This is a genomic window from Actinomadura kijaniata NBRC 14229 (assembly GCF_001552175.1).
In the GTDB taxonomy this organism is placed as follows: domain Bacteria; phylum Actinomycetota; class Actinomycetes; order Streptosporangiales; family Streptosporangiaceae; genus Spirillospora; species Spirillospora kijaniata.
In genome coordinates this window covers 1-47,925 of record NZ_BCQR01000091.1, presented here as the reverse complement: position 1 = coordinate 47,925, position 47,925 = coordinate 1, and the positions used below count along the sequence as shown (strand labels likewise).

Here is a 47,925-nt window from a genome sequence, read left to right as displayed (position 1 = left end):
GCGACCAGCAGGTCCCGCAGCGCCGCGTCACGGCGGGCGACGCGGACGAGGGACGCGGCGGCGCCGTCCCAGACCTCGCGGGGCGCGGCGGCCAGTGCCCCGGTGCGCAGGAGGCGTTCGGCCCGCTCGTCCCCGGCGTCGGCGCGCTCGCGGGACACGGGCGGCGGTTCCGGGTGGGAGGTCATGGGGCTCCGTCGTGCTGATCGGCTCGGGGGTCGAGTGATCAGACGGTGCCGGGGCCGCTTCCGTTTCCGCGGATCCGGAAGCGGGCCCCGGGATCTCAGGCGATGCGGTCGATCAGCAGCGGCAGCAGGTCCGGCTCGCCGCCCTCGCGGATCTCGTAGGCCCCCTCCAGGGCCGCCAGCGCGCGGTCGAAGCGGGCCGCGTCGTCGGCGTACAGGGTGAGGAGCGGCTGGCCCGCGCGGACCGTGTCGCCGGGCCGGGCGTGGCAGATGACGCCCGCGCCGGCCGACACCGGGTCCTCCTTGCGGGCCCGTCCCGCGCCGAGCCGCCACGCCGCCACGCCCACACCGTAGGCGTCCAGCCGGGTCAGCACGCCCGAGGCCGGGGCGAGGACCTCGTGGACCTCGCGGGCGACCGGCAGCGGGGCGTCCGGGTCGCCGCCCTGCGCGGAGATCATGCGGCGCCACACGTCCATGGCCGAGCCGTCGCGGAGGGCGTCGGCGGGGTCCCGGCCGTCCACCCCGGCGGCGGCCAGCATCTCGCGGGCCAGCAGGACCGTCAGCTCGACGACGTCCTCGGGGCCGCCGCCCGCCAGGACCTCGACGGACTCGGCGACCTCGACCGCGTTCCCGACGGCCCGGCCCAGCGGGCGGTCCATCGCGGTCAGCAGCGCCACGGTCTTCACGCCGTGGTCGGTGCCGATGCCGACCATCGTCTCGGCCAGCTCGCGGGCGTCGGCCACGTTCTTCATGAACGCGCCCGAGCCCACCTTCACGTCCAGGACCAGCGCCCCGGTCCCCTCGGCGATCTTCTTGGACATGATCGAGGAGGCGATCAGCGGGATCGACTCGACGGTGCCGGTCACGTCGCGCAGCGCGTACAGCTTGCGGTCGGCGGGGGCCAGGCCGGTGCCCGCCGCGCAGATCACCGCGCCGGTCGAGGCGATGACGTCGAGCATCTCCGCGTTGGACAGCGACGCCCGCCAGCCCGGGATCGACTCCAGCTTGTCCAGGGTGCCCCCGGTGTGGCCGAGGCCCCGGCCCGACAGCTGCGGAACGGCCGCCCCGCACGCCGCCACCAGCGGGGCCAGCGGCAGGGTGATCTTGTCGCCGACGCCCCCGGTGGAGTGCTTGTCGGCGGTCGGGCGGTCCAGCGACGACCAGTCCATCCGCTCCCCGGAGGCGATCATCGCCTCGGTCCAGCGGGCGACCTCGTCGCGGGTCATGCCGTTCAGCAGGACCGCCATCGCCAGCGACGACATCTGCTCCTCGGCGATGTCGCCGCGCGTGTAGGCGGCGATGGTCCAGTCGATCTGCTCGGGCGTCAGGGCGTGCCCGTCGCGCTTGGCGCGGATGACGTCAATGGCGTCCACGTGCGCGCTTCCTCTCGTTGCGGGGTGACCGGGCTCAGGCCCGGTTGATCAGGTCGTCGGGGCCGAACGCGTCCGGCAGCACCTCCGACATCGGGCGGACGCCGCCGGCGGTCTCCAGCAGCAGGTCCGGGCCGCCGTGCTCCCACAGCAGCTGGCGGCAGCGGCCGCAGGGCATCAGCGGGGCGCCGTGGCGGTCCACGACCGCGATGGCCACCAGCTTCGGGCGGGGCCCGTCCGGCCTGCGGTCGGGTCCGTACAGCGCGGTGACGACGCTGCACTCGGCGCACAGGCCGAGGCCGTAGGAGGCGTTCTCCACGTTGCAGCCGGTCACCACGCGGCCGTCGTCCACCAGCGCCGCCGCGCCCACCGGGAAGTCCGAGTAGGGCGCGTAGGCCCGAAGCATGGCGGCCCGCGCCGCTTCGCGCAGCGCGGGCCAGTCGATGTCACTCATGCACTAATGATCGGACATGCCGATCAGTGCCCCTCACCCCGGCGGTAGCGAACGCCGTCGGCGGCGGGCATGCGGAGCCGCTGGGACGCCAGCGACAGCACCAGCAGCGTGGTGATGTGCGGGCTGTAGGTCACCAGCTCCTTGGGGATCTCGTCGGTGGTGAGGTACCACACCAGCAGCAGCGCGCCGACGATCACCGACGCGAGCACCTGGTACAGGCGCCTGCGCGGGCTGGCGGCGGCCTCGGCCGGGGTGGTCGGGCGGCGGCCCTGCCACAGCAGCCAGGCGGCGTAGGCGAACAGGCCGATCGCCAGCACCAGCAGCAGCGCGTGGATCGCGCCGCCCGCGCCGCGCTGCTGGAGCGCGTCGGTGTAGCCGAACAGGCCCGTTCCGGCGGCCAGGCCGCCCGGCCGCCAGTTACCGAAGATCATCGCGGCGAGGCCGATGTAGCCGCGCCCGCCGGTCTGGCCCTCCTGGTACTGCGAGGAGGCCACCATCGCCAGGAACACGCCGCCGAAGCCCGCCAGCGCGCCGGAGACCAGCACCGCGACGTACTTCATGGACATGACCTTGACGCCCAGCGACTCGGCGGCGTACGGGTTCTCGCCGACCGACCGGATGCGCAGGCCGAACGCCGTGCGCCACAGCACGAAGTAGGTGCCCACCAGCAGCGCGACCGCCAGCAGCGTCAGCGCCGACAGGTCGGTGGTGAAGCCGCGCACCAGCCCGGCCAGGTCCGACACCAGGAACCAGTGCCTGCCCTCCAGATCCTGCAACGGCTCCTTGACGCCGGGGATCCCCAGCACCGGGAACTCCGGCAGGCGCGGCGACTGGTTGGCGCTGACGCCCTTGCCCTCGAAGAAGATCGTGGACAGGTAGCGCGCGACGCCCGGCGCGAGGATGTTCAGCGCCACGCCCGACACGATGTGGTCCACGCCGAACGTCACGGTCGCCAGGGCGTGCAGCAGGCCGCCCAGCGCGCCCATCAGCACGCCGGTGACCAGGCCCACCCAGGGGTTGCCGGTGGTGAACGCGCCGTACGCGCCGCCCCACGTCCCGAAGATCATCATGCCTTCGAGGCCGATGTTGACGACGCCGGCGCGCTCGGACCACAGGCCGCCCAACGCCGCCATGCCGATCGGCACGCCCAGCGCCAGCGCGGCCCCGAAGGTGCCGCCGGAGGTGATCGCGTCCTCGCCGGTCAGCACCCGCAGCAGCACCAGCATGAGGAACACGCCGCCGAGCACGGCCAGCAGCCGCAGGCCGCGCCGCCGTCCGGGACCCGCCTTGGCCGGGGCCCCGGCGGGCTGCGCTTCGGTCACCGCGGTCATGAGGCCACCTCCGCCTTCTTGGTCGCACCCGCCGCCAGTTCGGCCGCCACCGCCTGCTGCTGCCAGCGCATGCCGAGGCGGTGCACGATCTCGTAGACCACCACGACCGACAGCAGCACCGCCGCCTGCGTGATCGCCACGATCTCCTTGGGGATGTCGTTGAAGTCGAGGATCTGGGACGACTCGTCCAGGAACGCCCACAGCAGCGCCGCGAACGTGATGCCGACCGGGTGGTTGCGGCCCAGCAGCGCGATGCCGATGCCGAGGAAGCCGAGGCCGGTCGGGAACTGGAGGCTGTAGCTGTGCGCGGTGCCCAGCAGCTCCGGCATGCCGATCAGGCCGGCGGTCGCGCCGGAGATCAGCATGGTGGTGACGACCATCCGCCTGGCGTTGACGCCGCTGGCGACCGCCGCGCTGGCCGACAGGCCGGTGGCGCGCAGGTCGAAGCCGAACCGGGTGCGGTTGATCACGACGTGGAACGCGATGCCGACGATCACCGCCAGCACGATCAGGCCGTACACCTCCGCGCCCTCGCGGGCCCCCGGGAACGGGATGCCGGGGATCCAGCCGGACTCGGCGATCGGGTGGGTGCCGATGCTGTCGCTGCCCTCGGGCTGGTAGCCCAGCCGGTCGGTCTGGATCAGGTAGGCGATGATGCCGGTGGCGATGAAGTTCAGCATGATCGAGGAGATGACCTCGCTCACGCCGCGGGTCACCTTCAGCACGCCGACGATGCCCGCCCACGCCGCGCCGACCGCCATCGCGGCCAGCAGGATGACGATCTGGTGCAGGCCCGGCGGCAGGGCGAACGCGCCGCCCAGCGCCGCCGCCAGCATCGCCGCCATGCGGTACTGGCCGTCCACGCCGATGTTGAACAGGTTCATCCGGAACCCGATCGCCACCGCGATGGCCGCCAGGAAGTACATCGTGCCCTTGTTGATGATGTTGACCAGGCTGTCGGGCTGGGTGCCGTAGTCGACCATCGCCTGGAACGTCGAGGGCGGGTTGAAGCCGCTGATCGACAGCACGATCGAGGTGATCACGATCGAGAAGACCAGAGCCGCCAGGGCCGCCAGCAACGTCAGTGCCAGCGGTGAGGTCTTCAGCCTGTTCACCGGCCCTCCTCCCGGTCGCGGTCCGCGGCGCCCTGGGCGCCGGTCATCGCCGAGCCCAGTTCCTCGGGCGTGACGGTCGCCGGATCGGCCTCGCCGACGATCCGGCCGCGCAGGATCACCCGCAACGTGTCGGACATGCCGATCAGCTCGTCCAGGTCGGCGGAGATCAGCAGTACCGCCAGGCCCTCGGCGCGGGCGTCGCGCAGGTGGTCCCAGATCGCGGCCTGCGCGCCGACGTCCACGCCCCGGGTCGGGTGCGCGGCGATCAGGAACTTCGGCTCGCCCGACATCTCCCGGCCGACGATCAGCTTCTGCTGGTTGCCGCCCGACAGCGCGGCGGCCGACACGTCGATGCCCGGGGTCCGCACGTCGTAGTCGCGGACGATGCGCTCGGTGTCCCGGCGGGCCCCGGCGCGGTCGATCCACGGGCCCTTGACGTTGGGCTTGCGGGTCTGGTGGCCGAGGACGCGGTTCTCCCACAGCGAGGACTCCAGCAGCAGGCCGTGCCGGTGCCGGTCCTCGGGGATGAAGCCGACGCCCCGCTCGCGGCGGCGGCGCGTCTCCCAGCCGGTGATGTCGGCACCGTCCAGGGCGACGGTCCCGGAGTCGGGGGCCCGCATGCCCATGATCGCCTCGACGAGCTCGGCCTGGCCGTTGCCCTCCACGCCCGCGATGCCGAGGATCTCCCCGGCGTGGATGGTGAGGGTGACGTCGTCGACGACCGGACGGCCGGTGGCGTCACGCACCGTCAGGTTCCGGATCTCCAGGACGGCGCGGTCGGTGACGGTGGACTCGCGCAGCTCCGGCACGGGCAGCTCGCTGCCGACCATCAGCTGGGCCAGCTCGCGGGCGTTGACCGCGGCCGGGTCGATGCCGTCCTGCACGGTGGTGCCGCGCCGGATCACGGTGATCGTGTCGGAGATCGACAGCACCTCGTCCAGCTTGTGCGAGATGAACAGGACCGTCAGGCCCTCGCGCTTGAGCTCGCGCAGGTTGCCGAACAGCTCCTCGACCTCCTGCGGCACGAGCACGGCGGTCGGCTCGTCCAGGATGATGATCTTCGCGCCGCGGTAGAGGACCTTCAGGATCTCCACCCGCTGGCGGTCGCCGACGCCCAGGTCCTCGACCAGCCGGTCGGGGTCCAGCCGCATCCCGAACTTCCGCGCCAGCTCGACGATCTTCTTGCGGGCGCGGCCGCCGATGCCGTACAGCTTCTCGGCGCCGAGGACGACGTTCTCCAGGACCGTCAGGTTGTCGGCCAGCATGAAGTGCTGGTGGACCATGCCGACGCCGCGCGCGATCGCGTCGGACGGCGAGTTCAGCGTGACCTGCTCGCCGTTGATCCTGATCGTGCCCTCGTCCGGCTTGTGCATGCCGTAGAGGGTCTTCATCAGGGTCGACTTGCCGGCCCCGTTCTCCCCCACGATGGCGTGCACCGTGCCGGCGCGGACGGTGAGGTCGATGTCGCGGTTGGCGACGACCCCGGGGAACCGCTTGGTGATCCCGCGCAGCTCGAAGGCGGGCGCGGCCTGTTCGGCTCGCTCTGTCGCCCGCGTTGTGGTGGACATCCCCTGCTCTCCTCGGCAGTGGCCGGACAGTGATCGACGTCGATCGGAAAACCGTACGACCGGCCCGGCGGGGCCCCTCGCTGAGACGGGGGCGTCCCGCCGGGCCGGTCGCGGTCAGTGCCGGATCGCCGCCCTTACTTGCTGGGGACGGTGATCTTGCCGTCGATGATCTGCTGCTTGAACTCGTCCAGCTTGGCCTTCAGCGGGTCGATCTCGGCCGCGTTGGAGGTCGAGTAGCCCACCCCGTCGTCCTTCAGGTCGAAGGTCTCCGGGCCGCCCTTGACGGTGCCGTCGGAGGTCTGCTTGACGAAGTTGAACACCGCGGTGTCCACCCGCTTGATCATCGAGGTGATGATCAGCGGCTTGGCGGCGGCGTCGGCCGTCAGGTACTGGTCGGAGTCCACGCCGATCGCGTACTTCTTCTTGGCGGCGGCGGCCTGGAACAGGCCCACGCCCGACAGGCCGGCGGCGTGGTAGACCACGTCGGCGCCCTTGTCGTACTGGCCCTCGGCGATCGTCTTGCCCTTGGCCGGGTCCGCGAAGCCGGAGAAGTCGGTGCCGCGCGAGATGTAGTTGATCTCGATCTTGGCGTCCGGCTTGACCTTCTTGACGCCCGCGACGTAGCCCGCCTCGAACTTCTTGATCAGCGGGGTGTCCACGCCGCCGATGAAGCCCACGTGGCCCGTCTTGGACTTCAGGGCCGCCGCCGCGCCGACCAGGAACGAGCCCTGCTCCTCGGCGAACACCAGGTTGGTGACGTTGTCGGCCTTGATCGAGGCGTCGTCGACGATCGCGAACTTGACGTTCGGGTAGTTCTTGGCGACCTTGCCGAGCGCGCCCGCGTAGGCGTAGCCGACGGCGACGACCGGGTTGTAGCCCGACTTGGCCAGCAGCTCCAGGCGCTGGACCTTGTCGCCCTCCGGCTCGTCCTTCTTGGCCTCAAGGTCCTTGATGTCGACGTTGAGGTCGTTCTTGGCCTTCTCCAGGCCGGCGTAGGCGGCGTCGTTGAACGACTTGTCGCCGCGCCCGCCGATGTCGTAGGCCAGACCGACCTTGACGGTCTTCTTGCCTCCGCCGGAGCCGCTTCCGCTCTCGACCTTCTTGCCGCCGCACGCCGACGCGCCGAACGCCAGCATGGCGCTCGTCAGCGTGACAGCCGAAATCTTGAATGCACGGCGCACGTGGCCGCTCCTTCCGTTCCCCGCCCAGGGCACAACGGTGGCCGCAACGCGACCACCAAATCGATGGGACGCTACCTCGCCTAATGGGTGGAAAATCCCATCCGGCCCGTTTCGCAACAGGTCCGTTACCAAGGCGTAGGCATATCGCCACTGGTCAGCGTACGGATCAGTGGCGTTCCGGGAGCGGTCGGGGTCCAGAAAAACAGATCCGGCCAGTCGTAGCAAGTGTCAGCTGATGGACATCGCCTCCATCGCGGACACGCGCCACGACCGGCCGGTTCGCGCTCCGGGCCGCCGCCCGCCGGGTCCCGTCAGGCCAGCTTCGACCCCTCCACGGGGTCCTCGGCGTTGGGGCGGTTGCCGTCCCACAGGGCCGTCAGCGCCGTCGCCACCAGGACGCGGACGCCGACCGCGATGCAGGACTCGTCCACGTCGAAGTCGCCCCGGTGCAGGTCGTACTCCTCGGCCGACCCGGGCCGGCGGACGCCGAGGCGGGCCAGCGCGCCGGGAACCGACTCCAGGTACCAGCCGAAGTCCTCGCCGCCGAGGCTCTGCGGCGTCGGGACCGCCCCCTCCTCGCCCAGCACCAGCGCCGCCGCGTCGCGGAACATCTGGACGCTGGTGGCCTCGTTGACGGTCGGCGGGACGCCGCGCCGGTACTCCAGCGACGCGTCCACGTCGTAGGCGGCGGCCACCGAGTCCAGCAGCGCCCGGACCATCTCGGGCGCGCGGTGCCACGCCTCGTCGTCCAGGCAGCGCACGGTGCCCTCGGCGATGCCGTCGTCGGGGATCGCGTTGGCGACCGACCCGGCCGACACCCGGCCCCACACCAGCGACAGGCTGGAGCGCGGGTCCACGCGCCGCGACAGCGCCGCCGGGAGCTCGGTGACGATCTTGGCGAGGGCGTAGACCAGGTCGGCGGTCAGGTGCGGCCGGGCGGTGTGCCCGCCGGGCCCGGCGACCCGGACGTACACCTTGTCGCACGCCGCCGTGATGGCGCCGGTGCGCAGGCCCAGCTGGCCGACCTCGATGCGCGGGTCGCAGTGCAGCGCGAACGCCCGGTCCACGCCCACGATCCCGCCGCCGGCGATCACGTCCAGCGCGCCGCCCGGGGTCTCCTCGGCGGGCTGGAACAGCAGCCGCACCCGGCCCGGCAGCAGCCCCGCCGCCGCCTGCTGCGCCAGGAACAGGCCCGCGCCCAGCACCATCGCGGTGTGCACGTCGTGGCCGCAGGCGTGCGCCACGCCCGGCACGGTCGACCGGTAGGGCACGCCCTCCTTCTCGTCCTGGAGCGGAAGGGCGTCGATGTCGGCGCGCAGCGCGACGGTGTAGCCGTCCTCCGGGCCGATGTCGCAGAACAGGCCGGTACCGCGCGGGAGCACCTTCGGCTCCAGCCCGGCGGCCTTGAGCACCGCCACGATCTGGTCGGTCGTGCGGTACTCGGCGTACCCGAGTTCCGGGTGCATGTGCAGGTCCCGGCGGAACTCGATCAGCTCCTGCTCGCGTTCGGACAGGAACGCGTCCAGTTGCGGCTGCAACGCGGCTCCCCCGTCCGCCGCCGGCCGGTCGGCCACGGGCCCCTCCTGAGGGGCGTCGCCTGGTTCAAGGCCGGGCATCACCCCGGGTCCGGACTGTGTCATGTGCGCCCCCTGCGCGAGGGCGGAGCCCCACGGGCCCCGCCCGACGGTCTGCTGTTCGGCGGCCTGCTGATCGGCCTTGCGCTCGTTCCCGCGCTTGTCGGCGGCCGATCCCCCGGCAGGCTCCACGGGCTCCTCATCCGCCGCCATGCGCGCCCTCCCCGACGTCGACGAACCTGTCCTCCGCGAGTTCGGTGACCGCCGCGTCGACCACGTCCTCCAGGGTGCCGCCCTCGGCGCGGATCGCGCGCTGACGCTCGTACGGCGCCCCCCGGTCGAGGACCTCGCCGGCCACCTTGAGCTCCTCGGAGCAGCCGAGCCGGTCGGCCACGGGTTCCAGTTCGCGGACCAGTTCGTACAAACCGTCACGGAGGGGTGCGGTGTTCCCGGTGTCGTCGGTGATGACGACGGCGTCGAGGCCGTACCGCGTGGCGCGCCACTTGTTGTCGCGCACCACCCAGGCCGCGGGTCTCGGCAGCGTGTACCCCCGGTCGATCTGCTGTTCGAACAGGGTCACCAGGCTCTGGCACAGCGCGGCCGCCATGCCCACTTCACGCATGGTGGGGATGCCGTCGAACATCCGGATCTCGATGGTGCCGAAGTCCGGGTGCGGGCGGATGTCCCACCACACCTCCTTGATGCTCCGGATGGTGCCGGCCCGCAGCAAGGTGTCCATGTACTCCTCGAACGCCGGCCAGTCGTCCAGCAGGTGCGGCGGCCCGGCCGTGGGCAGCTGGCCGAACACCACCGCGCGGCTGGAGGCCAGCCCGGTGTCGGCGCCGCTCCAGAACGGGCTGGAGGCGGTCAGCGCGAGGAAGTGGGGGAGGTAGGCCGACAGCGCGTTGACGATCGGGATCGCCTTGGCGGCGTCGGTGACGCCGACGTGGACGTGCACGCCGAACGTCTGGATGCGGCGGGCGAGCCACTGCATCTGCTCGATCAGGTCGGCGTAGCGCTGGATCGGGGCGGTGACCGCGTCCCGCCAGTCGCTGAACGGGTGGGTGCCGGTGCAGGCCAGGGCGATGCCGCGGGGCTCGCCGGCGGCGCGCAGGGCGGCCAGCGTCCCGGCCAGGTCGCGCTTGGCCTCCGCCACGGTGTGGCAGACGTCGGTCACGATCTCGACCGTCGACTCCATCAGCTCGTGGCGGACCTTGGCCAGCCCGGCGGAGCCGACGCCGCTCTCGCTGAGCGACGGCAGGTCCGCCAGCACCTCGCCGGCGTCCTGCCGCAGGTGCCGGGTGTCGGCGTCGATGAGCTGGATCTCCCACTCGATGCCCAGCGTCGCCCCGCGCGATGGGTTGAAGTCAATGGCCACGGCCAACCTCCGTCCACAATCCTTGCAGGTCGCTGCGTGGCACGTGGCGCAATTCGGCCAGCGGGTCCCTATGCCTGGACAAATGCCGGTCAGGTCGCTCGACTCCATGATGACGTCCAGTGCCCGTCGCTCTGGGCACTTCCATGCCCTTTGGGGATCATTTGACTCGTCGGGACGGGCGGTGATCACGCACCGTCACTCTTTCCAGCCATCGATCTTGGTCCGGACACCCCTCGAACGGACTAGTCCGTCCGCTCGCGCCTCGACCGTTCCAACGTACGCCGCGGCGTCCGGTTCGGGAACCGCGCACGATTCCTCCGCCGGAACGCCGTCCGCACCTTAGGTCGTACAGATCACCGGCGTCGGGGAGTCCGCCCCGGGGTACCTCTTCTCCGGGTACGTCGCCTAACCTTCGGGGAATCATGAGGTCTCTTCACCGCGCCAGCGTCGCGCTCTCGATCCCGCTCGTCTCGGCGTGCCTCGTCGCGACCCCGAGCGCCGTCGCGGCGGGCGCGACCGCCGCACCGGGCGCGGTGTCCGCCGTCCCCCCGCGGGAGCCGGTCGGCGGTCCGCAGCTGGGCGGAAGGGGCGTCATCGTCAACGCCGGGCCCGGGGTGCCCGCCGCACCGAAGATCAAGGCGGCGTCCTGGCTGATCGCCGACGGCGACACCGGGGAGGTGCTGGCCGCCCGCGACCCGCACGGGCACTACCTGCCCGCCAGCACCCTCAAGACGCTGACGACCGTCGCGCTGATCCCCAAGCTGGACCCGAACCGGATGGTGCGGCCCAGCCAGGCGGCGTGCGACGTCGAGGGCACCAAGGTCGGCATGACGCCGAAGCTGACCTACAAGGTGTCCGACCTGTTCTACGCGTTGATGATGATGTCGGCCAACGACGCCGCCGTGACGCTCGCCGAGGCCAACGGCGGCATGAGGAAGACCCTGGCCGACATGAACGCCGAGGCCCGCCGCCTCAACGCCCACGACACCGTCGCCGGGTCCCCCAACGGCCTGGACGTCGACCTCGGCCTGAACGTGAAGACCCAGCACACCTCGGCCTACGACCTGGCGCTGATCCTGCGGGAGGGGCTGAGGAACCCGCAGTTCCGCGGCTACGTCCAGAAGATCGATCACTGGTTCCCGGCGCCGCCCTCCAAGAAGGAGAAGAAGAAGGGCAAGAAGACCGGGGGCTACCCGATCCACACCCACAACCGGATGCTGGAGGGCCAGGCGCACGCCTACCGCGGCATGCTCGGCGGGAAGAACGGCTTCACGCTCGCGGCCCAGCAGACCTATGTCGCGGCGGCCCGGCGCGGCGACAAAACGATCATCATCTCGCTGATGAAGGCCGACCGGCCGCCGTCGCCCTACGCCGCCAAGCTGCTGGACTGGGGGTTCGCCGCCGTCGGGAAGGCCAAGCCGGTCGGCACCCTCGTCCCGCCCGGCGACCTCAAGCCCGCGGCCAAGCCCGACCAGGACGGAAACCCGCTGCTGCCCAGGGCGATCGCCGGCGACGAGGAGAGGCGCGACTGGGTGACGATCGGCGTCGTGGTCGGCGGGGTCGGGATCCTGGCCGGAGTGCTGGCCCTGGTCATGCGCCGCCGCCGCGAGGGCGACGACGCCGAGCCGTCCGGCGGGGAGTAGGGCGCGGGCCGGTAGGGCGCGGGCCGAGGCGGGCGGGCGCGGGTAAGGCCGCCCTCCCCTGGCCCGGCGGCCCGGCCGCGGCCTACCCTCGGCAGTGGCGACCGGTCACCGCGCGCCGCCGCTGGACGGCGGACCGGCACGCCACAGGAGGAAAGCGTCGTGTCATCTGCCCCCGCGCATGAGCCTTCCCACGACCGCACCGCCCCCGAACACCCCCACGCGGCCCTGCTCCGCGACGGCTACACCGCCTTCGCCAAGGGCGACATGGAGCTGATCCGCTCGCTGCTGGCCGAGCGGGTCGTCCACCGCGTCCCCGGCCGGGGCCCCCTGTGCGGCGACTACACCACGCCCGAGGAGGTCCTCGGCTTCTACGTGAAGCTGTTCGAGCTGTCCGGCGGCACGTTCCGCAGCGAGCCCTACGCGGTGATGGCCGGTGACGACTACGGCGTCGCGCTCGTCCACACCTACGCCGAACGCCGCGGCCGGACGCTGACGGGCCGCGCGGTCGACGTCTTCCGCTTCGAGGACGGCCGCGTCACCGAGATCCGCACGATCGCCGAGGACCAGTACGGCGACGACGCGTTCTGGTCCGGCTAGACCTTCTCGCGTCTGCCCACCGGACGCGCGCTGACGCTGAGGACGTCCCCGGGGGTGAGCGTCCGGTGCCCGTTGTCGGCGCTCAGCACCACGCTGCGCGTCGCGGTCCAGGCGGCGACGTAGAACAGGTACCGCGACACCAGGTTGATCCACACCATCAGCCCGACCAGGACCGCGAACGAGGCGTACAGCGGGTTGTCCACGGTGCGGCCCAGCAGGAACGAGGCGACCTGCTTGAGCGCCTCGAACCCGACCGCGCCCAGCAGCGCGCCCTTGTAGATGCGCCGCCAGGGCGCGCGGGTGCCGGTCAGCCGGGAGAACAGCACCAGGAAGATCCAGGTGTTGAAGAACACCGCCACGCCCAGCGACAGCAGCCGCAGCGCCGTCCCGGCCCCGCTCACGTCGTCCATCCCGAACCAGCCCAGCACCGTGTGGGCGGTGCTGCCCGCGACGGCGGTGGCGGCCGACCCGAGGATCAGCATGACCCCCAGGAACACCAGCACGGCCGCGTCCAGCAGCCGCATCACCAGGAAGTTGGCGCCCTCGGGGCGGGGGTCGTTGCCCCAGATGTCGCGCAGCGACTCCCGCAGCACCTGCACCCAGCCGAGCCCGGTCAGCAGCAGGCCGACGGTGCCGATCAGCCCGGCGGCGGTCTTGGACCGGACGACCTCGCTGATCTGGAGGCGGTCCGACAGCCCCGGCAGCATGTCGTTGATCGCCGTGACCAGGTACTCGCGCGCCAGGTCGCTGACCCCGACCAGATAGCCGAGCAGCGCGTACGCCAGCGCCAGCAGGGGGAAGAACGACAGGAACCCGTAGGAGGTCAGCGCCGCCGCCAGCCGGTCCCCGCGCCGGTCCCGGTACCGCTCGTAGGCGCGGGCGAGGTGGTCGAACCACCGCCACCGCGCCCGTGCCCGGCGCAGCCGGGTCCGGACCGCCGCGTCGGCGGACTCGAACCTCCGCTGGACGGCAGTGATCACCTGGGGCATGTACGGACGGTACCCGCCTGATCGCCGCTGATGTCAGCCTCTTCGCGGGTCAGCGGCCTCGCGGCGGGCGGAAGGCGAAGTCGTTGACCGGCCGCCACACCCCGTCGGCGCCGTGCTCGTACAGGGCGAAGCCGTCGGCCCGGAAGTCGGCCCGGTAGTCGGCCAGCTCCTTGAACGCGCGGTCCAGGGCCTCGTCGGGCAGGTGGTGGGCGACCGTGACGTGCGGGTGGTAGGGGAACGACAGCTCGCGTTCCAGGGGGCCCGACACGACGCGGGAGTGGAGGCGTTCGCAGCCGCCGATGCCCTCGGCCAGCGCGACGAACACCACCGGCGACACCGGGCGGAACGTGGCGGTGCCGCGCAGCCGGATCCGGAACGGCTCCTGGCCTCGGGCGGCCTCCGCCAGGTGGTCGACGACGGCGTCCAGCGCGGCCTCGGGGATCTCGGTGGGCGGCAGCAGGGTGATGTGGGTGGGGATGGCGTCGGCGAGGGGGTCGCCGAACGAGGCGCGCATCCGCTGCAACCAGGGGCCGTACGGGTCGGGGATGGGGATGGCCACCCCGATGGTGCGGACGCCGGGGGAACGCCCGCCCGCGCCGGGCGCGTCCTGCGCGGACACGGCCCGGACGGCGGTCGGCGTCCCCCCGTTCACCGCGCCGTCAGCGGCCACGTCCCACGAATCCCACCTGGTCGCGCACCAGCTCCATGGTCCGGGCGGCGACCGCCCCGGCGCGCTCGGCGCCGTGCCGCAGCAGCCGGTCGAGCTGCTCCTCGTCGCCGAGCAGCTTCTCGGTGCGCTCCCTGATCGGGGTGAAGGTGTCCAGGACGAGCTGGGCCAGGTCCTTCTTGAACCGGCCGTAGCCCTGGCCCTCGTACCGCTTCTCCAGGTCGGCGACCGGGACGCCCTCCAGGGCGGAGAAGATCCGCAGCAGGTTGGTGACGCCCGCCTTGTTCTCCTCGTCGTAGCGCACCTCGGTGCCGGTGTCGGTGACCGCGCGCATGATCTTCTTGCGCATCGGGCCAGGCTCCTCCAGCACGTCGATGATGCCCTGCGGGGAGGAGGCCGACTTGCTCATCTTGGCGGTCGGCTCCTGGAGATCGGTGATCTTCGCGGCGCCCTGCGGGATGTAGGCCTCGGGCAGCACGAACGTGTCGCCGAACCGGTGGTTGAACCGCTGGGCCAGGTCGCGGGTCAGCTCCAGGTGCTGGCGCTGGTCCTCGCCGACCGGGACGCGGAACAGCGGGGCGTCCTCGCCGGTCTCGGGCGTGTACAGCAGGATGTCGGCGGCCTGGAGGATCGGGTAGGTGAACAGGCCCACGCTGGCGGCGGCCGCGCCCTGCTTGGCGGACTTGTCCTTGAACTGGGTCATCCGGCTGGCCTCGCCGAACCCGGTGAGGCACGACAGCACCCAGGCCAGCTCGGCGTGCTCGGGCACGTGGCTCTGCACGAACAGGGTGGACCGCTCGGGGTCCACGCCCATCGCCAGCAGCTGCGCCGCGGAGATCTTGGTGCGGCGGCGCAGCGCCGCCGGGTCGTGCTCCACGGTGATCGCGTGCAGGTCCACGACGCAGTAGAACGCCTCGTGCGAGTCCTGCAGGGCGACCCACTGCCGGAGCGCGCCCAGGTAGTTCCCGAGGTGGAAGGAGTCGGCGGTCGGCTGGATGCCCGACAGGACGCGCGGGTTCGCGCTGCCGGTGACGTTGGCGGTTTCGGTCGCTTGGGACATCTGCACGTACCGATTCTCTCAGGCCCCGTCCGGGGCGGCGTCGCCTGCGGGGGGCCCGGCGGGTCCTCCCTCGGTTGGGACGCCCCCTCGGATGGGGGTGTTCGGACTGGCCTCGGGCGGCGTGACGCGCACGCGGGCGACCCGCCGGCCGTCCATCCGGGCCACGACCAGCCGCCACCCCGCGACCCATACCCGGTCGCCCTCGGCGGGCACCCGGCCGAGAACGGCCATGATGTGCCCGGCGACGGTCTCGTACGGCCCGGCGGGCAGCCGGATCCCCGTCTCGGCGGCGAAGTCGTCCAGGTTGAGCAGCCCGTCGACCTCGACCACCCCGCCGTGCAGGCGCCTCGCCTGCGCGTCCTGCACATCATATTCATCGCGGATGTCACCGATCAGTTCCTCCACCAGGTCCTCCAGGGTGACGATCCCGGCGGTCCCGCCGTACTCGTCCAGGACCACCGCCAGGTGGACGCCCTCGCGCCGCATCTCCGACAGCACCGGCAGCACGCGCTGGGAGGCGGGCAGGAACTTCACCGGCCGGACCAGGTCCCCCACCGGTCCGCCGCGCCGGTCGCCGGGCACCAGCAGGTCCCGGATGTGCACGAAGCCGATCACGTCGTCGTGGGAGTCCCGGTAGACCGGGAACCGCGAGTGCGGGCTGGCGGCCACCGTCCGCGCCGCCTCCTCCAGCGGCAGCGCCGCGTCCAGGAACTCCACCTCGGTCCGCGGCACCAGCACCTCCCGCAGCGGCCGCTCCCCCGCCGCGAACACCTCCCCGATCAGCGCCCGCTCCTCGTCGGCGATCTGGGTGTTCTCCGCGACCAGCGCCCGCACCCGCTCGGCGGTGATCTCCTCCCGGACCGCCCCGGGGTCCCCGCCCGCCAGCCGCACCACCAGGTCCGTGGACCGGGTCAGCAGCCACACCAGCGGGCGCGCCAGGCGTCCGGGGGGCCGCGCCGGTCCGGGCGCCGGATCACGCGTCGGGTCCATGCTCCTGCCCCTTCCCCGGTTGGCGTTGCGGATAGCCTGTACGGCGTTCCACGGTCCGTTCCGACTTGGAGGAAGTTCGTGAAGCTGCTCGTCACCGGAGGAGCCGGGTACATCGGCAGCGTCGTCACGGCGCAGTTGCTGGAGGCCGGCCACGAGGTCGTCGTGCTGGACGACCTGTCCACCGGGCACGCGGACGCCGTCCCGGCCGGGGCGCGACTGGTGGAGGGCAGCCTGCGGGAGGCGGCGTTCGGCACGCTGGACGGGGCCGGGTTCGACGCGGTGCTGCACTTCGCGGCCAAGTCGCTGGTCGGCGAGTCGGTCGAGAAGCCGGGCCTGTACTGGGACAAGAACCTCGGCGAGACCCTGGCGCTGCTGGACGCGATGCGCCGCGCCGCCGTCCACCGGATCGTCTTCTCGTCCACGGCCGCGACCTACGGGGAGCCGGAGTCCACGCCCATCCCCGAGACGGCCCCGACCCGCCCGACCAATCCCTACGGGGCGTCCAAGCTGGCCATCGACGCCACGCTGAGCGAGTTCGCGCGCCTGTACGGCATCGGCGGCGTGTCGCTGCGGTACTTCAACGTCGCCGGCTCCCTGATCAACGAGCGCGGCGCGCGGGGCGAGCGGCACACGGTGGAGACCCACCTGATCCCCAACGTCCTGAAGGTCGCGCTCGGCGAGCGCGAGGCGGTGCACCTCTTCGGCGAGGACTACCCGACCGCCGACGGCACCTGCGTCCGCGACTACGTCCACGTGGTGGACCTCGGCAACGCGCACCTGCTGGCGCTGGACGCGTGCGAGCCGGGCGTCCACAAGATCTACAACCTGGGCAGCGGCTCGGGCTACTCGGTCCGCGAGGTCGTGGAGGTGTGCCGCGAGGTCACCGGCCACCCGATCCCGGCGCAGGTGAGCCCGCGCCGCCCCGGCGACCCGGCGGTCCTGATCGCCTCCTCCGACCGCATCCAGGCCGACCTGGGCTGGAAGGCCGAGCGCGACCTGCGCACGATGGTCGCCGACGCCTGGGCCTTCCTCCAGCGGTGAACGTCCAGGAGCGGTTCGCCGAGGTCTTCGGGCGGGCTCCGGAGGGCGTGTGGCGCGCTCCCGGGCGGATCAACCTGATCGGGGAGCACACCGACTACAACGACGGGTTCGTGCTGCCGTTCGCGCTGCCCATGGGCGTGTCCGTCGCGGCGGCGCGGCGCGACGACGGGGTGCTGGAGGTCCGCTCGCTCCAGGCGGGCGGGGAGACCGTGCGCGTCCCCGTGACCGGCGGGCCCGTGTCCGGGTGGGCGACCTACCCGGTCGGCATGGCGCGGGTGCTGCGCGAGCACGGGGTCGGCGGCGCGTCGCTGCTGGTCGACTCCGACCTGCCGCAGGGCGCGGGGCTGTCGTCGTCGGCGGCGCTGCTGTGCGCGACCGGGCTGTCGCTGTGCGACCTGTACGGCGTGGAGATCGAACGGCCCGAGCTGGCGCGGCTGGCGCAGCGGGCCGAGCGGGACTTCGCGGGGGTGCCGTCGGGGCTGATGGACCCGTCGGCGTCGCTGCTGGCCACGGCCGGGCACGCGCTGATGCTGGACTGCCGCAGCGGGCTGTCGTCGCGGGTGCCGTTCGCGCCCGAGGAGGCCGGGCTGACGCTGCTGGCGATCGACACCCGGGCCGGGCACACGCTGGCCGACGGCGGGTACGCGCGGCGGCGCGCCGAGTGCGAGGAGGCCGCCGGGCTGCTGGGCGTGGCGGCGCTGCGGGACGTCAAGGACCTGGCCGGGGCGCTGGGATCGCTGCGGGACCCGGTGCTGCGGCGGCGCGTGCAGCACGTGGTGACCGAGAACCACCGCGTGGAGGCGGCCGTGGGGCTGCTGCGCGCGGGCGCGGCCGCCGAGCTGGGCGCGCTGCTGACGGCCTCGCACCTGTCGCTGCGGGACCAGTTCGAGGTGTCGTGGCCGCAGGCCGACGCGGTGGTCGACGCGGCGACGCGCGCGGGCGCGCGGGGCGGCCGGATGGTCGGCGGCGGCTTCGGCGGCTCGGTGATCGTGCTGACGGCCGCCGACCGGGCCGAGCGGACCCGCGCGGCGGTCGAGGAGGCGTTCGCGGCGCGGGGCTGGGCGGCCCCGGCGTTCCTGGCGGCGACGCCGTCGCAGGGCGCGCACCGCCTGGCCTAACGGGCGCGGGAGGTGTTGTCCCGCGGGGCGGTCTCGCCCAGCGAGGACGACACCGCCGCCGCGTAGTGCGGGGTCCGGCCCGCCGCCACCCGGTCGGCGAACGCCCGGACCGTCCGCTGCGCGCCCGCCGCGAGGGGGCCGAGCTCGCAGGTCAGGTACTGCGCGTTCCGGTCGCGGCGGGTCTGGACGCAGTGGTCGGCGGGCTCGGTGAGCAGGCTCGCGCCGTGCGCGCCGAGCCGCAGCACGACCGCGTCGGCGGGGCGCGGGCCCCGGTTGGTGACCACCGCGACGACCGGGACGCGGGACCCGCGGGCGGCGCGCGGCCCCCGCAGCCGGACCCGCAGGTCGGTGCCCGGTTCGACGGGCGTGACCAGCGTGGCGGTGTCGTTGGCGGCGTCGGGGTCGGACGTGCCGGAGCGGACCGCGGCGGTCGTGCGCAGCGTCCCGGTGGCGGTCGGCGCCACGACCCCCTGGATGCGGACGAGCCGCGCGGTCCCGGCCGGCAGGGCGGGCGGGCGGCACTCCAGGACGCGCCGCCGCTCCCGGCAGTGGTCGGCGTCGATCCCCACCACGGACAGGCCGTCGGGAAGGTGGACGGTCACGACGGGCTCGGCGACCGCGGGACCGAAGTTGGTGATGGTGACGGTGTGGTCGACCAGGCCGCCGGGCCGGGCGCGGGGCGCGGAGGCCGTCACCGTGACGCCCAGGTCGGCTTCCGGCTCGGCGGCCACCGCCGACCCGGCGACGGTCAGGACAGCGGTGGCGGCGGAACCGCAGGCGAGCAGAGCCCGGCGCATGGTGACATCAACCCCGACGTGCGACGGCGGCCCGACATGCCGCCTCGAAACCCGTGTGCGGATCGCAGTCTATTGACTACGCGACGCGATCATGGGCCGCCGACACGCCCGGCCGCGTGGGCGGCCGGGCGCGCGGATCAGTCCCCGCCCTCCAGGGAGGAGGCCAGGTCGTCGCGGAGGCGGGCCGCGGTCTCGGCCGGGCCGGTCTCGTCCAGCCGGGTGAAGCCCTCGACGGCGGACGCGGCCAGGCGGTGCGCCGCCGGCACGTCGCCCCGCTCGGCGGTGATCCGGGCCTGGTCGTAGTCGACCAGCGCCGTCTCCCACACGATCGCGCCCTCCTCTTCCGGCGGCAGGTCCGCCAGGGCGGCGCGGGCGCGTTCCATGGTCTCGGCGGCCTTGTCGGGCTCGCGGGACCACAGGTGGCACATCGCGGCGCGGCGGAACGCCTGCACGACGCCGAACGGCAGCTCCCCGGCGGCGCACGCGCGGGCGCACGCCTCGAACGCCTCGGCGGCCTGCGCGTCCTTGTCCAGCCCGGTCAGCAGCTCACCGGCGCTGTCGAGGAACTGCGCGGCCGAGACGTGGTCGCCCGCCTCGGCGCACTCGCGCGCCAGCGCGGCGTACAGGTCGGCCGCCTCGGGCTCGTTCAGGCCGCGCTGGGCGTGGGCGAGGATGACGCGGCAGCGGCGCTCGTTGTCGCGGTCGCGTTCCTCCTCGGGCGTCCGGGCGAACTCCGCCAGCGCCTCCTCGGCGGTCTCGGCGGCCTCCAGGTGCCGTTCGGTGACCAGGTGACAGGCGGCCAGGTCCACGCGCGGGTCCAGCGCGTACCCGGGCTCCCCGGCGGCGGTGAACCCGGCGACGGCCTCGACCAGGTCGGCGACGGCGTCGGCGGCGCGGCCGAGGTTCAGCAGCAGCGCGCCGCGCTCGGCGTGCGCCCCGAAGCGCGGCAGGGACCGGGCGGGCGCGGCCGCCACGGCCTCGTCCAGCGCCGCCAGGGCCTCCTCCTTCGCGGCCCCCTGGTCCTCGGCGTGCCGGGCCAGATGGCCGAGCACGCGGCTGAGCAGCAGCGCCGTCTGGGCGCGTTCGGCGTCCCCGCCCGCCTCCCGGTGGGCGTCCAGGGCGCGCCGCAGCGCCCCGACGGCCTCGTCCACGCGGCCGAGCTCCAGCAGGGCGCGGCCCCGCAGGTCCTCGATCTCGCCGGTCTCCTCCGGCCCGTCCGGCGCGGCGCGGTCGAGGACCGGCAGCGCGAGGGCGGCGTTCCCCATGTGCAGGTGGGCGGTGGCGAGACGGCCGTACACGCCGGTGACCGTGCCGCCCTCGGGCGGGTGGGCGTCGAAGTACTCGACGGCGGCCCGCAGGTCGGGCAGGCCGCCCTCCAGGTCGCCGAGGGCGCACCGCATCGCGCCCACGCGGCTGCGCACGCGGTGGCGGCGCTCCTCCTCGCCGAGGTCGGCCAGCAGCCGTGCGGCTTCCTCCCAGGCCGCCAGGGCGGTCCCGGCGTCCTCCTCGGCGGCGGCGACGGCCCCGCGGCCGTCCAGGTGGCGGGCCCGCTGCAACGGCGTCGGGTCGGCGGCCACCTCGTCGAACCGCCGCCACGCCTCCGCCGCGCCCGCCATGTCGCGGGCGAACCGGCGCTCCTCGGCGATCTCCAGCAGCGCGTCCGGGTCGGTCACGCCGCTGAGGTCGACCGGCTCCGGCTCCGGGCGCGGGGCCGGCTCGGCGGCCAGCACGGTCCGCCGCCGCTGGTCGGCGGGGGTGAGCGGCAGGTGCTCCACGACCGGCTCGGCGTCCAGGATCGCGCGGACGCGGTCGCCCTGGCGGGAGGTGCCGTTGCGGGCGTCGAACCGGGCGGCCAGGGCCTCGGCCCGCGCGGTCAGCGCGGCCTGCAGCTCCTTGGCCGGAACGTCGGCCGCCGGGCGGTCGGCGGAGGCCGGGCGCCGCACCGTCAGGTCCGCGTGGCCGGTCTCGGCCAGACGGCGCAGCAGCAGCGCGCCCGCCGCCGCGAAGTTCATCGCCGCGTACGGGTGCGGGGCGCGGTCCAGCCAGCCCAGGTGCCGCTGGAGGATCTCCAGGCCGCGCGCCTCGTTCCCGGTGGTCGCGCAGAACTCCACGTGGTCGGCGATCTGCCCCAGGTCGGCCAGGTTCGGCCGCAGCAGCCGGTAGGCGCGGCGGTGCGCGTCCCGGGCCTCCTCCAGCCGCCCGGTCGCCAGGTACACCGGCAGCATCGAGGTCAGGATGCCCTGCGGCTGCTCCCGGCAGGACAGCTCGGCGTTCAGCACCGGCGCGGCGATCTCGAACGCGTCGGCGTGCCGCCCCAGGCTCACCAGGTGCCACACCATCCCCGACGGGTCGCAGCCCGCGCAGTCCGACAGCTCGTCGCGCGGCGCGGCCCGCCACTTCAGGTACCACTCGTCGGCCGCCGCCAGGTCGCCCAGGTGCAACGCCACGTCGTTGCGGTAGTGGTACACCGCCTGGAGGCTGTGGCCGCCCGCCAGGTAACGGCGCTCCATGTCGTCCAGCACCGCGTGGGTGCGGTCCAGCGGGATCTCCGGGAACAGCGTCAGCGAGTGCACCGTGGCCTTCATCTGCCACAGCAGCGCGTGCGCCTCGTCGAACCGCGCCGGGTCCCGGTCGAAGTCGGACAGCGTCCGCGAGAACGTCGCGAACGCCTTCACCGGCTCCCCGCCGTACCGGTAGGCGTCGGTCAGCCGCACCCGCACCCGGAACGCCAGGACCTCGTCCCCGGTCGCCTCCGCGCGCCGCAACGCGTCCTCCACCATGACCGTACGAGCCTCCCCGTAGGGCAGCTCACCGGCCTGGCGCATCAAAGCAAAGACATCATCAGTACTCATTGCCTCGCCTCCGCTCGGCGGCTCACGTGCTCGCTCACTGGGTGGCCTCCGGGTCGTGCACGGCCCACTCCAGCAGGCCGAGGAAGGAACGGTTGAGCACCGCGGTGTCCACCGGGCGCAGCGGGTGGTGGCCGAGCAGCAGCGCCTGCCCGTAGAGCCCCTGGACCGCCAGGTCGATCAGGCCGTCCTCGGTGAGGGACGTGATGCGGCGGGCCAGCGGGTTGCGGTGGTTGATCACCAGCTGGGGGCGGTCCTGCCTGGTCGCGTTGTCGAGCGCGCCGAGCACGTCGGCCCACAGCTCGTCGGCGGCGTCGCGGGCCTGCGACAGCTCCTCCTGGTACTGGGCGGCGCGGCTGGTCAGGTACAGCGCCGGGAGCGAGGCGGGGTCGAAGTCGCGGACGACGACCTCGCAGCCCAGCCGGTCCACCGCGCGCTGGGCGGCGGCCAGGAACGGCCGCAGCGCCAGCTCCGTGCCCGGGTCCAGCACCCCGAAGTGCGTGGTCAGCTCGGCGGCGTCCAGCCGGGTCAGCCGGATCTCCGGGTCGATGTCGGGCAGCCGCTCGATGATCTCGGTGTCGTGGACGTAGCCGCCGTTCACCAGCCCGACGCCCTGCGCGCCCGCCACCGCCGCCAGCCGCCGGAACTCGTCCACGCTCGTCGTGTACCGCGCCTCCGGGTGCCGCCGCCGGAACTCGCTCAGCGTCATCGGCCCCGCCGACGTCTCGAACTCCAGCCAGCGGTCGACGACGCGCAGCATGTCGTCGTCGGTGAGCGCCATGGCCTTCACGCCGAGCTGGTGCAGCCGCAGGAAGCCGCGCAGCCGGGCCGGGTCGGTCTCCGAGAGCCGCACCAGCCACTGCCGGAGCCGGTCCCCGAGCGCGGCGCGCGTGGAGTCCAGCAGCTCGTCCTCGTACAGCGCCTCGCGGCTGGCGGTGGGCCGCAGCTCCCCCGCGTCCACGACGCACCGCACGAAGAACGCCCAGTCCGGGAGCAGGCCCTCCACGTTCTCGGCCAGCAGCATCCGCTTGAGATAGACGCGGTGCGAGGCGCGGGCGCTCGGCGACACCGCCTGGGGCAGCACGAACGCGACACCGGTCAGCCCCGCCTCGGGCACGTCGAGGTCGATCACGTCGTACGGCTCGAACCCGTACAGCTCCTTGCAGTAGGCGTCCAGCGCCCGCCGCCGCCGGGCCGGGTCCGGGTGGGAACGCCGCCACGGCGGCCCGTCCCCCGTCACCGCGGCGCCGTCGACCGTCAGCTCGACGGGGAGCAGCGACCCGTAGGTCCGCGCCAGCTCCGCCACCACCGGCGGGCTCAGCAGGTCCTCCGAGCCGGGCCGGGGACGCAGCGTGACGGTCGTCCCGGCCTCGTCCCGCTCGCCCTTCTCCACCCGGTAGCCGCCCTCGGCCAGGCCCGTCCACCGCACCGGCTCGCCGCCCCGGGCGGACCGCGTCACCACCTCGATCTCGTCCGCGACCAGGAACGCCGACAGCAGCCCGATCCCGAACTGCCCCAGGAAGTCGTGCCGCGCGAAGCCCAGCTCGTCCCGCTTGGACGACCGCCCGATCGTGGCGAGCAGCCGGTGCACCTCGTCCTCGGTCAGCCCGACGCCGTCGTCGTGGACCCGCAGCACCCCGCCGCCGGTCTCGATCCGCACGCGCCCACCGGCGCCGCCCCGCGCGGTGATCGCGTCCACCGCGTTCTGTAGCAGTTCCCGCAGGTAGACCCGGGGGCTCGCATACAGGTGGCGACTGAGCAGATCCACCACCCCACGCAGATCGACCTGAAACGCCCGCTCGGCCACCCGTACGCCCTCCTGATCAGCGAATATCGCGATCAGCACCCTACCGACCAGCGGCGACAGAACCGCCCGATTTTCCGCATCGGGCCCGAAAAGCACCGGGCCCCGGACCGTGGGACGGTCCGGGGCCCGGCGAACGCTCAGGCGCTCACCCTCAGATGAGGCCCAGCTTGCGCACCGCGTCGCGCTCCTCGGCCAGCTCGGCCACCGAGGCGTCGATCTTCCCGCGCGAGAAGTCGTCGATCTCCAGCCCCTGGACGATCTCCCACTTGCCGTCCGCGCAGGTCACCGGGAACGAGGAGATCAGGCCCTCGGGCACGCCGTAGGAGCCGTCCGACACGACCGCCATGGAGGTCCAGTCGCCCTCGGCGGTGCCGTTCACCCAGGTGTGGACGTGGTCGATCGCGGCGGAGGCGGCCGAGGCGGCCGAGGACGCGCCCCGGGCCTCGATGATCGCGGCGCCGCGCTTGGCGACGGTCGGGATGAAGTCGTTCTCCAGCCAGTCCTGGTCGTCGACGACCTCGGCGGCGGTCTTGCCGCCGATCTCGGCGTGGAACAGGTCCGGGTACTGGGTGGCGGAGTGGTTGCCCCAGATGGTCATCTTCTTGATGTCGGAGACCGAGACGCCGGCCTTCTTCGACAGCTGCGCCAGCGCGCGGTTGTGGTCCAGGCGGGTCATCGCGGTGAACCGCTCGGCCGGGACGTCCGGGGCGTGCTGCTGGGCGATCAGGGCGTTGGTGTTGGCCGGGTTGCCCACGACCAGGACGCGGATGTCGTCGGCGGCGCCGGCGTTGATGGCCTCGCCCTGCGGCTTGAAGATGCCGCCGTTGGCCTCCAGCAGGTCACCGCGCTCCATGCCCTTGGTGCGGGGGCGCGCGCCGACCAGCAGGGCCACGTTGGCGCCCTCGAACGCCCTGGTGGCGTCGTCGAAGATGTCGATGCCCTGGAGCAGCGGGAACGCGCAGTCGTCCAGCTCCATGGCGGTGCCCTCGGCCGCCTTCACGGCCTGCGGAATCTCCAGCAGGCGCAGCCTGACCGGTACGTCCGCGCCGAGCAGCTGCCCGGAGGCGATGCGGAACAGCAGCGCGTAGCCGATCTGGCCCGCGGCGCCGGTGACGGTGACGGTGACTGGGGTGCGCGTCATTGCCTTCTTCTCCTGCTGGTGAGCCTGACGGGCTCAGGCGGCCATCCTGGCGTCTGCGAATATCTCTCGGTGTCGAGATATCCATCGGTCAGGCTATCGCGCCCGGCAGCCGCACCACCCGTAAGGCCCCTGGTTGATATCTCACAGCCGATGTCGCGCGGCAACGGCGAGGGCCGCCGCGGGAATCCCGCGGCGGCCCTCCGACGAGACCGTCCCTACACCGGACTGTCTCGTTCGTACCGTGTCGCTGCCTTCGCTAGCCGTTCAGGATCGCGAGGGCGTTGTTGAACGTGGCCGACGGGCGCATGATCGCCGTGGCCTTCTCCGGGTCGGGACGGTAGTAGCCGCCCAGGTCCACCGGGGAGCCCTGCACGGCCAGCAGCTCGTCCACGATCGCCTGCTCCCCCTCGGCCAGGGCCTGCGCCAGCGGGCCGAACGCCGCCGCCAGCTCGGCGTCCTCGCCCTGCGCGGCCAGCTCCTGCGCCCAGTAAAGGGCCAGGTAGAAGTGGCTGCCGCGGTTGTCGATGCCGCCCAGGCGCCGGGTCGGCGACTTGTTCTCGTTGAGGAACGTGGCGGTGGCACGGTCCAGCGTGTCGGCCAGCAGCTGCGCCCGCGCGTTCCCGGTCGCCCGGGCCAGGTGCTCGAAGCTCGCCGCCAGCGCGAAGAACTCGCCCAGGCTGTCCCAGCGCAGGTAGTTCTCCTTGACCAGCTGCTGGACGTGCTTGGGCGCCGAGCCGCCCGCGCCCGTCTCGAACAGGCCGCCGCCCGCCATCAGCGGGACGATCGACAGCATCTTGGCGCTGGTGCCCAGCTCCAGGATCGGGAACAGGTCGGTCAGGTAGTCGCGCAGCACGTTGCCGGTGACCGAGATGGTGTTCTCGCCGCGCCGGATGCGCTCCAGGGAGAACTTCGCGGCCTCCACCGGGGACATGATCTCGATGGTCAGGCCCGAGGTGTCGTGCTCGGCGAGGTACTTCTCGACCTTCTCGATCAGCACCGCGTCGTGCGCCCGGTCGGCGTCCAGCCAGAACACGGCCGGGTCGCCGGTCAGGCGGGCGCGGGTGACGGCCAGCTTGACCCAGTCGCGGATCGGCAGGTCCCTGGTCTGGCACATCCGGAAGATGTCGCCGGCGGAGACCGGCTGCTCCAGGACGGTGTTGCCGGACTCGTCCACGACCCGCACGGTGCCGTCGGCGGGCGCCTCGAAGGTCTTGTCGTGGCTGCCGTACTCCTCGGCCTTCTGCGCCATCAGCCCGACGTTGGGCACCGAGCCCATGGTCGCCGGGTCGTAGGCGCCGTTGGCGCGGCAGTCGTCGATGACGGCCTGGTAGACGCCCGAGTAGCTGGAGTCGGGGATGACCGCCAGGGCGTCGTGCTCCTGGCCGTCGGGGCCCCACATGTGCCCGGAGGTGCGGATCATCGCGGGCATGGAGGCGTCCACGATGACGTCGCTGGGCACGTGCAGGTTGGTGATGCCGCGGTCGGAGTCGACCATGGCCAGCTCCGGCCCCTCGGCGAGCTCGGCCTCGAACGAGGCCTTGATCTCGGCTCCCCCGGGCAGCCCGTCCAGGCCGCCGAGGATCGCGCCGAGGCCGTCGTTGGGCGACAGCCCGGCCTTGGCCAGGGTCTCGCCGTACTTCTCGAAGGTCTTCGGGAAGAACGCGCGCACCACGTGGCCGAAGATGATCGGGTCGGAGACCTTCATCATGGTGGCCTTCAGGTGCACCGAGAACAGCACGCCCTCGGCCTTGGCGCGGGCGACCTGCGCGGCCAGGAACTCGCGCAGCTCCGATACTCGCATCACCGAGGCGTCCAGCACCTCGCCGGCGAGCACGGGCACCGACTCGCGCAGCGTGGTGACCGAGCCGTCGGCGCCCACCAGCTCGATGCGCAGGGTGCCGTCGGAACCGGCGACCGTGGACTTCTCGCTGGAGCGGAAGTCGCCCGCGCCCATGGTGGCCACGTTGGTCTTGGAGTCGGCCGACCAGGCGCCCATGCGGTGCGGGTGGTTGCGGGCGTACTGCTTGACGGCGGCCGGGGCGCGCCGGTCGGAGTTGCCCTGCCGCAGCACCGGGTTGACCGCGCTGCCCTTGACCTTGTCGTAGCGGGCGCGGATCTCGCGCTCCTCGTCGGTCGCGGGCTCGTCGGGGTAGTCCGGCAGCGCGTAGCCCTGCTTCTGGAGCTCGGCGACCGCGGCCTTGAGCTGCGGGATGGAGGCGGAGATGTTGGGCAGCTTGATGATGTTGGCGCCCGGGGTCTCGGCGAGCTCTCCCAGCTCGGCGAGGGCGTCACCGATGCGCTGTTCCTCCTTCAGGTGCTCGGGGAAGGAGGCGATGATCCGTCCGGCGAGGGAGATGTCCCGGGTCTCCACCTTCACCCCGGCGGTCGAGGCGTACGCCTGGACCACCGGAAGGAACGAATAGGTCGCCAGGAGCGGGGCCTCGTCGGTGTGCGTGTAGATAATCGTCGAGTCGGTCAACCGGACACTCCCTCACATCACTGCGGCGTTATTGCTCGATATCAAGATATCTGGTGCCCAGGCCACGTCCCACCGCCGCGGGGAGCGCCCGCCGGGCGGCCCGGCGGCGCGGGTCCCGCGTTACTTGTCGCCGGGGACGATCCAGGCCACCACGGCGATCGCGACGGCGAAGAACGCCATGGTCGCGACGTCGAGCCACTTCTTGCGGGTCTCCAGCATCCCGACCTGGCTCGGCGGCAGCACCAGTCGCGCCAGCGCCCCGAACAGGACCGCGGCGGCGATGAGGCTCGAACCCTTGCGGAAGTAGTCGAACGCGCACAGCGCCAGCCCGCCGGCCACGCCGCACAGCACGATCAGGTACGGCAGCCGCCCCAGCCAGTGGGGCGTGGCGTGGCGGCCTCGGGGGGCCTGCCGCCGTCGCCGGTGCAGTTGTGCGCTCATGGCTCCTCGCCGGGTGGTCGCCTCGTTCCGCTCGCAATCCTCCACCCTCCACGTTAGTGGAAGCCGGGGACGGCGAGACCCGGACGAGGCGGGCGAGCCGGGCGCACGAGGCGGCGGGCGCCCCGGTGGCCTCGGTGTTACTCACCGGTAGGCGGGTGTGGCGACGGCCCGCCCGGGTAACCCGGCAGACAGGGGTCGCTAACTAGCTGGGAGGACTGCCGTGGAGGGGCCGTTCATGCGCATCGAGGACAGCGGGCTGGTCATGCCGCTGCGCCCCGACGTCACAACGGTCGGCCGAGGCCGAGGAGTCGACATCCGTCTCGACGACCCGAGTGTGTCCCGTTTGCACGCAGAAATCGTTCGGCGCGGCCCGTACGTGTACGTCGTCGACATGGGACTGTCCCGGAACGGGACCCGTGTCAACGGCCGGCCGATCGCCCGACGCGTCCTGGAGGACGGTGACGTCGTCAGCTTCGGCACGGCGCGCGTCCGGATGGGGGGAATCCCCCGCGAGGAGGTCGATCCCGACGTCGAGCTGCGGCGTGCCGTGGCTCCCGAACTGACCCGCCGCGAGGTCGACGTGCTGACCTCGCTCTGCCGACCCGCCCTGTCCGACGAGGCGTTCGTCGCGCCCGCCACGGCCCGGGAGATCGCCGCTGATCTCGTGGTGACCGAGGCGGCCGTCAAGCAGCACCTGCTGCGTCTGTACCAGAAGTTCCGCATCCCCGAAGGCGCCAACCGGCGCACCCGCCTGGCCAACGAGGTCATCGCGATGGGGCTGGTCCGGCCGCTGCCGCCGGTCCACGTCCCGCAGCAGAACAGCCGTCCGGTGGACGGCCGCCCCCCGGGTGAGATCCGTCGCCCGGGACACCCCGCCGCGGGAGGCCACCCGGGGCACGTCACGCGTCCGACGACCGCGGCGGGCCGCCGGGCGAGCTGAGGTCGTACTTATGGCCTTCCGGCCCGAACCCCTCGCCCGGGGGGCTCGGGAACCGGCCGGAAAGCGGGCGAGCGCTGCATCGCTTCGCGATCTGCCACAGGGGACCTCGCCTCCGGCTTCGGCCCCCCGTGGCAGACCTTCGGTCGCGCTCGCGTGCGTGGCCGGGGCCACCAGGCCGGCGAAGGATGTGACCCGGAGGCTCGGTCAGGGCAGCGCACGGGCCTCCGGGAAGCACCCGGGCGGGGCGTTCACCGTCCCCGCCCGGGCTCGGCCGTGGCTCAGATCCCGGCGGCGCGCTCGGCGGCCTCGACGACGTTGGCCAGCAGCATGGCGCGGGTCATGGGCCCGACGCCGCCGGGGTTGGGCGCGACCCACCCGGCGACCTCGCGGACGTCGTCGGCGACGTCCCCGGCGAGCCTGCCGTCCACGCGGGACACGCCCACGTCGAGCACGGCCGCGCCGGGCTTGACCATGTCCGCGGTGATCAGGCCGGGCACCCCGGCGGCGGCGACGACGATGTCGGCGGCGCGGACGTGCGCGGCCAGGTCCCGGGTGCCGGTGTGGCAGAGGGTGACGGTGGCGTTCTCGCTGCGCCGCGTCAGCAGCAGGCCGAGCGGCCGCCCGACGGTGACGCCGCGCCCGATCACGGTGACCTCGGCGCCCTTCAGCGGGACGTCGAACCGCCGCAGCAGCGCCACGATCCCCTTGGGGGTGCAGGGCAGCGGGGCCTCCTCCATGAGGACGAGCCGCCCCAGGCTGACCGGGTGGAGGCCGTCGGCGTCCTTGGCCGGGTCGATGCGCTCCAGCACGCGCATCTCGTCCAGGCCCTTGGGCAGCGGCAGCTGGACGATGTAGCCGGTGCAGGCCGGGTCGGCGTTCAGCTCGGCGACGGCGCGCTCGACGTCCTCCTGGGTGGCGTTCTCGGGCAGGTCGCGGCGGATGCTCTCGATGCCGACCTCGGCGCAGTCGCGGTGCTTCATGTTCACGTAGGCGTGGCTGCCGGGGTCGTCGCCGACCAGGACGGTCCCGAGCCCGACCCGGACGCCCCGGGTGCGCAGCGCCTGGACCCGTTCGGCGATCTGGGCCCGGATCTCCGCCGCCGTCGCCTTGCCGTCGAGAATGCGTGCCGTCATGAACTACCTCCGCGCTGATCCCTCCGGGGCAGGCCCCGGCCGACGTCGCCGGTCACCCAGGCGCGCGGTGTCCGGACTGTCCTTCGCTCCCCGGTGGTGCCCCACCTTGATCGCGCCAGTCGCGTTGCGAGTTTATTGTGCTCCACGGCCCAGCCCCTCCGCCCTGGGGCTCCGGGGCTGACCGCTCCGCGGGCGAGCGCTGCATCGCTTCGCGATCTTCCGCGGGGGACCTCGCCTTCGGCTTCGGCCCCCCGCCTCAGCCTACGGACGCGCTCGCGTGCGTGGCCTGGTTTTGCGCGGTGGTTTCCGGGAAACGGGGGGAAGTGGCCCTGATGGGGTGACTCTGAGCTGGTCTAACGTTCCATCGCATGAGCGATGCCTGGTATGAGCGTCCGGTGCTCTTCGGCCGTCATGTGCGGCTGGAGCCCCTCACCCCGGATCACGCGGAGGGGCTGTTCGAGGCGGGCCGGGACCCCGGCGTGTGGACGTGGCTGAACGAGGTGCGGCCGTCCGACGTCGCCGGGTCGCGCGCGCTGGTGGAGAAGGCGCTGACCGCCCACCGGGCGCGTCGGCAGGTGCCGTGGGCGCAGGTGGACGCGGTGACCGGCGAGGTGGCGGGCGTGACGTCGTACTACGACGTGACCCCCGAGCACCGGGGGGTCGCGATCGGCCACACCTGGCTGGGCTCACGCTGGCACCGCACGGGCGTCAACACCGAGGCCAAGCTGCTGTTGCTGGAACGGGCGTTCGACGAGCTGGGCGCGATCCGGGTGACCTGGCACACCCACGCGCGGAACGAGCGCTCGCGCCGGGCGATCGAGCGCCTGGGGGCGCGGTTCGAGGGGATCCACCGCAGGCACCGCATCCGGCCCGACGGCTCCCTGCGGGACACCGCCGTCTACTCGATGATCGACACCGAGTGGCCCGGGGCGCGCGCGGCCCTGCGGGCGAGGCTCGCGGCGGGTCCGGTCAGTCCTGGTCGGGACGCTGCCGCCAGGCGATGACGCGGTCGGTGCCCTTCCAGCCCAGCTGACCGGCCATCATCGCGAGGATGATCGCGGCGGCCAGGCCGATGAGCTGGCGCCCCTCCATCAGCAGGGCGGTGGTCTGGGTGGTGATGGTCAGCAGCAGCGTCACCAGGACGTCCATGGGCTCTCCGTGAGCGTTCGCGGATGGGGGCTCGCGGCGGAGGGCGAGCGGTGTGTCGGGGGTCGCGTTTGGTCAAGGGCGGACCAATGACGCATGACCTGGCCGAGGTTACCAACGCGAAAACGTAAAACTTCCCAAGATCGTCAAAACCACCCGTTCGGACCATGCCGGGCCCGGCCCCTCCGGGAGGGACCGGGCCCGGCGTCGTCCGTCGGCGGCGGATCAGTGGAAGAAGTGCCGCACGCCCGTGAAGTACAGGGTGACCCCGGCCTTCTCGGCGGCCTCGATGACCTTGTCGTCGTTGACCGAGCCGCCCGGCTCCACGATCGCGCGGACCCCGGCCTCGGTCAGCACCTCCAGGCCGTCGGGGAACGGGAAGAACGCGTCCGACGCGCCCACCGAGGCCGCGGCGCGCTCGGCCCCGGCCCGGGCCACGGCCAGGCGCGCCGAGTCGACCCGGTTGACCTGGCCCATGCCGACGCCGGTGGTGCCGCCGTCGTGGGCGAGCAGGATCGCGTTCGACTTGACCGAACGGCACGCCCGCCACGCGAACGCCAGGTCCGCGAGGGTCGCCTCGTCGGCGGCCGGCCCGGCCTTCAGCTCCCAGGCGGAGGGGTCGTCGCCGGGGGCGTCCACGCGGTCGACGGTCTGGAGCAGCAGGCCGCCGTCGATACGCCGGTACTCGGTGTCGCTCGCGGGGCCCTCGGGGCACACCAGCAGGCGGATGTTCTTCTTCCGGGTGAGGATCTCCAGCGCCTCGTCCTCGAAGCCGGGCGCGACCAGCACCTCGGTGAACACCTCGGCGACCTGCGCGGCCATCGCGGCGGTGACGGGACGGTTCACGGCGATCACGCCGCCGAACGCCGACACCGGGTCGCAGGCGTGGGCCTTGCGGTGCGCCTCGGCGACGTCCGCGCCGACGGCGATGCCGCACGGGTTGGCGTGCTTGATGATCGCGACGGCGGGCTCGGCGAAGTCGTGGGCGGCGCGCCGCGCCGCGTCGGCGTCGACGTAGTTGTTGTACGACATCTCCTTGCCGTGCAGCTGCTCGGCCCCGGCCAGGCCGCCGCCCGAGCCGTCGGTGTAGAGGGCGGCGCGCTGGTGCGGGTTCTCGCCGTAGCGCAGCACGTTCGACCGCTCCCAGGTCGCGCCCAGGAAGTCGGGCCACCGGGCCTCGGCGGCGGTCTCGTCGGGCGCGTAGGTGGAGGCGAACCAGGACGCCACCGCCACGTCGTAGGAGGCGGTGTGGGAGAACGCGGCGGCGGCCAGCCGGCGCCGCTCCTCCAGGGTGAAGCCGCCCGCGCGGACGGCGTCCAGCACCGTCCCGTAGGCGCCCGGGGACACCACGACGGCGACGCTGGCGTGGTTCTTGGCGGCGGCGCGGACCATGGTCGGCCCGCCGATGTCGATCTGCTCGACGCACTCGTCGGGCCGGGCGCCCGAGTCGACGGTCTGGGTGAACGGGTACAGGTTCACCACGACCAGGTCGAACGGCTCGACGTCCAGGTCCTGGAGCTGCTGGACGTGGTCCTCCTTGCGGCGGTCGGCCAGCAGGCCCGCGTGCACCTTGGGGTGCAGCGTCTTGACCCGGCCGTCCAGGCACTCGGGGAACCCGGTGAGCTTCTCGACCTTCATCACCGGAACCCCGGCGGAGGCGATCCGGCCCGCCGTGGAGCCGGTGGAGACGATCTCCACGCCGGCCTCGTGCAGGCCCCGGGCCAGGTCCTCCAGCCCCGTCTTGTCGTAAACGCTGATCAGCGCACGCTTAATCGCGACCCGACTCACCGGTCGAGCTCCCCTCATGTTCGGCCGAACTGTCGCAGGTCCTGCATTTCATGGAGACCCGCCTGCCCCGGGTGGTCCAGCCGTCGCGCGCCAGCCGGCCGACGACGTCGACCAGGAGCCGGCGCTCCACCTGCTTGATCTTCTCGTGCAGGGAGTCTTCGTCGTCATGCCAGCCGACCCTGACGGTCTCCTGGGCGATGACGGGTCCGGTGTCCACGCCTTCGTCGACGAAGTGCACGGTACATCCCGTCACCTTCACGCCGTACGCCAGGGCGTCGCGGACGGCGTGCGCGCCCGGGAAGGACGGCAGCAGCGCCGGATGCGTGTTGACGGTACGGCCCCCGAACCGCGCCAGGAACCGCGGCCCGAGGATCTTCATGAACCCGGCGGACACCACCAGGTCGGGGGCGTGCTCCGCGACCGCGTCGGCCAGCGCCGCGTCCCACTCCTCGCGGGTCGCGAAGTCGGGGACGCGCACGACGAACGTGGGCAGCCCGGCGCGTTCGGCGCGCTCCAGTCCGGCGGTCCCGTCCCGGTCGGCTCCGACGGCGACGACCTGGGCACCGTAGGCTGGATCCGCGCACGCGTCGAGCAGCGCCTGAAGGTTGGTCCCCGCTCCGGAGACGAGGACGACGAGCCGGGCGGACACCATGACTCCCTGGTGGACGTTAGGGGTGTTGGGGTTGACGGCCCCGGCGGCGACGTGCGCGCCGGGCGGGTTCCGGGCAAAGCCTATCGGCCCTGCTCGGCCCGTATGAATCGACACCACCGGGCCGGTCCGCACGGACCGGCCGCGACGAGGAACGGAGCGACAGTGAGCGACCCGCAGGGGCCGGGGAACGGTTCCCGTCCCGAGGCCGGAGACCGCGTGGAGACGCCCGGCCGTCCCGAGATCGGCGGACGGCCGCCCGCGAAGTCCCCGGAAAACCCGCAGCAGACCGGAAAGCGGGCACTGTGGCTCGGGATCGGCTCCCTGGCGCTGATGCTGCTGCCGACGGCGTTCCCGCTGGCCCTGGGGCTGGCCGTGGCCGCCCTGATCGTGGGGATCAGGGCGCGGCGCAGCGCACGGCGGATGGCGGCGCTGACGCCGGGCGGCGCGACCGCCGGGATCACGTTGGGCGCGGTGACGCTGGCGCTGGCCACGCCGCTGCTGCTGTTCTCCCTGCTGACGTGGTCGGAGAACGCCCGCTACACGCAGTGCCGCGACAAGGCCAACACCATCAGCGACGAGCAGGCGTGCTGGGACCGGTTCCGTTCGGACCTGGAGCGCAAGTTCAACCTCCCGAAGGGCTCGGTGCCCGACGTCGGCCGTCCCTCCTAGTCCGTCTTCCAAAAGTCCTGGCCTACGGCGCCTGCCCGGAGGGCTCGCGCCTCACCAGGACTTGGCGAGTCCGGCATCGCTTCGCGATCTGACCCGCGGGCCCTCGCCTCCGGCGTCGGGCCCGCAGGTCAGGTGACGCGCTCGCGCGCGTGGCCCGGGCCCCTTTGAAGCAGGCCCTAGTCGTGAGGGGGCTCGTCCCGCAGGACGTAGATCGCGCCGCCCCGGTTCTCGGTGCGTCCGGTCTCCCGGGGCGGCGGGAGGGGCCGCAGCCGCTCCTCGGGCTCGGGGGCGGGTTCGGGCGCCGGTTCGGGTTCGGGCGTGGGTTCGGGCTCGGCCCTGGCCTCCGGGGTGGGGCAGGGCGTCTCCTCCTCGATCAGCTCGGGCAGCGGGTCCTCGTTGCCCTTCGCCTTGCGGCGGCGGGGCGTGAGCACCGGCTCGGCCTCCTCGAACAGCATCGCGTCGGCGGCGTGCGGCGCGCTGCGGCGCGGCGCGGGGACCGGAGCCTCCTTCTTCGGGGCGGCGGTCTCGGCGGCGGGCTCGGGCCGCGGGGCGGGCGCCTCGGCCCTGGCTCCCGTCTTCGTCCCCGTCTTCGCCGTGGCCTTGGCCCCGGTCCTCTTCGGGGAGGGCGGGGCGGCCGGTCCCTCGACCACCGAGCGCCGCAGGATCGTCCAGTTCGCCAGCCACGCCGCGACCGCCGCGGAGATCCCCACCTCCAGCGCGGCCATCATCCCGACCTGCCAGGCAGACGGCCCCATGGTGGCCAGCCGCGCGCCGCCCAGCGGGCCGCCCGACAGCGCCGCCAGCAGCGCCGCCATCCCGCCGGTGAGCAGGCCGGTCACGAACCCCCACACCGGCGCGCCCTCGTACACCGGGCTGGGCAGCGCCCGCACGGTCAGGACCCCGCCGACCGCGCCCGCCAGGAACGGCGCGAGCAGCGCCACCAGCGACGGCAGCGGCGCGGGCCCCGGATCGGGCAGCGCGGCCAGCATCGGCAGCGAGGGGACCGTGTCGAGGATCACCCCGGTCGCCGACACGCTGGTGCCCGCCCCCACCGAGAAGCCGGGGCCGACGGCGTAGGCCATGCCCCAGACGACGGCGTTCGGCAGGTACGCGAGCTGGATCAGGAACAGCAGGGTCCCGCCCACCGCGCCGGGCGCGAGGATGTCGTAGAGCCGGCCGGCCTCGGGCAGGTGCAGCGCCAGCGACGCGCCGACCAGCAGCGCGCCGCAGGCCAGCAGCGTCGCCGTCGCCCCGGCGACGCCGACGACCAGCGAGCGGGGCCGCGGCGGCAGCAGGTTCAGCAGCGCGCCCAGCCCGGAGCGGACCCGCTTGCCCCGCGAGGCGACCAGCGCCCGCGCCGCGCCCAGCCCCCCGGCGACCAGGGCGGTCACGAAGCAGGCCAGCAGCGCCTGCCACGCCGAGGGACGCACGGCCGGCGTGGCGGCCGCCAGCGCCAGCAGCCCGGCCAGCGCCGCGTACGGCGCGGCCAGCGCCACCGCGACGTGCAGCACCCCCACCCGGGTGCGGCGCGGCACCCCGGCCGCGCGGATCATCCAGCCGCCGCTGCGGTACAGCAGCGCGCCGGGCAGCACCAGCAGCCCGAGCGGCAGCAGCCCGACCCGCCCGGACGGCCCGGAGAACCCGGCGTGGTGCGCCACCAGCCAGAAGTTGATCGCGGTGCGGAACACCCCCGGCAGGCCCGCTCCGAGCGCGGTGCGCGGGGCGGCGACCCACCCGACCAGCGTGACCGTGGTGAGCACGACCAGGCCGATCCCCACGCACCACAGCGCCCCGGCCAGCCCCGTCACCAGCAGCGGCCGCGCGGCCGCGGACCCCCCGGCTCCGCCCGCTCCGGCTCGTTCCGGCGTCACACGCTGTCCAGGGGATGCATCGCTCACACGCCCATGCTGGCACCCGGGACACCCGCGAACGCCGCCCCACGCCCGGCGTGTCGCCTTTGTCATCCCCCATCCCGGGTCCACCCCGGTCCGTCAGGGCCCGGCGAGCTCCGCCAGGGCCCGCAGTCCCGCCAGCACCTCGGCGGCGGTGGGCGCGTTCGCCGGGTCGCCGAGGCTCTGGATCATCACGCCCGACATCAGCGCCATCTGGACCATGCCGAGCGTGCGGGCGTCGCGGTCGGAGGCCTCCCCCTCCGGCACGCTCCGCAGGATCGCGGCCATGCCGCACCGCCCCTCGGCGAACCCCTCGACCAGCCGGGGGCGCAGCTCGGGCTGCCGCCGCGCCTGGAGGAACAGCTCCACCGTGGCCAGCCACAGGTCGGGGTGCTCGCGGAACTGCTCGACGAGCCCGTCCCACATGCGCGCGAAGCCCCGGGCCGCGTCGTCGTCGGCGGCGGGCGCGAGCGCGCGACCGAGACTGTCGCCCCACTCGTCCAGCAGGTCGAACAGGGCCTGGGTGAGCAGCGCCTCGCGCGACCCGTAGTGGTAGCCGATCGCGGCGGTGCTCACGCCCGCCTCGGCGGCGATGTCCCGGACGCTGGTGCGGTCGTAGCCCTTCTCACGCAGGCACCGCTTGGCGCCCGCGAGCAGGTCCTCGCGGTTTCCCATGCGCGGCACCCTACCAAGGGATTTGCACGAACGCCTTACTCGAACGTTTTGCACGATCGCATTGCACGATCGTGCAAATCGCTGTTACGGTCCTCGCATCGCTCGGTCGACAGGAATGAGGGACATGAAGAAGACCGCCGCCGTGGGCCTGGGGCTCGCGTTGCTCGCCACGTTCGCACCAGCCGCCCGCGCGTCCCCCGACCCGTCGGTCGTGGTCACCTCCCAGGGCGCCGTGCGCGGCACGGTCGGCCCGAAGACGCGGTCGTTCCAGGGCATCCCCTACGCCACCGCCGCCCGTTTCGCCGCGCCGCGCCCGGCCGCCGCGTGGACCGGCGTGCGGGACGCCACCCGGCCGGGCAAGGTGTGCGCCCAGCCCGCGGGGTACCCGGTCGGCAAGCCCAGCACCGACGAGGACTGCCTCAACGTCAACGTCACCGCGCCCGTCGGCGCGCGGAAGGGGCTGCCGGTGGTCGTGTGGATCCACGGCGGCAGCATGATGTTCGGGATGGGCGACCTGTACGGCCCCGACCGGCTCGCGGCGGGCGGCGCCGTGGTGGTGTCGATGAACTACCGCCTGGGCGTCACGAGCTTCCTGACCCACCCGTCCCTGCCGGAGTCCGGCGCCCTCGCCCTGGACGACCAGCGCGCCGCGCTGCGCTGGGTGCGCCGGAACGCCGGGGCGTTCGGCGGCGACCCCCGCAACGTCACGATCATGGGTCAGTCCGGCGGCGGCTTCGCCGTCTGCGGCCATCTGGCCTCACCGGCGTCCGCCGGGCTGTTCCAGAAGGCGGTCGTCCAGAGCGCGCCCTGTCTCACCCCGGGCAACGCCTCCCGCACCCGCGCCGCGGCCGACGCCGAGAGCGCCAAGGTCATCGACCACGCGGAGGTGGGCTGCGCCACCGCCGCCGACGTGGCCCGCTGCCTGCGCGAGATCCCGATCGGGACGCTGCTGAGGGTCTACGGCCCGCAGCGCGAGCCGCGCCCGGTCAGCGGCACGCCCTCGCTGCCGCTCCCGGTCGACGAGGCCGTCCGCACCGGCCGGATCAACCGCGTCCCCGTCCTCGTCGGCGTCAACCACGACGAGGAGAACGGCATGGTCCTCGGACAGGAACTCGCCACCGGCAGGCCCATGCCCGCCGGCGCCTACGAGCCCGCCGTCAGGAAGGAGTACGGCGCCAGGGCCGACGCCGTGCTCAGGCGCTACCCGCTCGGCGCCTCCGCCGGGCAGACGCTGGCGAGGGTGAGGACCGACGCGACCTGGTCCGCACCGACCCTGGACACCGCCCGCGCGCTGTCCCGCTGGACCCCGACCCGGATGTACGAGTTCGCCGAGCGGAAGACCCCCTGGTACGCGGGCTACCCCAGGCCGAGTTTCCCGGCCGCCGCCCAGCACATGGCCGAACTGCCGTACCTGTTCGACCTGGCCCTGTTCGAGAGACCGACGAGGGAGCAGGCCGCCCTCGGCGACCGGATGATCGGCGCCTGGGTCCGCTTCGCCGCCACCGGCGACCCCAGCGGCGGCGGCGAGACGGCCTGGCCCCGTCTGCGCGACCGCGGCGCGGGCGGCTGGCACGTGCAGTCCCTGACCTCCGGGACCTGGAAGCGCGCCGACTTCGTCCGGGACCACGCCTACCGGTTCTGGAGCACCGGCGGGAAGTGAACCCGACGCACCACAAGCCCCATGTGTGACAACTCGAACAGTGGGTAAAAGAACCCCCACGCGGGTGCCAACACCGAAAGAGGCCCGAACCGGTCACCGGTTCGGGCCTCTTTCGGAGTGCGGAACGTCAGCGGTTCTGCATGATCTCGCGCATCAGGCGGGCGGTCTCGCTCGGGGTCTTGCCCACGCGGACGCCGACCTTCTCCAGCGCCTCCTTCTTCGCCTCGGCGGTGCCGGACGAGCCGGAGACGATCGCGCCGGCGTGGCCCATCGTCTTGCCCTCGGGGGCGGTGAAGCCCGCGACGTAGCCGACGACCGGCTTGGTCACGTGCTCGGCGATGTAGGCCGCGGCACGCTCCTCGGCGTCGCCGCCGATCTCGCCGATCATGACGATGGCGTCGGTCTCCGGGTCCTCCTGGAACGCCTTCAGGGCGTCGATGTGGGTGGTGCCGATGATCGGGTCACCGCCGATGCCCACGCAGGTGGAGAAGCCGATGTCGCGCAGCTCGTACATCATCTGGTACGTCAGCGTGCCCGACTTGGAGACCAGGCCGATGCGGCCGGGGTTGGTGATGTCGGCCGGGATGATGCCGGCGTTCGACTTGCCCGGGGAGGCGATGCCGGGGCAGTTCGGGCCGATGATGCGGGTCTTGTTGCCCTTCTCGCCCGCGTGGGCCCAGAAGTAGGCGGTGTCGTGCACCGGGATGCCCTCGGTGATCACCACGCACAGCGGGATCTCGGCGTCGACCGCCTCGACCACGGCGTCCTTGGTGAACTTCGGCGGCACGAAGACCACCGACACGTCCGCGCCGGTCTTCTCCATGGCCTCCTTGACGGTGCCGAACACCGGCAGGACCGTGCCGTCGAAGTCGACCTCGGTGCCCGCCTTGCGGGCGTTGACGCCGCCGACGACCTGCGCGCCGGAGGCCAGCATGCGGCGGGAGTGCTTCATGCCCTCCGAGCCGGTCATGCCCTGAACGATGATCTTGCTGTTCTCGGTGAGCCAGATAGCCATGCTCATGCACCTGCCGCGGCGAGTTCGGCGGCGCGCTTGGCCGCTTCGTCCATCGTGTCGACCTGCTGGACGCCGGACAGGCCCGCGTCGGTCAGGATCTGGCGGCCCAGCTCGGCGTTGTTGCCGTCCAGGCGCACCACCAGCGGGCGGTTGACGGTCTCGCCGCGGTCCGCCAGCAGCTTGTAGGCGGCGACGATGCCGTTGGCGACCGCGTCACAGGCGGTGATGCCGCCGAAGACGTTGACGAACACCGACTTCACGTCGGCGTCCGACAGCACGATCTCCAGGGAGTCGGCCATGACCTCGGCCGACGCGCCGCCGCCGATGTCCAGGAAGTTGGCGGGCTTCTGGCCGCCGAACTCCTCGCCGGCGTAGGAGACCACGTCCAGGGTGGACATGACCAGGCCCGCGCCGTTGCCGATGATGCCGACGCTGCCGTCGAGCTTGACGTAGTTGAGGTCCTTGGCCTTGGCCGCGGCCTCCAGCGGGTCGGCGCTGGCCTTGTCCTCGAGCTGGTCGTGCTCCTGGCGGAACGCGGCGTTGTCGTCGAGGGAGACCTTGCCGTCGAGGGCCTTCACCTCACCGTCGGCGGTGAGGATCATCGGGTTCACCTCGACGAGGGTGGCGTCCTCGTCGGTGAACACGGCCCACAGCCGCTCGATGATCTCGGCGGCGCCGTCCAGCGCCTCCTCGGGCAGGCGGCCCTGCTCGGCGATCGAGCGCGCGGCGGCGCGGTCCACGCCCGTCAGCGGGGAGACCGGCACCATCGCCAGCCGGTCGTGCGGCACCTCCTCGATCTCCACGCCGCCCTCGACGGAGCAGATGGAGAGGAAGGTGCGGTTGGCGCGGTCGAGCAGGAAGGAGAAGTAGTACTCCTGCGCGATCGCCGAGCCCTCCTCGATCAGGACCTTGTGGACCGTGTGGCCCTTGATGTCCATGCCGAGGATCTGGCCGGCGAGGGCCTCGGCCTCGTCGGCGTTGTCGGCGAGCTTCACACCGCCGGCCTTGCCGCGGCCACCGGTCTTCACCTGGGCCTTGACGACGACCTTCTTGCTGCCCGCGGAGAACAGCTCCTCCGCGATGGCGCGCGCTTCCTGGGGAGTATGGGCGACCTTGCCGGTGGGCACCGGTACCCCGTACTCGGCGAAGAGTTCCTTCGCCTGATGTTCGAACAGGTCCACGAGGGCGTCCTTAACGGATCGACAGCCAATGACCACACGAGTGGGGGTGGCACGGGGAGCCGTGCGGCCGCCACTCTGCGGTCCGCTCCGTCGATGCAGCCTAGCCCCTCGCCAGGGGTGACTTGGCGACCGGGTGCAGGTAGTGGGCGGAACGCCCCTCTCCGGGGCGGTGACGGGCCGCCCGCCGCCGGGAACATCCCACCTTGGTCTTCGATGGGAGTTTCGCTCCACCGGAAGGTGGAGATCCATTTCCGATCCCGGGAGGACGCCCGGCTTGGCGGCGTTTGCTGTACTTGGGGCGACGAGGGGGAAATGAGGGGGAGACACCGAGGTGAACGACGGACCGGCGCCGCGCGGGCGCGGCCGGCTGCTGCGGGTGAGCCGGACCGCCGTGCTGCTGCTGGTCGCGGCGCTGGTGGCGATGTGCGGGGCGACGGTGCCGCAGCGCGGCGGTCCGCCGTGGGCCAGCCCGGGGCTGGTCGGCGGCGGCGGATGGCCGTTCGCCGGGGAGCCGCTGCCGCCCGCCGACGCCGACGGCGCGGCCTACCTGCCGGGCAGCTCCGCGGTGCGACTGCGCGACGGGCGGGTGCGGCTGGTGCCGCTCGGCGGGGAGAGGGCGATCACGGTGGCGGCGCACGACCCCCGGGTGGCGGCGGCGGTGCGCTCGGACCGGACGTGGCTGGCGCGCGGGACGGTCCCCGGCGCGGACCTGCCCGCCCCGCCCCCGCCGCGGCCCCGCCCGCACCCGCAGGCGACGAGCCCGGTGGGGCCGCCGGTGGTGTCGCCGCGGCCGGAGCCGGTCACGGTCCCGGGGCCGTACCGGGACATGGCGGCGCGGGCGCTGCTGGACCTGCGGCTGCTGACCCGCCCGAACGGCGCGTCGCTGGCGTCCTGGTACGGGGCGTGGCGGTACTCCTGGCCGCGTGACTCGGCGTTCGCGGCGGCGGCGTTCACGGCGACCGGGCACCGGCCGGAGGCCCGGCGGGTGCTGCGGTTCCTGGCCGGGGTGCAGAGCGCGGACGGCCGGTGGGCGGCGCGGTACCACGCCGACGGGTCGGCGGTCACCGACGGGCGCCCCCCGCAGTCGGACGCGCTGGGCTGGGTGCTGTGGGCGACCTGGTTCTTCCGGACGCAGGACCCGGAGGCCGCCGCCGCGACGCCGGAGCTGTGGCCGATGGTGCGGCGGGCCGCCGACCGGCTGGCGCGGTCGCTGGACCGGGACGGGCTGCCGCCGCCGTCGCCGGACTACTGGGAGCGGTCGCCGGGCAGCGAGCAGGTCCCGGACCGGGCGACGCTGGGCGTGGTCGGGCCGGTGCTGGCGGGGCTGCGGGCGGCGGCGACGTTCGCGCGGGACACCGGGCGGCCCGCGGAGGCGGCGCGGTGGCGGGCGGCCGCGCAACGGCTGGCGGGCGCGATGGCGCGGGACTTCGCGCCGCTGGGCTACCCGAGGTCGCCGCTGCGGGGCGGGTGGATGGACACGTCGGTGACGTTCCTGGGGCCGCCGTTCGGGCCGCCGGACCCGGGCGTCGCCGAGGCGTGCGCGCGGGCGGCGCGCAAGCAGGCGCTGCCCAACGGCGGGGTGCTGCCCGGCGAGTACTGGTCGGGCAACAAGAAGATCGCCTGGACGCCGGAGATGGCGCTGTTCGCGCTGTCGGCGGCGGCGTCGGGGCGCGACGGGGAGGCCCGGTCGCGGCTGGACTGGCTGGCGCGGCACCGCACGACGCTGGGCGTGCTGCCCGAGAAGGTGGACGAGAACGGCAGGCAGGCGGCGGTCGCGCCGCTGGGATGGACGGCGTCGCTGGTGCTGCTGACGCTGACGGCGCTGGAGAGGCCGCTGCCGGTCCCGGCGCCCTAGCGCCGCCTCCCGTCCGCGCGCCGCTCGCGCGTGCGCCACCAGGCCAGCAGCCACGCCGCCTCCATGGCCCCGTCCAGCAGGTACGTCCAGCGGAGCCGGCCGCGCGGGACGTGGATCAGGTCGATGGCCAGCAGCGTGGCCGCCGTGCCCACGCCGACGCGGCGCGCGTGCTCCCGTCCGGCGGCCGAGTCACCGGCGCGCAGCTGCGACCAGCCCGCCGCGACCAGCAGCCCGGCGACGGTCTGCTCCAGCCACTCGTCCTCCTTGGGCCCGAACACCCACTCGAAGCTCCGCATGCTCACCAGCGGCCAGGCCCCGCCCAGCACGTTGAAGACGCCGTGGGCGCGGGCCAGCGCGGCGGCGTCGCACGACGGCGCGGCCGCCGCCCGTTTCCCGAATGCCACCTCGTCCTCCTCTCAGCGGGGGATCGGTCCGACGTTCTCGCGGCGGCCCGCCCGCAGGTCCGCGTGGCGCCGGCCGGGACCGGGGCCTTCCCGGGCGGCCAGCGCGTCGGCGACCAGGCCGGTGGCGAACGCGTACACCGCCTTGTGCGCCAGGTCCACCGCCAGCTCCCGGCGCGGCCAGGTCCACGGGGGCGCGCCCACTCCCGTGGCGTTCTCCAGGATCTGGTCGTTGGTCAGCCGCAGCGCCCAGAACATCGCCGACGCCCACGGGCCGCGCAGGCCCGCCGCCGCCATCACGCCGCGGACCGAGCCCAGCAGCACGCCCTGCCCCACGTGCATCGCCAGGTTCGCCGCCACCGGCTGCCGGCCGGGCCGTTCGGGCAGTCCGGCCAGCCGGAGCAGGGTCCGGCCCGGAACGTGGGAGTCGGGCCGCCCGGTGCGGCGCTGCTCCAGCTTCTCGGCGGCGGTCATCACCAGGACACCGACGAGGCCCGCGCCCGTTCCGTTCACCACAGCTCGTAACCACATGCGCCTCACCTACCCGCCACGGCGACGGGGATGCCGCTAGGCCGTGTTTCAAAGCCCTGGCCCACGGCGCTCGCCCCGGGGGCTCGCGCCTCACCAGGTCTTGGCGAGCGCGACATCGCTCCGCGATCTGACCTGCGGACCCTCGCCTCCGGCGTCGGCCCCGCAGGTCAGGTCACGCGCTCGCGTGCGCGGCTGGGGCCCACTTTGAAACAGGCCCTAGCCGAACTGCTCGTAGCCCATCTTCACGACGAGGGCGGCCACCACGACCAGCAGGACCACGCGGACGAAGCCCGCGCCCCGGCTGATCGCCATGTGCGCGCCGAGCTGGGCCCCGACGGCGTTGCAGACGGCCATCGCCAGGCCGATCGCCCACAGGACCTCGCCCTGGGCGGCGAACACCAGCAGCGCGCCGAGGTTGGTGCTGGCGTTGATGATCTTCGAGTTGGCGGAGGCGGTGACGAAGTCGCTGCCCAGCAGGGTGGTGAAGGCGAGGACCAGGAACGTTCCGGTGCCGGGCCCGACCAGCCCGTCGTAGAAGGCGATGGCGACGCCGGGGATCAGGACGGCGGCGGCGGTGCGGCGGCGGGTGCGCAGCACCACGCGGGGGGCGCGGCCGAGGTCGGGGCGCAGCACCACGATGGCGGCGACCGCCAGCAGCACCACCATGACCAGGGGTTTCAGCACCTCGGAGGAGATCGCGGAGGCGCACAGCGCGCCCCCGGCCGAGCAGGCGAGGGCCAGCCCGGCGCCGGGCAGCGCGACATCCTTGTCGAGCTTGGTTTTGCGGAGGTAGGCGATCGAGGCCGAGGTGGTCCCGGCGATCGAGGCGACCTTGTTGGTGGCCAGCGCGGCCACCGGCTGGCCGGGGAACGCCAGCATCAGCGCGGGGAGTTGCAGGAGCCCTCCGCCACCGACGACCGCGTCCACCCAACCCGCTCCGACGGCGGCCAGCAGGAGCATGACGACGGTCTCGGTCGACATGGGGGGCTCCCGGGGGATGTAAGGGATAAAAGAAGAACGTCACTGACTCTAGCCGTCCCACTTCCGGCTTTTCCGACCGACCACCCCCGATAGCCCGAAACGCCCCATGGACAGACGAATCACACGTCTCCGGCGCTTGTCCGCCCACGGTGCGTCCGCCGACAGTGAGGGACATGCCTGTGGTGGTTCTTCTTGGAACGCTCGACACGAAGGGCGCGGAGTACGGCTGGCTGCGCGACCGGCTGCGCGCGCGGGGCGTGCGGGTCGTGCTGGTGGACACCGGGACGCTGGACGCGCCGCGCGTCGTCCCGGACGTCCCGCGCGAGGAGGTGGCGCGGGCCGCCGGGGTCATGCCGGGCGCGCTGCGGGACCGGGGCGCGGCGGTGACGGCGATGGCACGGGGGGCCGCCGAGGTCCTGCGGCGGCTGCACGCGGAGGGACGGCTGCACGGGGTGCTGTCGGTGGGCGGCAGCGGCAACTCGGCGCTGTCCACGACGGCGATGCGGGCGCTGCCGGTCGGCGTCCCCAAGCTGATGGTGTCGAGCATGGCGTCCGGCGACGTGTCGCCCTACGTCGGCGACAGCGACCTCACGCTCATGTACAGCGTGGTGGACGTCGCGGGCATCAACCGGATCTCCGCGCGGGTGCTGGCCAACGCCGCCGACGCCATCGCCGGGATGGCCGCCGGGTACGCGGCGGGGCGGCCCGTCCCGCGCGGGGACCGGCCGCTGGTCGGCGCGACGATGGCGGGCGTGACGACGCGCGGCGTGGACGCGGCACGCGACCGCCTGACCGCCCTCGGCTACGAGGTGCTGGTCTTCCACGCCAGCGGGGCGGGCGGGCGCTCGTTCGCGGCGATGGCGGCCGACGGCGCGCTGGCCGGGACGCTGGACGCCACAATGCTGGAGGTGTCCACGGCCCATCTGGGCGGGGTGGGCCGCGCCGGGCCGGAACGGCTGACCGCCGCGGTCCGCGCGGGCCTCCCCCAGGTGATCAGCGTGGGGGCGCTGGACATGGCCAAGTTCGGGCCGTCGGTGCCGAACCGGCTGCGGCACCGGCGCGTCCACGTCCACAACGCCTCGGTGACGGTCGTGCGGACGACGGCGGCCGAGTGCGCCGCGCTGGGCCGCTCCGTCGCCGCGGCCCTGCGCGGCGCGACCGCCCCGACCGCGCTCTACCTGCCGCTGCGGGGCCTGTCGACGCTGGACGTGCCGGGCGGCGTGTACTGGGACCCGGCGGCGGACGGGGCCCTGTTCGACGCGCTGCGCTCCGGGCTGGAGGGCTCCCGGGTCGAGATCCGCGAGGCGGACACCGACGTGAACGACCCCGAGCTCGGCCGCGCGATGGCCGACCACCTGCACGCGCTGCTCACCGCGCCCGCCCGCGCGGCCTCCTGAGCGTCAGGGGCGCTCGTCGGCCAGCATCGCCCAGATCTGGTAGTCCCGGCGGGACCCGCCGAACTCGGCCGCCGAGCGCAGCGTGCCCTCGCAGGTGAAGCCCAGCCGCTCGGCGGCGGCGACGCTGGGCGCGTTGCCCGGCTCGCAGTGCCACTCCACGCGGGCCATGCCGCGCACGTCGAACGCCCAGTCGAGCATGTGCCGGACCGCCGTGGCGACCAGGCCCCGGCCCCGGTACGCCGCGCCCAGCCACACGCCGACCTCGCACACCCCGTGCCGGGCGTCGAACGTCCGGAACAGCGTCCCGCCCGCCAGCTCGCCGTCCACCCAGATGCCGTACAGGCGGCCGGTGTCGGCGGCCTGCCGGTCGGCGTAGTCCTGGAGCAGCGCCCGCGCCGCCGCCTCGTCCTCCACCCCGTACGCCCACGGGATCCACGGCTTCAGCTCCTCGCGGATCTTCGCGACGTGCGCGGCGAACTCGGCCGACCGCCAGGGCTCCAGCGGCCCGAGTTCGGCGTCGTCGGCCAGCGCGAGAGAGAGCATGGGGGACCTCCACGGTGCGTACCGAACGTTTGTTACGTACTCTAGCCGCATGCCCGCCCGTGGAGATCACGACGCCCGCCGCCGCGACGTCTCGGAGGCCGTCTGGCGCGTGCTGGCCGCCCGCGGCTTCGACGGCCTGACGCTGCGCGCCGTCGCCGCCGAGATGAACGCCTCGACCGGCCTGCTGACGCACTACTTCCCGACCAAGAAGGCCCTGGTCAGGCACGCCCTCGACCTCGCCGGGGAACGCACCGGCACCCGGTCGCGCCCCGCTCCCCCGGCCCCCGGCCTGCCCGCCCTGCGCACGGCCCTGCTCGACGTGTTGCCGCGCACCGCCCAGGCCGTCGAGCTGAACCGCGTCTGGGTGAGCTCCTGGGACGCCGCGCTGGGCGACCCGGACCTGGGCGATCGCGAACGCGACCGTTACGAGCGCTGGCGCGGCGAGCTCCGCGCGCACCTGGAGAAGGCCGTCGAACTGGGCGAGCTGCCGCCGGACGCCGACGTGGAGGACCTGGCGGCGTCGGCGGCGGCGTTCACGCACGGCCTGGTGGTGCAGGTGCTGTTCGACCCGGACCGCTTCCCGCCCGAACGCCAGGCCGTGCTGCTGGACGCCTTCCTCGACTCCCTCGCGCACCGGCCCGGAAGACCCGCGGGGAGCCCGGACACCGAATGACCTATCATCTCGATATGAATACCAGGGAATACGGGGAACGGTTCGCCGCGCTGCTGCCGCGCCTGGAGCGCTCGGTCACGGTGGTCAAGCCGCCCGGCCAGGGCGAGGGGTACTGGGCGGGGGCGCCCAGCGCGGCCGCCGCGGACGGCTGGATCTACCTGGCGTACCGGCTGCGCCGCCCGGTCGGCGACGGCCGGGGCTACGCCGTCGCCGTCGCCCGGTCCCGCGACGGCGAGCGCTTCGAGACGCTGGTGACGATCGACAAGGACGCGATGGACACCGAGTCGCTGGAGCGCCCCGCCCTGGTGCGCACCCCGGACGGCCGGTGGCGGCTGTACCTGAGCTGCGCCACGCACGGCACCAAGCACTGGCGCGTGGAGGTCCTGGAGGCCGACGACCCCGCCCGGTTCGACGCCCGCGACCGGCGGGTCGTGCTGCCCGGCGACGCCGCCACCGGAGTGAAGGACCCGGTGATCGTCTGGCACGGCGGCCGCTGGCACCTGTGGGCCTCCTGCCATCCGCTGGCCGACGCCGCCGAGGCCGACCAGATGGTCACCGACTACGCCACCAGCCCCGACGGCCTGGAGTGGACCTGGCACGGCACGGCCCTGCGCCGCCGCCCCGGCGCCTGGGACGCGCGGGGCGTGCGGATCAGCGCGGTGCGCTTCGACGGCGGCTCGGTGGTGGCGGCCTACGACGGACGGGCCACCGCCGCCGAGAACTACGAGGAGCGCACCGGCATCGCGGTGGGCGGCGACCCCCGTTCGCTGACGGCGCTCGGCTCGGCGCCCTGGGCCGCCTCCCCGCACCACGGCGGCGGGCTGCGCTACCTGGACGTCCTGCCCGAGGGCGAGGGACGGTACCGGCTGTTCTACGAGGTGACCCGCGCCGACGGGGCGCACGAGCTGCGCACCGAACTGCGGGCCGGATCGCGCTGAGCCGCCCCGTACGGCCGCCCCGCGCCAGCCCGCGCGGGGCGGCCGCGCCTCAGCTCGCGCGGCGGCGGCCGTTGCGGGCCTGG

Annotated in this window: 43 protein-coding genes and 1 riboswitch; of the genes, 12 read left to right on the top strand and 31 right to left on the bottom strand. The window is 73.6% G+C overall.

All coding sequences use genetic code 11. The features are described from left to right. The 9 genes from AKI01S_RS27010 to AKI01S_RS26970 form a co-directional block, all read right to left on the bottom strand. Positions 1-185 (bottom strand): hypothetical protein (locus AKI01S_RS27010; protein WP_157420169.1); only part of this gene is annotated, 185 nt, incomplete at its 3' end. A gap of 95 nt (positions 186-280) precedes the next feature. Continuing rightward, positions 281-1,555: a thymidine phosphorylase gene (locus tag AKI01S_RS27005; RefSeq protein ID WP_067823965.1), complete on the bottom strand. Its 1,275-nt coding sequence runs from the start codon at positions 1,553-1,555 to the stop codon at positions 281-283. Between the two features lie 34 nt (positions 1,556-1,589). Beyond that, positions 1,590-2,006: a cytidine deaminase gene (locus AKI01S_RS27000; protein ID WP_067823963.1), complete on the bottom strand. Its 417-nt coding sequence runs from the start codon at positions 2,004-2,006 to the stop codon at positions 1,590-1,592. Positions 2,007-2,029: 23 nt separating this feature from the next. Next, positions 2,030-3,337: an ABC transporter permease gene (locus tag AKI01S_RS26995; RefSeq protein WP_067823960.1), complete on the bottom strand. Its 1,308-nt coding sequence runs from the start codon at positions 3,335-3,337 to the stop codon at positions 2,030-2,032. Further along, positions 3,334-4,452 (bottom strand): ABC transporter permease, encoded by a 1,119-nt coding sequence (locus tag AKI01S_RS26990; RefSeq protein ID WP_067823957.1) that lies wholly within the window; start codon positions 4,450-4,452, stop codon positions 3,334-3,336. Before AKI01S_RS26990 ends, AKI01S_RS26995 begins: the two co-directional genes overlap by 4 nt. Next, a complete protein-coding gene (locus AKI01S_RS26985; RefSeq protein ID WP_067823954.1) occupies positions 4,449-6,020 on the bottom strand; it encodes an ABC transporter ATP-binding protein in 1,572 nt (523 codons plus the stop codon). Before AKI01S_RS26985 ends, AKI01S_RS26990 begins: the two co-directional genes overlap by 4 nt. 134 nt (positions 6,021-6,154) lie before the next feature. Further along, positions 6,155-7,201 (bottom strand): BMP family lipoprotein, encoded by a 1,047-nt coding sequence (locus AKI01S_RS26980; RefSeq protein ID WP_245681796.1) that lies wholly within the window; start codon positions 7,199-7,201, stop codon positions 6,155-6,157. Positions 7,202-7,512: 311 nt separating this feature from the next. Then, positions 7,513-8,988 carry a M20 family metallopeptidase gene (locus AKI01S_RS26975; RefSeq protein ID WP_439951683.1) on the bottom strand — a complete coding sequence of 492 codons (1,476 nt, stop codon included), beginning with the start codon at positions 8,986-8,988 and terminating at the stop codon, positions 7,513-7,515. Then, positions 8,975-10,153: a glutamate--cysteine ligase gene (locus tag AKI01S_RS26970; protein ID WP_067823947.1), complete on the bottom strand. Its 1,179-nt coding sequence runs from the start codon at positions 10,151-10,153 to the stop codon at positions 8,975-8,977. The genes AKI01S_RS26975 and AKI01S_RS26970 overlap by 14 nt, the downstream gene beginning before the upstream one ends. A gap of 422 nt (positions 10,154-10,575) precedes the next feature. Between AKI01S_RS26970 and AKI01S_RS26965 the strand changes: the two genes are divergently transcribed. Next, positions 10,576-11,796, top strand: coding sequence for a D-alanyl-D-alanine carboxypeptidase family protein (locus AKI01S_RS26965; RefSeq protein WP_067823944.1), 1,221 nt, complete (start codon positions 10,576-10,578; stop codon positions 11,794-11,796). Between the two features lie 159 nt (positions 11,797-11,955). After that, on the top strand, positions 11,956-12,393 hold the full coding sequence (locus tag AKI01S_RS26960; protein WP_067823942.1) for a nuclear transport factor 2 family protein: 438 nt from the start codon (positions 11,956-11,958) through the stop codon (positions 12,391-12,393). Here the strand turns inward: AKI01S_RS26960 and AKI01S_RS26955 are convergent. From AKI01S_RS26955 to AKI01S_RS26940, 4 genes are read right to left on the bottom strand one after another with little or no spacing between them, the layout of a single operon-like run. Continuing rightward, entirely contained in the window at positions 12,390-13,382 is a 993-nt protein-coding gene (locus AKI01S_RS26955; RefSeq protein ID WP_067823939.1) for a YihY/virulence factor BrkB family protein, read from the bottom strand. The two genes, AKI01S_RS26960 and AKI01S_RS26955, sit on opposite strands and share 4 nt — an antisense overlap. A 49-nt stretch (positions 13,383-13,431) precedes the next feature. Next, positions 13,432-14,052, bottom strand: a complete 621-nt coding sequence (locus tag AKI01S_RS26950) for a 2'-5' RNA ligase family protein (RefSeq protein ID WP_245681795.1) — start codon at positions 14,050-14,052, stop codon at positions 13,432-13,434. Then, entirely contained in the window at positions 14,042-15,109 is a 1,068-nt protein-coding gene (gene trpS / locus AKI01S_RS26945) for a tryptophan--tRNA ligase (protein WP_067823936.1), read from the bottom strand. The genes AKI01S_RS26950 and trpS overlap by 11 nt, the downstream gene beginning before the upstream one ends. Positions 15,110-15,127: 18 nt before the next feature. After that, the gene (locus AKI01S_RS26940; protein ID WP_067823933.1) at positions 15,128-16,099 is read right to left on the bottom strand and encodes a hemolysin family protein; all 972 of its coding nucleotides are present in this window, start codon (positions 16,097-16,099) and stop codon (positions 15,128-15,130) included. Between the two features lie 78 nt (positions 16,100-16,177). On the opposite strand from AKI01S_RS26940, the gene galE reads away from it, so the two are divergent. Both galE and galK read left to right on the top strand, forming a co-directional pair. Further along, positions 16,178-17,140, top strand: a complete 963-nt coding sequence (galE, locus tag AKI01S_RS26935) for a UDP-glucose 4-epimerase GalE (RefSeq protein WP_067823931.1) — start codon at positions 16,178-16,180, stop codon at positions 17,138-17,140. Next, positions 17,137-18,258: a galactokinase gene (galK, locus tag AKI01S_RS26930; RefSeq protein WP_067823928.1), complete on the top strand. Its 1,122-nt coding sequence runs from the start codon at positions 17,137-17,139 to the stop codon at positions 18,256-18,258. The genes galE and galK overlap by 4 nt, the downstream gene beginning before the upstream one ends. On the opposite strand, the gene AKI01S_RS26925 is transcribed toward galK, so the two are convergent. The 6 genes from AKI01S_RS26925 to AKI01S_RS26900 form a co-directional block, all read right to left on the bottom strand. Then, complete coding sequence (locus AKI01S_RS26925; protein ID WP_067823925.1) at positions 18,255-19,055, bottom strand: DUF11 domain-containing protein; 801 nt, start codon at positions 19,053-19,055, stop codon at positions 18,255-18,257. The two genes, galK and AKI01S_RS26925, sit on opposite strands and share 4 nt — an antisense overlap. A gap of 137 nt (positions 19,056-19,192) precedes the next feature. Continuing rightward, on the bottom strand, positions 19,193-21,907 hold the full coding sequence (locus AKI01S_RS52535) for a tetratricopeptide repeat protein (RefSeq protein WP_174567419.1): 2,715 nt from the start codon (positions 21,905-21,907) through the stop codon (positions 19,193-19,195). 34 nt (positions 21,908-21,941) lie between these two features. Next, positions 21,942-23,711, bottom strand: a complete 1,770-nt coding sequence (locus AKI01S_RS26915) for an HSP90 family protein (RefSeq protein ID WP_067823918.1) — start codon at positions 23,709-23,711, stop codon at positions 21,942-21,944. Positions 23,712-23,862: 151 nt separating this feature from the next. Then, positions 23,863-24,852 carry a malate dehydrogenase gene (locus tag AKI01S_RS26910; RefSeq protein WP_067823915.1) on the bottom strand — a complete coding sequence of 330 codons (990 nt, stop codon included), beginning with the start codon at positions 24,850-24,852 and terminating at the stop codon, positions 23,863-23,865. A 256-nt stretch (positions 24,853-25,108) separates the two neighbouring features. Continuing rightward, positions 25,109-27,331: an NADP-dependent isocitrate dehydrogenase gene (locus AKI01S_RS26905; protein WP_067823912.1), complete on the bottom strand. Its 2,223-nt coding sequence runs from the start codon at positions 27,329-27,331 to the stop codon at positions 25,109-25,111. Positions 27,332-27,451: 120 nt separating this feature from the next. Then, positions 27,452-27,772 carry a DUF3017 domain-containing protein gene (locus tag AKI01S_RS26900; protein ID WP_067823909.1) on the bottom strand — a complete coding sequence of 107 codons (321 nt, stop codon included), beginning with the start codon at positions 27,770-27,772 and terminating at the stop codon, positions 27,452-27,454. Positions 27,773-27,992: 220 nt separating this feature from the next. Here AKI01S_RS26900 and AKI01S_RS26895 point away from each other — a divergent pair, with 220 nt between their 5' ends. Next, positions 27,993-28,712, top strand: a complete 720-nt coding sequence (locus AKI01S_RS26895; protein ID WP_067823906.1) for an FHA domain-containing protein — start codon at positions 27,993-27,995, stop codon at positions 28,710-28,712. A 278-nt stretch (positions 28,713-28,990) separates the two neighbouring features. On the opposite strand, the gene AKI01S_RS26890 is transcribed toward AKI01S_RS26895, so the two are convergent. Next, positions 28,991-29,845, bottom strand: coding sequence for a bifunctional methylenetetrahydrofolate dehydrogenase/methenyltetrahydrofolate cyclohydrolase (locus AKI01S_RS26890; protein ID WP_067823902.1), 855 nt, complete (start codon positions 29,843-29,845; stop codon positions 28,991-28,993). A 47-nt stretch (positions 29,846-29,892) separates the two neighbouring features. Beyond that, positions 29,893-29,978, bottom strand: a riboswitch (ZMP/ZTP riboswitch). 235 nt (positions 29,979-30,213) lie between these two features. On the opposite strand from AKI01S_RS26890, the gene AKI01S_RS26885 reads away from it, so the two are divergent. After that, positions 30,214-30,849, top strand: a complete 636-nt coding sequence (locus AKI01S_RS26885; RefSeq protein WP_067823899.1) for a GNAT family N-acetyltransferase — start codon at positions 30,214-30,216, stop codon at positions 30,847-30,849. On the opposite strand, the gene AKI01S_RS26880 is transcribed toward AKI01S_RS26885, so the two are convergent. The 3 genes from AKI01S_RS26880 to purN form a co-directional block, all read right to left on the bottom strand. Continuing rightward, on the bottom strand, positions 30,815-30,994 hold the full coding sequence (locus AKI01S_RS26880; protein ID WP_067823897.1) for a hypothetical protein: 180 nt from the start codon (positions 30,992-30,994) through the stop codon (positions 30,815-30,817). The two genes, AKI01S_RS26885 and AKI01S_RS26880, sit on opposite strands and share 35 nt — an antisense overlap. Before the next feature lie 222 nt (positions 30,995-31,216). Continuing rightward, positions 31,217-32,779: a bifunctional phosphoribosylaminoimidazolecarboxamide formyltransferase/IMP cyclohydrolase gene (purH, locus tag AKI01S_RS26875; protein WP_218009817.1), complete on the bottom strand. Its 1,563-nt coding sequence runs from the start codon at positions 32,777-32,779 to the stop codon at positions 31,217-31,219. Beyond that, on the bottom strand, positions 32,760-33,431 hold the full coding sequence (gene purN, locus AKI01S_RS26870) for a phosphoribosylglycinamide formyltransferase (protein ID WP_067823890.1): 672 nt from the start codon (positions 33,429-33,431) through the stop codon (positions 32,760-32,762). The genes purH and purN overlap by 20 nt, the downstream gene beginning before the upstream one ends. A gap of 162 nt (positions 33,432-33,593) precedes the next feature. Between purN and AKI01S_RS26865 the strand changes: the two genes are divergently transcribed. Next, on the top strand, positions 33,594-34,100 hold the full coding sequence (locus AKI01S_RS26865; RefSeq protein WP_067823887.1) for a hypothetical protein: 507 nt from the start codon (positions 33,594-33,596) through the stop codon (positions 34,098-34,100). A gap of 176 nt (positions 34,101-34,276) precedes the next feature. Here AKI01S_RS26865 and AKI01S_RS26860 read toward each other — a convergent pair whose 3' ends face one another. Both AKI01S_RS26860 and AKI01S_RS26855 read right to left on the bottom strand, forming a co-directional pair. Next, positions 34,277-35,971, bottom strand: coding sequence for a cell division protein PerM (locus AKI01S_RS26860; RefSeq protein WP_245681794.1), 1,695 nt, complete (start codon positions 35,969-35,971; stop codon positions 34,277-34,279). A 120-nt stretch (positions 35,972-36,091) separates the two neighbouring features. After that, positions 36,092-36,667, bottom strand: a complete 576-nt coding sequence (locus AKI01S_RS26855; protein ID WP_067823884.1) for a TetR/AcrR family transcriptional regulator — start codon at positions 36,665-36,667, stop codon at positions 36,092-36,094. Positions 36,668-36,791: 124 nt separating this feature from the next. Here AKI01S_RS26855 and AKI01S_RS26850 point away from each other — a divergent pair, with 124 nt between their 5' ends. Beyond that, positions 36,792-38,327 (top strand): carboxylesterase/lipase family protein, encoded by a 1,536-nt coding sequence (locus AKI01S_RS26850; RefSeq protein ID WP_169814026.1) that lies wholly within the window; start codon positions 36,792-36,794, stop codon positions 38,325-38,327. A 127-nt stretch (positions 38,328-38,454) separates the two neighbouring features. Here AKI01S_RS26850 and sucD read toward each other — a convergent pair whose 3' ends face one another. Together sucD and sucC are read right to left on the bottom strand one after the other, a co-directional pair. Further along, positions 38,455-39,342: a succinate--CoA ligase subunit alpha gene (gene sucD, locus AKI01S_RS26845; protein ID WP_067823881.1), complete on the bottom strand. Its 888-nt coding sequence runs from the start codon at positions 39,340-39,342 to the stop codon at positions 38,455-38,457. A gap of 2 nt (positions 39,343-39,344) precedes the next feature. After that, entirely contained in the window at positions 39,345-40,523 is a 1,179-nt protein-coding gene (gene sucC / locus AKI01S_RS26840) for an ADP-forming succinate--CoA ligase subunit beta (RefSeq protein ID WP_067823879.1), read from the bottom strand. Between the two features lie 331 nt (positions 40,524-40,854). On the opposite strand from sucC, the gene AKI01S_RS26835 reads away from it, so the two are divergent. Beyond that, positions 40,855-42,378, top strand: coding sequence for a glycoside hydrolase family 15 (locus tag AKI01S_RS26835; protein ID WP_067823876.1), 1,524 nt, complete (start codon positions 40,855-40,857; stop codon positions 42,376-42,378). Here AKI01S_RS26835 and AKI01S_RS26830 read toward each other — a convergent pair. From AKI01S_RS26830 to AKI01S_RS26820, 3 genes are all read right to left on the bottom strand, one after another. Beyond that, positions 42,375-42,782 carry a hypothetical protein gene (locus tag AKI01S_RS26830; protein WP_157420168.1) on the bottom strand — a complete coding sequence of 136 codons (408 nt, stop codon included), beginning with the start codon at positions 42,780-42,782 and terminating at the stop codon, positions 42,375-42,377. The genes AKI01S_RS26835 and AKI01S_RS26830 overlap by 4 nt on opposite strands. Positions 42,783-42,794: 12 nt before the next feature. Continuing rightward, positions 42,795-43,292 (bottom strand): hypothetical protein, encoded by a 498-nt coding sequence (locus AKI01S_RS26825; protein ID WP_218009816.1) that lies wholly within the window; start codon positions 43,290-43,292, stop codon positions 42,795-42,797. Positions 43,293-43,526: 234 nt separating this feature from the next. Continuing rightward, positions 43,527-44,291: a TSUP family transporter gene (locus AKI01S_RS26820; protein WP_067823872.1), complete on the bottom strand. Its 765-nt coding sequence runs from the start codon at positions 44,289-44,291 to the stop codon at positions 43,527-43,529. A gap of 173 nt (positions 44,292-44,464) precedes the next feature. On the opposite strand from AKI01S_RS26820, the gene AKI01S_RS26815 reads away from it, so the two are divergent. Then, positions 44,465-45,688 (top strand): Tm-1-like ATP-binding domain-containing protein, encoded by a 1,224-nt coding sequence (locus AKI01S_RS26815; protein WP_067823869.1) that lies wholly within the window; start codon positions 44,465-44,467, stop codon positions 45,686-45,688. 3 nt (positions 45,689-45,691) lie between these two features. Here the strand turns inward: AKI01S_RS26815 and AKI01S_RS26810 are convergent, their stop codons facing one another. Then, positions 45,692-46,231, bottom strand: a complete 540-nt coding sequence (locus tag AKI01S_RS26810; protein WP_067823867.1) for a GNAT family N-acetyltransferase — start codon at positions 46,229-46,231, stop codon at positions 45,692-45,694. Positions 46,232-46,280: 49 nt separating this feature from the next. Between AKI01S_RS26810 and AKI01S_RS26805 the strand changes: the two genes are divergently transcribed. Continuing rightward, complete coding sequence (locus AKI01S_RS26805) at positions 46,281-46,904, top strand: TetR/AcrR family transcriptional regulator (protein WP_067823864.1); 624 nt, start codon at positions 46,281-46,283, stop codon at positions 46,902-46,904. Between the two features lie 14 nt (positions 46,905-46,918). Further along, on the top strand, positions 46,919-47,842 hold the full coding sequence (locus AKI01S_RS26800; RefSeq protein WP_067823861.1) for a glycoside hydrolase family protein: 924 nt from the start codon (positions 46,919-46,921) through the stop codon (positions 47,840-47,842). Positions 47,843-47,925 lie beyond the last annotated feature (83 nt).

Excerpts from the sequence above, each read along its gene's own strand:
- AKI01S_RS26975 (WP_439951683.1), bottom strand. The coding sequence starts at position 8,988 with ATGGCGGCGGATGAGGAGCCCGTGGAGCCTGCCGGGGGATCGGCCGCC.
- AKI01S_RS26805 (WP_067823864.1), top strand. The coding sequence starts at position 46,281 with ATGCCCGCCCGTGGAGATCACGACGCCCGCCGCCGCGACGTCTCGGAG.
- AKI01S_RS26910 (WP_067823915.1), bottom strand. The coding sequence starts at position 24,852 with ATGACGCGCACCCCAGTCACCGTCACCGTCACCGGCGCCGCGGGCCAG.
- AKI01S_RS26925 (WP_067823925.1), bottom strand. The coding sequence starts at position 19,055 with ATGCGCCGGGCTCTGCTCGCCTGCGGTTCCGCCGCCACCGCTGTCCTG.
- AKI01S_RS26890 (WP_067823902.1), bottom strand. The coding sequence starts at position 29,845 with ATGACGGCACGCATTCTCGACGGCAAGGCGACGGCGGCGGAGATCCGG.
- AKI01S_RS26995 (WP_067823960.1), bottom strand. The coding sequence starts at position 3,337 with ATGACCGCGGTGACCGAAGCGCAGCCCGCCGGGGCCCCGGCCAAGGCG.
- AKI01S_RS26855 (WP_067823884.1), bottom strand. The coding sequence starts at position 36,667 with ATGGGAAACCGCGAGGACCTGCTCGCGGGCGCCAAGCGGTGCCTGCGT.
- AKI01S_RS26885 (WP_067823899.1), top strand. The coding sequence starts at position 30,214 with ATGAGCGATGCCTGGTATGAGCGTCCGGTGCTCTTCGGCCGTCATGTG.
- sucD (WP_067823881.1), bottom strand. The coding sequence starts at position 39,342 with ATGGCTATCTGGCTCACCGAGAACAGCAAGATCATCGTTCAGGGCATG.
- AKI01S_RS27000 (WP_067823963.1), bottom strand. The coding sequence starts at position 2,006 with ATGAGTGACATCGACTGGCCCGCGCTGCGCGAAGCGGCGCGGGCCGCC.
- AKI01S_RS26800 (WP_067823861.1), top strand. The coding sequence starts at position 46,919 with ATGAATACCAGGGAATACGGGGAACGGTTCGCCGCGCTGCTGCCGCGC.
- AKI01S_RS26815 (WP_067823869.1), top strand. The coding sequence starts at position 44,465 with ATGCCTGTGGTGGTTCTTCTTGGAACGCTCGACACGAAGGGCGCGGAG.
- AKI01S_RS26900 (WP_067823909.1), bottom strand. The coding sequence starts at position 27,772 with ATGAGCGCACAACTGCACCGGCGACGGCGGCAGGCCCCCCGAGGCCGC.
- AKI01S_RS26820 (WP_067823872.1), bottom strand. The coding sequence starts at position 44,291 with ATGTCGACCGAGACCGTCGTCATGCTCCTGCTGGCCGCCGTCGGAGCG.
- AKI01S_RS26985 (WP_067823954.1), bottom strand. The coding sequence starts at position 6,020 with ATGTCCACCACAACGCGGGCGACAGAGCGAGCCGAACAGGCCGCGCCC.
- AKI01S_RS26810 (WP_067823867.1), bottom strand. The coding sequence starts at position 46,231 with ATGCTCTCTCTCGCGCTGGCCGACGACGCCGAACTCGGGCCGCTGGAG.
- purN (WP_067823890.1), bottom strand. The coding sequence starts at position 33,431 with ATGGTGTCCGCCCGGCTCGTCGTCCTCGTCTCCGGAGCGGGGACCAAC.
- AKI01S_RS26965 (WP_067823944.1), top strand. The coding sequence starts at position 10,576 with ATGAGGTCTCTTCACCGCGCCAGCGTCGCGCTCTCGATCCCGCTCGTC.
- AKI01S_RS26880 (WP_067823897.1), bottom strand. The coding sequence starts at position 30,994 with ATGGACGTCCTGGTGACGCTGCTGCTGACCATCACCACCCAGACCACC.
- AKI01S_RS26850 (WP_169814026.1), top strand. The coding sequence starts at position 36,792 with ATGAAGAAGACCGCCGCCGTGGGCCTGGGGCTCGCGTTGCTCGCCACG.
- trpS (WP_067823936.1), bottom strand. The coding sequence starts at position 15,109 with ATGTCCCAAGCGACCGAAACCGCCAACGTCACCGGCAGCGCGAACCCG.
- AKI01S_RS26940 (WP_067823933.1), bottom strand. The coding sequence starts at position 16,099 with ATGGACCCGACGCGTGATCCGGCGCCCGGACCGGCGCGGCCCCCCGGA.
- AKI01S_RS52535 (WP_174567419.1), bottom strand. The coding sequence starts at position 21,907 with ATGAGTACTGATGATGTCTTTGCTTTGATGCGCCAGGCCGGTGAGCTG.
- AKI01S_RS26955 (WP_067823939.1), bottom strand. The coding sequence starts at position 13,382 with ATGCCCCAGGTGATCACTGCCGTCCAGCGGAGGTTCGAGTCCGCCGAC.